Annotated in this window: 55 protein-coding genes, 1 other RNA gene and 2 pseudogenes (2 of these 58 running past the window's edge); 29 read left to right on the top strand and 29 right to left on the bottom strand. The window is 63.0% G+C overall.

Going from position 1 to position 56389, the window contains the following annotated elements; translation table 11 throughout:
• The 7 genes from AIOL_RS10010 to ilvN form a co-directional block, all read left to right on the top strand.
• Positions 1 to 939, top strand: the 3' portion of a protein-coding gene (locus AIOL_RS10010; RefSeq protein WP_049642852.1) for a hypothetical protein. The gene continues 678 nt to the left of window position 1, outside the view; 939 of the gene's 1617 nt are visible here — the last part of the coding sequence; its start codon lies beyond the left edge, outside the window; the stop codon is at positions 937 to 939.
• A 258-nt stretch (positions 940 to 1197) separates the two neighbouring features.
• A complete protein-coding gene (locus AIOL_RS10005) occupies positions 1198 to 2967 on the top strand; it encodes an acetolactate synthase 3 large subunit (protein WP_049645368.1) in 1770 nt (589 codons plus the stop codon).
• 324 nt (positions 2968 to 3291) lie between these two features.
• A complete protein-coding gene (locus AIOL_RS10000; protein ID WP_152912463.1) occupies positions 3292 to 3576 on the top strand; it encodes a hypothetical protein in 285 nt (94 codons plus the stop codon).
• Positions 3577 to 3652: 76 nt separating this feature from the next.
• Positions 3653 to 4261 carry a TetR/AcrR family transcriptional regulator gene (locus AIOL_RS09995; RefSeq protein WP_049642850.1) on the top strand — a complete coding sequence of 203 codons (609 nt, stop codon included), beginning with the start codon at positions 3653 to 3655 and terminating at the stop codon, positions 4259 to 4261.
• Positions 4262 to 4343: 82 nt separating this feature from the next.
• Complete coding sequence (locus AIOL_RS09990) at positions 4344 to 5021, top strand: PspA/IM30 family protein (protein WP_049642849.1); 678 nt, start codon at positions 4344 to 4346, stop codon at positions 5019 to 5021.
• Between the two features lie 42 nt (positions 5022 to 5063).
• Positions 5064 to 5351 (top strand): hypothetical protein, encoded by a 288-nt coding sequence (locus tag AIOL_RS09985; protein WP_049642848.1) that lies wholly within the window; start codon positions 5064 to 5066, stop codon positions 5349 to 5351.
• A 134-nt stretch (positions 5352 to 5485) separates the two neighbouring features.
• Complete coding sequence (gene ilvN / locus AIOL_RS09980; protein ID WP_049642847.1) at positions 5486 to 6046, top strand: acetolactate synthase small subunit; 561 nt, start codon at positions 5486 to 5488, stop codon at positions 6044 to 6046.
• 35 nt (positions 6047 to 6081) lie between these two features.
• Here ilvN and AIOL_RS09975 read toward each other — a convergent pair whose 3' ends face one another.
• Positions 6082 to 6966, bottom strand: coding sequence for a DMT family transporter (locus AIOL_RS09975; protein ID WP_049642846.1), 885 nt, complete (start codon positions 6964 to 6966; stop codon positions 6082 to 6084).
• A 340-nt stretch (positions 6967 to 7306) separates the two neighbouring features.
• Entirely contained in the window at positions 7307 to 10972 is a 3666-nt protein-coding gene (locus AIOL_RS09970) for a vitamin B12-dependent ribonucleotide reductase (RefSeq protein ID WP_049642845.1), read from the bottom strand.
• Between the two features lie 820 nt (positions 10973 to 11792).
• Between AIOL_RS09970 and AIOL_RS09965 the strand changes: the two genes are divergently transcribed.
• Entirely contained in the window at positions 11793 to 13586 is a 1794-nt protein-coding gene (locus AIOL_RS09965; protein WP_049642844.1) for a flavin-containing monooxygenase, read from the top strand.
• 362 nt (positions 13587 to 13948) lie between these two features.
• On the opposite strand, the gene AIOL_RS09960 is transcribed toward AIOL_RS09965, so the two are convergent.
• From AIOL_RS09960 to AIOL_RS09930, 8 genes and pseudogenes are all read right to left on the bottom strand, one after another.
• Positions 13949 to 14638 carry a site-2 protease family protein gene (locus tag AIOL_RS09960; RefSeq protein ID WP_049642843.1) on the bottom strand — a complete coding sequence of 230 codons (690 nt, stop codon included), beginning with the start codon at positions 14636 to 14638 and terminating at the stop codon, positions 13949 to 13951.
• Positions 14639 to 14733: 95 nt separating this feature from the next.
• Positions 14734 to 14901, bottom strand: a pseudogene (locus tag AIOL_RS24380) (oxidoreductase); the annotation flags it as partial.
• Between the two features lie 13 nt (positions 14902 to 14914).
• Entirely contained in the window at positions 14915 to 15874 is a 960-nt protein-coding gene (locus AIOL_RS09955; protein ID WP_049642842.1) for a bestrophin-like domain, read from the bottom strand.
• A 74-nt stretch (positions 15875 to 15948) separates the two neighbouring features.
• Complete coding sequence (gene acuI, locus AIOL_RS09950) at positions 15949 to 16932, bottom strand: acryloyl-CoA reductase (protein WP_049642841.1); 984 nt, start codon at positions 16930 to 16932, stop codon at positions 15949 to 15951.
• 12 nt (positions 16933 to 16944) lie between these two features.
• Positions 16945 to 18051 carry a dimethylsulfoniopropionate demethylase gene (locus tag AIOL_RS09945; RefSeq protein WP_049642840.1) on the bottom strand — a complete coding sequence of 369 codons (1107 nt, stop codon included), beginning with the start codon at positions 18049 to 18051 and terminating at the stop codon, positions 16945 to 16947.
• 1 nt (position 18052) lies between these two features.
• Positions 18053 to 18559, bottom strand: coding sequence for a DinB family protein (locus AIOL_RS09940; protein WP_049642839.1), 507 nt, complete (start codon positions 18557 to 18559; stop codon positions 18053 to 18055).
• Positions 18556 to 19272 (bottom strand): DUF1326 domain-containing protein, encoded by a 717-nt coding sequence (locus AIOL_RS09935; protein ID WP_049642838.1) that lies wholly within the window; start codon positions 19270 to 19272, stop codon positions 18556 to 18558. Before AIOL_RS09935 ends, AIOL_RS09940 begins: the two co-directional genes overlap by 4 nt.
• Positions 19273 to 19286: 14 nt before the next feature.
• Positions 19287 to 20078, bottom strand: coding sequence for a DUF2182 domain-containing protein (locus AIOL_RS09930; protein ID WP_049642837.1), 792 nt, complete (start codon positions 20076 to 20078; stop codon positions 19287 to 19289).
• A 90-nt stretch (positions 20079 to 20168) separates the two neighbouring features.
• Here AIOL_RS09930 and AIOL_RS09925 point away from each other — a divergent pair, with 90 nt between their 5' ends.
• Complete coding sequence (locus AIOL_RS09925; protein WP_049642836.1) at positions 20169 to 20897, top strand: FadR/GntR family transcriptional regulator; 729 nt, start codon at positions 20169 to 20171, stop codon at positions 20895 to 20897.
• 13 nt (positions 20898 to 20910) lie between these two features.
• On the opposite strand, the gene AIOL_RS09920 is transcribed toward AIOL_RS09925, so the two are convergent.
• On the bottom strand, positions 20911 to 21711 hold the full coding sequence (locus tag AIOL_RS09920; RefSeq protein WP_049642835.1) for a trypsin-like serine peptidase: 801 nt from the start codon (positions 21709 to 21711) through the stop codon (positions 20911 to 20913).
• A gap of 442 nt (positions 21712 to 22153) precedes the next feature.
• Here AIOL_RS09920 and ssrA point away from each other — a divergent pair.
• Positions 22154 to 22507, top strand: a transfer-messenger RNA (tmRNA) gene (ssrA, locus tag AIOL_RS24375).
• Between the two features lie 126 nt (positions 22508 to 22633).
• On the opposite strand, the gene AIOL_RS09915 is transcribed toward ssrA, so the two are convergent.
• The 3 genes from AIOL_RS09915 to AIOL_RS09905 all read right to left on the bottom strand — a co-directional run bounded on the left by AIOL_RS09915 (position 22634) and on the right by AIOL_RS09905 (position 25256).
• Positions 22634 to 23323 (bottom strand): LCCL domain-containing protein, encoded by a 690-nt coding sequence (locus AIOL_RS09915; RefSeq protein ID WP_049642834.1) that lies wholly within the window; start codon positions 23321 to 23323, stop codon positions 22634 to 22636.
• A 130-nt stretch (positions 23324 to 23453) separates the two neighbouring features.
• Positions 23454 to 24641: a hypothetical protein gene (locus tag AIOL_RS09910; protein ID WP_235438960.1), complete on the bottom strand. Its 1188-nt coding sequence runs from the start codon at positions 24639 to 24641 to the stop codon at positions 23454 to 23456.
• Between the two features lie 78 nt (positions 24642 to 24719).
• Positions 24720 to 25256, bottom strand: coding sequence for a hypothetical protein (locus tag AIOL_RS09905; RefSeq protein ID WP_235438959.1), 537 nt, complete (start codon positions 25254 to 25256; stop codon positions 24720 to 24722).
• A gap of 447 nt (positions 25257 to 25703) precedes the next feature.
• Here AIOL_RS09905 and AIOL_RS09900 point away from each other — a divergent pair, with 447 nt between their 5' ends.
• From AIOL_RS09900 to AIOL_RS09890, 3 genes are all read left to right on the top strand, one after another.
• A complete protein-coding gene (locus tag AIOL_RS09900; RefSeq protein ID WP_049642831.1) occupies positions 25704 to 26504 on the top strand; it encodes a chromate resistance protein ChrB domain-containing protein in 801 nt (266 codons plus the stop codon).
• Position 26505: 1 nt separating this feature from the next.
• Complete coding sequence (chrA, locus tag AIOL_RS09895; RefSeq protein WP_049642830.1) at positions 26506 to 27783, top strand: chromate efflux transporter; 1278 nt, start codon at positions 26506 to 26508, stop codon at positions 27781 to 27783.
• Positions 27784 to 28040: 257 nt separating this feature from the next.
• Entirely contained in the window at positions 28041 to 28511 is a 471-nt protein-coding gene (locus AIOL_RS09890) for an SspB family protein (RefSeq protein WP_049642829.1), read from the top strand.
• Positions 28512 to 28526: 15 nt separating this feature from the next.
• Here the strand turns inward: AIOL_RS09890 and AIOL_RS09885 are convergent, their stop codons facing one another.
• Complete coding sequence (locus tag AIOL_RS09885) at positions 28527 to 29426, bottom strand: LysR family transcriptional regulator (protein ID WP_235438958.1); 900 nt, start codon at positions 29424 to 29426, stop codon at positions 28527 to 28529.
• 148 nt (positions 29427 to 29574) lie between these two features.
• Here AIOL_RS09885 and AIOL_RS09880 point away from each other — a divergent pair, with 148 nt between their 5' ends.
• The 3 genes from AIOL_RS09880 to fumC all read left to right on the top strand — a co-directional run bounded on the left by AIOL_RS09880 (position 29575) and on the right by fumC (position 32368).
• Complete coding sequence (locus tag AIOL_RS09880) at positions 29575 to 29793, top strand: hypothetical protein (protein ID WP_049642827.1); 219 nt, start codon at positions 29575 to 29577, stop codon at positions 29791 to 29793.
• 12 nt (positions 29794 to 29805) lie between these two features.
• Complete coding sequence (locus AIOL_RS09875; RefSeq protein ID WP_049642826.1) at positions 29806 to 30309, top strand: SRPBCC family protein; 504 nt, start codon at positions 29806 to 29808, stop codon at positions 30307 to 30309.
• A gap of 661 nt (positions 30310 to 30970) precedes the next feature.
• Positions 30971 to 32368, top strand: coding sequence for a class II fumarate hydratase (fumC, locus tag AIOL_RS09870; protein WP_049642825.1), 1398 nt, complete (start codon positions 30971 to 30973; stop codon positions 32366 to 32368).
• Between the two features lie 110 nt (positions 32369 to 32478).
• Here fumC and AIOL_RS09865 read toward each other — a convergent pair whose 3' ends face one another.
• From AIOL_RS09865 to AIOL_RS09820, 10 genes and pseudogenes are all read right to left on the bottom strand, one after another.
• Positions 32479 to 33033, bottom strand: a complete 555-nt coding sequence (locus tag AIOL_RS09865; protein ID WP_049642824.1) for a CvpA family protein — start codon at positions 33031 to 33033, stop codon at positions 32479 to 32481.
• Between the two features lie 21 nt (positions 33034 to 33054).
• Positions 33055 to 33738 (bottom strand): annotated as a pseudogene (locus AIOL_RS09860) (magnesium chelatase domain-containing protein); the annotation flags it as partial.
• Position 33739: 1 nt separating this feature from the next.
• Positions 33740 to 34742, bottom strand: a 1003-nt coding sequence (gene radA, locus AIOL_RS09855) for a DNA repair protein RadA (protein WP_152912679.1), incomplete at its 3' end; no start/stop codon positions are given.
• 489 nt (positions 34743 to 35231) lie between these two features.
• The gene (locus AIOL_RS09850; protein ID WP_049642823.1) at positions 35232 to 35696 is read right to left on the bottom strand and encodes a paraquat-inducible protein A; all 465 of its coding nucleotides are present in this window, start codon (positions 35694 to 35696) and stop codon (positions 35232 to 35234) included.
• A 285-nt stretch (positions 35697 to 35981) separates the two neighbouring features.
• Complete coding sequence (locus tag AIOL_RS09845; protein WP_049642822.1) at positions 35982 to 36728, bottom strand: ABC transporter ATP-binding protein; 747 nt, start codon at positions 36726 to 36728, stop codon at positions 35982 to 35984.
• Positions 36725 to 37504 carry an MlaE family ABC transporter permease gene (locus tag AIOL_RS09840; protein WP_049642821.1) on the bottom strand — a complete coding sequence of 260 codons (780 nt, stop codon included), beginning with the start codon at positions 37502 to 37504 and terminating at the stop codon, positions 36725 to 36727. The genes AIOL_RS09845 and AIOL_RS09840 overlap by 4 nt, the downstream gene beginning before the upstream one ends.
• On the bottom strand, positions 37501 to 38547 hold the full coding sequence (gene alr / locus AIOL_RS09835) for an alanine racemase (protein WP_049642820.1): 1047 nt from the start codon (positions 38545 to 38547) through the stop codon (positions 37501 to 37503). The genes AIOL_RS09840 and alr overlap by 4 nt, the downstream gene beginning before the upstream one ends.
• A gap of 119 nt (positions 38548 to 38666) precedes the next feature.
• Entirely contained in the window at positions 38667 to 38891 is a 225-nt protein-coding gene (locus tag AIOL_RS09830; RefSeq protein ID WP_049642819.1) for a ribbon-helix-helix domain-containing protein, read from the bottom strand.
• On the bottom strand, positions 38881 to 39078 hold the full coding sequence (locus tag AIOL_RS09825; RefSeq protein WP_049642818.1) for a DUF4169 family protein: 198 nt from the start codon (positions 39076 to 39078) through the stop codon (positions 38881 to 38883). The genes AIOL_RS09830 and AIOL_RS09825 overlap by 11 nt, the downstream gene beginning before the upstream one ends.
• A 103-nt stretch (positions 39079 to 39181) precedes the next feature.
• On the bottom strand, positions 39182 to 40219 hold the full coding sequence (locus AIOL_RS09820; protein ID WP_049642817.1) for an aldo/keto reductase: 1038 nt from the start codon (positions 40217 to 40219) through the stop codon (positions 39182 to 39184).
• Positions 40220 to 40825: 606 nt separating this feature from the next.
• Here AIOL_RS09820 and purF point away from each other — a divergent pair.
• The 9 genes from purF (at position 40826) to AIOL_RS09780 (ending at position 48516) form a co-directional block, all read left to right on the top strand.
• Positions 40826 to 42307: an amidophosphoribosyltransferase gene (gene purF, locus AIOL_RS09815; RefSeq protein ID WP_049642816.1), complete on the top strand. Its 1482-nt coding sequence runs from the start codon at positions 40826 to 40828 to the stop codon at positions 42305 to 42307.
• Positions 42308 to 42424: 117 nt separating this feature from the next.
• The gene (locus AIOL_RS09810) at positions 42425 to 42913 is read left to right on the top strand and encodes a hypothetical protein (protein ID WP_049642815.1); all 489 of its coding nucleotides are present in this window, start codon (positions 42425 to 42427) and stop codon (positions 42911 to 42913) included.
• A 3-nt stretch (positions 42914 to 42916) separates the two neighbouring features.
• Positions 42917 to 43837 carry a hypothetical protein gene (locus AIOL_RS24990; protein ID WP_152912460.1) on the top strand — a complete coding sequence of 307 codons (921 nt, stop codon included), beginning with the start codon at positions 42917 to 42919 and terminating at the stop codon, positions 43835 to 43837.
• 227 nt (positions 43838 to 44064) lie between these two features.
• Positions 44065 to 45126 (top strand): flagellar motor switch protein FliG, encoded by a 1062-nt coding sequence (locus tag AIOL_RS09805; RefSeq protein WP_049642814.1) that lies wholly within the window; start codon positions 44065 to 44067, stop codon positions 45124 to 45126.
• 382 nt (positions 45127 to 45508) lie between these two features.
• On the top strand, positions 45509 to 45814 hold the full coding sequence (locus AIOL_RS26220; RefSeq protein WP_049642813.1) for an SH3-like domain-containing protein: 306 nt from the start codon (positions 45509 to 45511) through the stop codon (positions 45812 to 45814).
• Complete coding sequence (locus AIOL_RS26215) at positions 45792 to 46073, top strand: SH3-like domain-containing protein (protein ID WP_049642812.1); 282 nt, start codon at positions 45792 to 45794, stop codon at positions 46071 to 46073. Before AIOL_RS26220 ends, AIOL_RS26215 begins: the two co-directional genes overlap by 23 nt.
• Positions 46074 to 46075: 2 nt before the next feature.
• Positions 46076 to 46717, top strand: coding sequence for a nitrile hydratase subunit alpha (gene nthA / locus AIOL_RS09790; protein ID WP_049642811.1), 642 nt, complete (start codon positions 46076 to 46078; stop codon positions 46715 to 46717).
• Positions 46714 to 47616 (top strand): DMT family transporter, encoded by a 903-nt coding sequence (locus AIOL_RS09785; RefSeq protein WP_235438957.1) that lies wholly within the window; start codon positions 46714 to 46716, stop codon positions 47614 to 47616. The genes nthA and AIOL_RS09785 overlap by 4 nt, the downstream gene beginning before the upstream one ends.
• A gap of 12 nt (positions 47617 to 47628) precedes the next feature.
• Positions 47629 to 48516, top strand: coding sequence for a lysophospholipid acyltransferase family protein (locus AIOL_RS09780; protein ID WP_049642810.1), 888 nt, complete (start codon positions 47629 to 47631; stop codon positions 48514 to 48516).
• 143 nt (positions 48517 to 48659) lie between these two features.
• On the opposite strand, the gene AIOL_RS09775 is transcribed toward AIOL_RS09780, so the two are convergent.
• The gene (locus AIOL_RS09775) at positions 48660 to 49358 is read right to left on the bottom strand and encodes a DUF1223 domain-containing protein (RefSeq protein WP_082152514.1); all 699 of its coding nucleotides are present in this window, start codon (positions 49356 to 49358) and stop codon (positions 48660 to 48662) included.
• A gap of 388 nt (positions 49359 to 49746) precedes the next feature.
• Between AIOL_RS09775 and acnA the strand changes: the two genes are divergently transcribed.
• From acnA to AIOL_RS09760, 3 genes are all read left to right on the top strand, one after another.
• Complete coding sequence (gene acnA, locus AIOL_RS09770) at positions 49747 to 52437, top strand: aconitate hydratase AcnA (protein WP_049642808.1); 2691 nt, start codon at positions 49747 to 49749, stop codon at positions 52435 to 52437.
• A gap of 511 nt (positions 52438 to 52948) precedes the next feature.
• On the top strand, positions 52949 to 53293 hold the full coding sequence (locus AIOL_RS09765) for a TM2 domain-containing protein (protein WP_049642807.1): 345 nt from the start codon (positions 52949 to 52951) through the stop codon (positions 53291 to 53293).
• Positions 53294 to 53718: 425 nt separating this feature from the next.
• Positions 53719 to 54456 carry a tetratricopeptide repeat protein gene (locus AIOL_RS09760; protein WP_160314453.1) on the top strand — a complete coding sequence of 246 codons (738 nt, stop codon included), beginning with the start codon at positions 53719 to 53721 and terminating at the stop codon, positions 54454 to 54456.
• 272 nt (positions 54457 to 54728) lie between these two features.
• On the opposite strand, the gene AIOL_RS09755 is transcribed toward AIOL_RS09760, so the two are convergent.
• Genes AIOL_RS09755 through ccmC form a run of 3 tightly spaced genes read right to left on the bottom strand, consistent with a single transcriptional unit; the run spans position 54729 to position 56156 of the window.
• Positions 54729 to 55265, bottom strand: coding sequence for a DsbE family thiol:disulfide interchange protein (locus AIOL_RS09755; RefSeq protein WP_235438956.1), 537 nt, complete (start codon positions 55263 to 55265; stop codon positions 54729 to 54731).
• Positions 55255 to 55410: a heme exporter protein CcmD gene (ccmD, locus tag AIOL_RS24365; RefSeq protein WP_082152513.1), complete on the bottom strand. Its 156-nt coding sequence runs from the start codon at positions 55408 to 55410 to the stop codon at positions 55255 to 55257. Before ccmD ends, AIOL_RS09755 begins: the two co-directional genes overlap by 11 nt.
• Positions 55407 to 56156: a heme ABC transporter permease CcmC gene (ccmC, locus tag AIOL_RS09750; protein ID WP_049645364.1), complete on the bottom strand. Its 750-nt coding sequence runs from the start codon at positions 56154 to 56156 to the stop codon at positions 55407 to 55409. The genes ccmD and ccmC overlap by 4 nt, the downstream gene beginning before the upstream one ends.
• An 81-nt stretch (positions 56157 to 56237) precedes the next feature.
• Between ccmC and rsmA the strand changes: the two genes are divergently transcribed.
• Positions 56238 to 56389: the 5' portion of a 16S rRNA (adenine(1518)-N(6)/adenine(1519)-N(6))-dimethyltransferase RsmA gene (rsmA, locus tag AIOL_RS09745; protein WP_049642804.1), read on the top strand. It continues 685 nt past the right edge of the window; 152 of the gene's 837 nt are visible here — the first part of the coding sequence; the start codon lies at positions 56238 to 56240; its stop codon lies off the right edge, out of view.

Below are 56389 nucleotides of genomic sequence, written 5' to 3'. Positions count from 1 at the left end.
TCGACCGGGCGCCAGTTGCTGCTATCGGTCGTCTTCTTTTCCTTCTTCAGCGGCTTCGATGTTATAGGCAGCCTGCTTCTCGATGATAAATTCTATATCGGGAAGCATATCGAGTGGTGGACGGGCTGGGGCGCAATCCAGTTTTCGTCCTTTGGTACGAATATTTTATGGGTGCCCCAACATTTCATGCCAGCACTCTTTGCCGTGGCGCTTGTCTTGCCCGGCGGGCAGTTTCGGTATCGCGGGTTGCACGCGATTGGGATGGCCGCCCTGCCTTTTTGGTCACCAATGGTGTTTCTAGCTGCAGTTTTATGCCTATTGCCGATTGTGCTTTTGCGCGCCGAGAACGGCGTTCTCAAGCATTTCCGCACGGCCTGGTTGGACTACGTCTTAGGTGTGATCGTTTTTGCTGCGCTTTACGCCTATATCTCAATGTCTTTGGAACAAACAACTGGCTGGTCTGTAAACGGATTTAGCACAACATTGCTCTTGTTTTTTGTGCTCGAGGCCGGCGTGCTCCTGGGAGCAATGCTATTAATATCGAAAAAGTTCGAGGCAGTGGATTGGACTACACTTGGAACCTTAACAGGATGCCTGATGTTCATAACCCTGGTCCGCTTTGGCACAGGCAACGATCTGGCAATGCGGTCCAGTAGCTTAGCGTTGCTCTTGCTGGCGGTGTTGTTCCTGAAACACTTGCCTGGCGCAGGCACAGCCTGGTTTCCTGGAGCGAAAGTGATTGTGGTCGTCTGTCTTCTGGTCGGGGCTGGAACATCGGGTTTTGAGTATTATCGCCAAGGTGTCCTGGAACGCACCTCGCCACATCCCTTCCCGAAAACCTACGAAGAAATGGAACGCTATCACCGCGGGCCGTGGTACTGGCAATACCACGCAGAGAAGTCGACGATAAGCCGGCTTCTATTCGGGGACCGCGGCTGACCCTCAAAGACCGGAAAGAAAATTCCAAAAAACCGCACCGGGGCGACATTTTCTCCGCGAGACCTGTTGACGACCCAAATCCAGCGACATAGGGTCTGCTCCACGCAAAGGAGCCCCGAGGATGGATCTCGTACTCGTAATCGTATGGAAATGGCGCATGGGCCGGTAATCCGGACACCCAAAGGACCCCATGCGCCCCGGACAAAGCTCCGGGGCTTTTTTGTGAATAGGACGCGTGAAAGACAGATGGAGACCAACATGTCACGCCAGCAGATGACCGGAGCAAAGATGATCGTCCAGGCCCTGAAGGACCAGGGCGTAGACACCGTATTTGGGTATCCCGGCGGCGCCGTCCTACCGATCTATGACGAGATCTTCCTACAGAACGACATCCGCCACTACCTGGTGCGCCACGAGCAGGGCGCGGTGCATATGGCCGAAGGCTATGCGCGCTCCACCGGCAAGCCCGGCGTGGTGCTGGTGACCTCTGGGCCGGGCGCCACGAACGCCGTGACCGGGCTGACGGACGCGCTGATGGACAGCATCCCGATCGTGGTGCTGACCGGCCAGGTGCCGACCTTCATGATCGGCAACGACGCCTTCCAGGAGGCCGACACCGTCGGCATCACCCGCCCCTGCACCAAGCATAACTGGCTGGTCAAGGACACCAACGACCTCAGCGGCGTGATCCACCAGGCCTTCCACGTGGCCAAGCATGGCCGCCCGGGCCCGGTGCTGGTGGACATCCCAAAGGACGTGCAATTCGCCAACGGCACCTACACCGCCCCCGAGGACGCGCCCACCAAGCACTACCAGCCCAAGACCAAGGGCGACGCGGACCGCATCGAAGAGCTGGTCGAGCTGATCGAGGCCGCCGAGCGCCCGATCTTCTACACCGGCGGCGGGGTGATCAACTCTGGCGACGCCGCCACGGCGGCGCTGCGGGAATTCGTGGACGGCACCGGCTTTCCCATCACCTCGACCCTGATGGGTCTGGGCGCCTACCCGGCGAACGGCAAGCACTGGCTGGGCATGCTGGGCATGCACGGGCTTTACGAGGCCAACCTGGCCATGCATGGCTGCGACCTGATGATCAACGTGGGCGCGCGGTTCGATGACCGCATCACGGGCCGGCTGCAGGACTTCTCGCCGAACTCCAAGAAGGTGCATATCGATATCGACCCCTCCTCGATCAACAAAGTGATCCATGTGGACGTGCCGATCATCGGCGACGTGTCAGAGGTGCTGGCCGAGGCGCTGGCGCTCTGGAAGGCGCGCGGCTCCAAGACCAACGCGCCGAAGCTCAGCGACTGGTGGCACCAGATCAACGACTGGAAGAAGGTCAACTGCCTGGCCTACACCCAGGCCGAGGGCGCCAAGACGATCAAGCCGCAGCACGCGCTGGTGCGCCTGGAAGAGCTGACCAAGGACCACCCCAAGCGCTACATCACCACCGAGGTGGGCCAGCACCAGATGTGGGCCGCGCAGTATCTGGGCTTTAACGAGCCGAACCGCTGGATGACCTCCGGCGGGCTGGGCACGATGGGCTACGGCTTCCCGGCGTCGATCGGCGTGCAGGTGGCCCACCCGGACGCGCTGGTGATCAACGTGGCGGGCGAGGCGTCCTGGCTGATGAACATGCAAGAGCTCGGCACCGTCTCGCAGTACCGCCTGCCGGTGAAGCAGTTCATCCTCAACAACGAGCGCCTGGGCATGGTGCGCCAGTGGCAGGAGCTGCTGCATGGCGAGCGCTACTCGCATAGCTGGTCGGAAAGCCTGCCCGATTTCGTCAAGCTGGCCGAGGCCTTTGGGATGAAGGGCATTATGGTCTCTGACCCCGCCGACCTGGACGACGCCCTGATGGAGATGATCAACTATGACGGGCCGGTGGTCTTCGACTGCCTGGTGGAGAAGCACGAGAACTGCTTCCCCATGATCCCGTCGGGCGAGCCGCATAACAGCATGCTCCTGGGCGAGAACGTGGACACCTCCACCGCCATCAAAGAGGGCGGCGCGGTTCTGGTCTGAGGCCTGCGTGATTTGGTCGGGAATGACAGGGTCCTTTTGGATCCTGTCGGTCCTGCCGATGGCTCTAGTTGATATTCGTCCTGCGCCGGCGCCGATGCGGTGTCAAAACCGCCCGACAGCCCTGTCGCGCGCCGCATAACAGCATGCATAAAAGCGACGATATGGGCACCCTAACCGCCATCACGCAGGGCGCTGCGGGGCTGGTTTACACCTGTTAACAAAGTCTCCGCATTTTCGTCAAAATTTCATCAAAGTCTCTGCGTCAAAGAGGTAGCAAGGCCGGACAGGATTCCGGTGCTGGGGCAAGAGTGGACACCGACCAAGATGAGTAACAAGACGACTGGGGCGCGTGTTGAAGCGGCCTTTGGGGGATTCCTACGTGGAGAGTGCGGCGCGGTCACCGTGGACATGGTCGTGCTTGTCGCCGCCATCGTTTCCATCGGCGTGGTCGTTTTGTATAAGACGCACAGTGCCGTGGACGACTACAGCACCGAATTGGAAACCTGCATGTGGCGCCACACCAACATCCTGAACGGCAAGTTCAATAACGGCAGCCTCAACTACCAGGAACGTCTGCAGAAGATGCAGCGCCGCTGCGGCGACATCTAGCGCCCACGGGACCTAGCCCCTACCCAAGGCGCAAAGAACGCGGTAGACCCCTCTGAACACGGTTCAAAGGTCTACGATGTCCGAAAAAACAGAAAAACGCCGCGCCGATCTGCGCGCCCGCATCCTGGACGCGGCCGAGGCGGTCGTGATCGTCGAGGGCATGTCTGCGGTCAAGGCCCGCGATTTGGCAACTAAAGCCGGATGCGCCTTGGGCGCGATTTACAATGTGTTCGACGACATGACCCAGGTGGTGCTGGAGGTGAACTCGCGCACCTATAAGCGCCTGGGCGCGGCCGTGGCCGAGGCCATGGCCCAGGTCCGCGACGCCCCGCCTGTCGACCAGCTCGTCGCGCTTGGGCACGCGTATCTGCATTTCGCCGATTCAAACACCAACGCCTGGCGCACCCTCTTTGACATCCCCATGAGCGCCGAGACCGGCGTGCCGGAATGGTACATTGATGAGACCAAGCGGCTCTTGCACAATATCTCCGGCCCGCTCAGCCAGGTGCGCCCTGACCTGACGCCCGAGAACTTGTCCATTCTGTGCCGGGCGCTGTTCTCTTCGGTGCATGGGATCGTGATTCTGGGGCTTGAGAAACGCATCACAGCGGTGCCAGAGCAGGATTTGGCGCCAATGATCGAGGTGATCATCCGAAATTACGTAGGGTCACAGGCCAAAATCTGAACATCGTTCAATAAATGTCTTGAACGGCGTTCAGGAATCACTTAATCAACTCTTATGAACGATGTTCACAGGAGTTGACGACATGCTAGGCACTATCCGAACCCTCATCCTCGGCGCCAATGCCGCCGCCGAAGAACATGTGCGAGACCTGCACGCCATCCCCCTCATCGACCAAAAGATCCGCGAGACAGAGGCTAACCTGCGCGCCGCCAAGATCACGCTTGCCAGCCTGATCCAGCGCCACCGCTCCGAGCAAAAGCTCGCCGCAGCGCTGGACGGCAAGATCGCCGACCTGACCGCCCGCGCCCAAGAGGCGCTGGCCGAGGATCGCGAGGACCTCGCCCAGGACGCCGCCCAGGCCATCGCGCAGATGGAGAACGAGCAGGCCATGCGCCAGACCACCATCGAGCGGCTGGACCAGAAGATCACCCGCCTGCGCAGCACCGTGGAGTCCGCGCAGCGCCGCGTCATCGACCTGCGCCAGGGCGCCATCGCCGCCCGCGCCGTGCGCAACGAGCAAAAGGTGCAGGGCCGGTTCCTCAGGACCTTCTCGGGGCGCAGCTCTGCCGATGAGGCCGAGGAGCTGATCAACAAGGTCGTCGGCAGCGATGACGGGTTCGAGCAATCCGAGATCCTGCGCGAGATCGAGACCGAGCTAACCCATGACGGGCTGGCCGACCGCATGGCCGCCGAGGGCTTTGGCCCGGCCACGAAATCCACCGCCGCAGACGTTCTAAATCGCCTGAAGAAATCCAAGTAACCCACTGAAAATAATATATCAAACTCAATAGGAGATAAGATAATGCAACCCCAACATTCGCAAGATAACAGCCTGATCATGTTCATCAACGGCGCCGGCGTCGCCATCGCCTATGGGCTTCTGGCGCTCTCGCTTTACCTCTCCACCGACGTGCCGCTGGCCACCAAGGGCTATTGGGGGATCGGGGTGCTGCTGCTGACGCTCTCGCTGATCAACTTCGTCAAGTACCGCTTTGACAGCCGCCTCTCCGAGGACCGCATCCAGCGCCTGGAGGAGGCCAAGAACGAGAAAATCCTCGAAGAGTTCGTCACCGCCGACAAGGCCGCCTAAACCGCGCCCCAAATCGCCACAGAGCCCCCGCCGCCGCGGGGGCTTTTTTCTATGCCGCCAAGGCGTTTCCCCAGTGGCCATCCGAAATATTATTCTATAAACACCGTCGGACGCGAAACATAAAGAGACGAGCCATGTCCGCTTTGAAGATCAAAAAAGGCACCTCGAAGCATTCCGCCTACGACCTGCGCGACCCGCATGCCGAGGGGCTAGAGCGCCACACGCTGACCGTGGTGGTGGACAACGAGGCGGGCGTTCTGGCGCGCGTGATCGGGCTCTTCTCGGGGCGCGGCTATAACATCGAGAGCCTGACCGTGGCCGAGACCGACCACGAGGGGCATCTGAGCCGCATCACCGTGGTCACCATCGGCACGCCGAGCGTGATCGAGCAGATCAAGGCCCAGCTTGGCCGCATCGTGCCCGTGCACGAGGTGCATGACCTGACCGTCGAAGGACCGTCGGTGGAGCGCGAGCTGGCGCTCTTTAAGGTCGAGGGCGAGGGCAATGACCGGATCGAGGCCCTGCGCCTGGCCGAGATCTTCCGCGCCAATGTGGTGGATTCGACGCTCGCCAGCTTCGTCTTCGAGATGACCGGCACGTCCGAGAAAATCGACGCCTTCGCCGATCTGATGCGCCCGATTGGGCTGGTCGAGATGGCCCGCACCGGGGTGGCCGCGCTGTCGCGCGGCGCCTGATCGGGCCCGCTCCTCCGCCCTGACGGGCGTCCTCGCTATGATTGCGCGCGCCGCTCGCGCCAGATGATCAAGAGCCCGCTGGCGATGATCAGCAGCGCGCCCGGGAAGAGATCCGCCCAGGGCGCCTCGTCATAGAATAGCCAGCCCAGCCCGAACGCCAGCGGGATCCCAAAGTATGAGAACGGCGCCAGGTTCGACTGCTCGGTCATGCGGAAGGCCACCACCATGGTCAGCACCGCCGCACCACCGAACCCGCCCATGATCACGATCCAGCCCAGGTCGCCCCAGCCTTGGATCGGCGAGAAGCCCCCGAGCAAAAGCGCCAGCAGCGCCGCCCCGATGGCCGAGGTCAGCGCCGAGTAAAGGTTCATCAGGGCGCTGGGGACCTCCTCGTCAAAGAGCCGCGACGTGATGCCAGTCAGCGCATAGAGCGCCGCCGCGATCACCGGTAGGATCGCGATGCTTGAAAACGCATCGCGCCCGACCCCCATCACCAAAACGACGCCCGCAAAGCCCACCAGCACCGCCGCCCATCGCACCCAGCCGACCTGCTCGCCCAGGATCGGCACCGCGAACCCCACCATAAACAAGGCCATCGCGTAAGAGATTGTTGTGGCCGTGGCGAAATCCATATGCACCAGCGCGGTGTAGAAACTGAGCTGCGCGAAGACCACGATCCCGCCGCGCAAGAGCGCCAGGCGCCACTGCCGGATGCGCAGCCTGCGCCCGCCCGCATGCCAAGACCGCACCATCCAGAGCCCGACCACCGCCGGGATCATGCCGAAGATGTTGCGATAGGCAGAAAGCTCGGCGGCGGTGTAATCGCCAGCGAGCCGCTTGATCACCAGCCCCATGAAATCAAAGAGCAATATGGCAAGAAGGTAGAGGGCGATCGCCCAAAGGGTCGCGTTTCGCGTCATGGGGTGTCCTGGGAGGGCCAAGAATTTTTCAAAAATTCTTGCGCCGGATTTTGTGACAAAATCCGCACCCCGCGGAGATGTCAAAGAAAAAGGGCCCCCTAAGGGGCCCAGTTTCGCTGATTAGGCTCATATTTGGTTACCGCCCGGTTTTCTGCCTGCGGCCTAATCCGCGTTAAGGGCGAGCGCACTCGCCCCGTGTGAGGATGGGCAAGGACTACACGTCCGCCCCCACCCTGTTCTTTGCCTCGCGCGGCCGCCCCTTACTGGGTGGGACCAAAACTCTTTGAAGAGTTTTGACAAATTTCTTGCCAAGAAATTTGCGCCCCGCGAGGTCGTTCCGTTAGCTACACCCGCTGGTCGCGCCGCAGGTGTTGCATTTCATGCAGGTCCCGTTCCGGACCAGCGTGTAGTTGCCGCAATCGCCGCAGGCCTCGCCCTCGTAGCCCTGCATCTTGGCCTTGGCGCGGGCGTCCATCTGCACCGCCCCGGTGGTCGGGGGCGCCACGGCCGCGGCCACGGTGCTGGCGGTCGTCTCTGGCGCCAGCGCCTGCAGCGTCGCCACCGGGTCCGCGGCGCCGCTCAGCGCCACCGCGCCCTGCCCGGCCCCGCCGTTCAGCACCACCAGCTCCTGCGGCGCGCGGTTGCGCAGGTACCCGCTGGAGACCACCTTTTTCAGCACCTCCACCTGGTCCATCCCGCGGCTATCGGGCACCTCGGTGAAGTTGCGCTTGCCCTCCTCGTCGCCGCGGCCGAGGTCGTCAAAGCTGACGCCCTCGGGTTTCACATGCGCCAGGTCGGTGCGGTCCAGGTAGGACACCGCCAGCTCGCGGAAGATGTAGTCCAGGATCGAGGTGGCGTTCTTGATGGTCTCGTTGCCCTGGACCATGCCGGCGGGCTCGAACTTGGTGAAGGTGAAGGCGTCCACGAACTCCTCCAGCGGCACGCCGTATTGCAGGCCCACGGAGACCGCGATGGCGAAGTTGTTCATCATCGCGCGGAAGCCCGCGCCCTCCTTGTGCATGTCGATGAAGATCTCGCCCAGGGAGCCGTCCGAGTACTCGCCGGTCCGCAGGTAGACCTTGTGCCCGCCGACCACTGCCTTCTGGGTGTAGCCCCGGCGGCGGTCCGGCATCTTCTCGCGCGCGGCGGCGATCTCTTTGACGATCACCTTCTCGACGATCTTCTCGGCCAGCACCGCGGCCTTCTCGTGGGTCGAGCCGCTCTCGAGGATCTCGGCCGCCTCGTCGTCATCCTCCACCAGGGCCGAGGCCAGCGGCTGGGACAGCTTCGATCCGTCGCGGTAGAGCGCGTTCGCCTTCACGCCCTTCGCCCAGGAGCGCTCATACGCCTCCTGCACCTCTTCGATGGTGGCGTTGTTGGGCATGTTGATCGTCTTCGAGATCGCGCCCGAGATGAAGGACTGCGCCGCCGCCATCATGTCGATATGGCTGTTGACCGACAAAAAGCGCTTGCCCTTCTTGCCGCAGGTGTTGGCGCAGTCAAAGACCGACAGGTGCTCGTCCTTCATGAAGGGCGCGCCCTCAAGGGTCATGGTGCCGCAGACATGGTCGTTGGCGGCGTCGATATCGGCGCGGCTAAAGCCCAGATGGCTCAGCAGGTCAAACGTCGGATCGCTGAGCTTCTCCTGCGGGATGCCCAGGGGGCCGGTCAGGAACTCGGCGCCCAGGGTCCACTGGTTGAACACGAACCGGATGTCGAAGGCCGACGGCAGCGCCGCCTCGATCTTGGCCAGCTCGGCGGGGCCGAACCCGTGCCCGATCAGCGAGGTGTGATTGATCCCGGGCGCATTGCCCAGCGTGCCATGACCGACGGCGTGCGCGACAATCTCTTCAATCTGGGAGGTGGAATATCCAAGCGTCTCCAACGCCGCCGGCACCGAGCGGTTGATGATCTTGAAATACCCGCCGCCCGCAAGTTTCTTGAACTTCACCAGGGCAAAGTCCGGCTCGATCCCCGTTGTGTCGCAATCCATCACCAGCCCGATTGTGCCGGTCGGGGCGATCACCGTGGATTGCGCGTTCCTGTAGCCATGCGCCTCGCCCAGATCCAGCGCCTCGTCCCAGGCCGCGCGGGCCAGGGCCACCAGGTCCTGGTCGGGGCAGTTGTCGCCGTCCAGCGCCACCGGCTTGATGCTCAGGCCATCATAGCCGTCCAGCTCGCCGTAAGCGGCGCGGCGGTGGTTGCGGATCACCCGCAGCATATGCGCCTCGTTGCGCTTGTAGCTTGGGAAGGGGCCCAGCTCTCCGGCCATCTCGGCGGAGGTCGCGTAGGACACGCCGGTCATGATCGCCGTCAGCGCCCCGCAGAGCGCGCGGCCCTCGTCGCTGTCATAGCCCAGGCCCATATTCATCAGCAGCCCGCCGATATTGGCATAGCCCAGCCCCAGCGTGCGGAAGTCATAGGAAAGCTGCGCGATCTCCTTCGACGGGAATTGCGCCATCATCACGCTGACCTCCAGCGTCACCGTCCAGAGCCGCGTGGCGTGCACATAGTCATCCGCCTGGAACTTGCCGTCCTCAAAGAAGGTCAGCAGGTTCATCGAGGCCAGGTTACAGGCCGTGTCGTCCAGGAACATGTATTCCGAGCACGGGTTCGAGCCGCGGATCGGGCCGTCCTCTGGGCAGGTGTGCCAGGCGTTCACCGTGTCGTGGTACTGGATGCCGGGATCGGCGCAGGCCCAGGCGGCGTGGCCGATCTGCTCCCACAGGTCGCGCGCCTTGATGGTCTTGGCGACCTTGCCATCGGTGCGGCGGATCAGCTCCCAATCGGCGTCCTCGGCCACGGCCTTGAGGAACGCATCCGTGACGCGCACCGAGTTGTTCGAGTTCTGCCCCGAGACCGAGCTATAGGCCTCGCTGTCCCAATCGGTGTCATAGGTCGGGAACTCGATCGAGCTATAGCCCTGCTTGGCGTAATCCAGCACGCGCTTGACGTAAGTCTCTGGGATCGAAGCCTTTTTGGCGTCGCGCACAGCGGCCTTCAGGGCGGCGTTCTTGGCCGGGTCCACCGCGTCCTCGACGGCGCCGTCCCACTGGCCAATGGCGGCGAAGATCTCGTTAAGCTTCTGCTCGTGCATCTTGGAGCCCGCCACCAGGCTGGCCACCTTCTGCTCTTCCTTGACCTTCCAGTTGATGTATTCCTCGATATCGGGGTGATCCGCATCGACGATGACCATCTTGGCCGCGCGCCGGGTGGTGCCGCCGGATTTGATCGCGCCCGCCGCGCGGTCGCCGATCTTGAGGAACCCCATCAGGCCCGAGGACTTGCCGCCGCCCGACAGCGACTCACCCTCGCCCCGCAGGTGGCTAAAGTTGGTGCCGGTACCGCTGCCGTATTTGAACAGGCGCGCCTCGCGGACCCACAGATCCATGATGCCGCCATCATTGACCAGATCGTCGCTGCAGCCCTGGATAAAGCAGGCATGCGGCTGCGGATGCTCATAGCTGGAGGTGGACTTGGTCAGCTCGCCCGACTGGTAGTCCACATAGAAATGCCCCTGCGCCGGGCCGTCGATCCCGTAAGCCCAATGCAGGCCGGTGTTGAACCATTGCGGCGAGTTCGGCGCGGCGCGCTGGGTCGCCAGCATATAGCGCATCTCGTCGAAATAGGCATGGGCGTCCGCCTCGGTGGTGAAATAGCCACCCTTCCAGCCCCAATAGGCCCAGGCGCCGGCCAGCCGGTCAAAAACCTGCCGCGCGGACTGCTCGCCGCCCATCTCTTTGCCCGCCGGCACCGAGCGCCACAGGAACTCGGGCACGCCCTTTTCCTTCACCTTCTTCAGCTTCGCGGGGACACCGGCCTTGCGGAAGTACTTCTGCGCGATCACATCGCTGGCCACCTGGCTCCAACTCGCGGGGACCTCGACCTCGTCATTTTTAAAGACGACGGTGCCGTCAGGGTTCTTAATCTCCGAGGACGTCATCGTGAACTCGACGTCCGCATACGCGTCTTGACCTGCCTTGGTGAACTTGCGTGCGATTTTCATTTCTTCGGGTGCCCCGTCTTTTTTTTGTCCTGTTCACGCCGATCCCATGTCGTTCCACGGGGGGCGTGTGTTAATAGTTTGCCGGAGCATCAGGCAAGGATTCTGCGGTCGCGGTCCTGTGGATAAGCCCAGATCCGCGGTTTGAGACGTCTATTTTGATGTCCCGTCAGTGTCCCCTGCCCGTAGAGGTAGCCACTATATATTGTGGCACTCCCAACCGGCCAGCACAATCTGGCGTATGAGACCGGTCTGGGTCAACAACAAAATTTGGCAAAATTTACCATAAACCGCCTTGACGGACGCACCCGGTTTTGCCTCCCAAAATTAACCTTTTGATTCACGAATGTGACAGAATTCAAACTTATCCACAGGGCCGCATTACGGCAGGAAAGAAAAGCCCACGAAATAGAGCAACTTACCCAGAAATGCTAAGAGGCCGCCTCAACTTTGCCTGTGGATGAGTTCGGCACCGGCCCTCAGAGGCGGGCGCGAGCGCGGGGCAAACATTCGCGTGGCATGAATACAACGCATCGAAAAATCGTGCCCGAAGAGGTGCAAAACCCGCTTCTCGCGCCTGCGAGCAGCACTATCAGATGTGTATTGCACCCCTACTTAACACAATATGTGGTGGTCAGAACCGCCTCACCGCCCCAAAACGACTCAACTCTGGCATTTCCACGGACAGGCGCTAACATATTAAGCAAATTCGCGCCCGCCGCCGTTCTGCTGCCCCACCCGGTCCACCGCACCCATAATATCAACACGTGCCTGGCCGCCCTGAACGGAGATTGGCCAGATTTGATTATTGGGAGGAAAACTTATGGATGCTGCATCACCGCTTGGAAGAATCGAGACATTCCTGACGAAACTCGGCGCCGCGCTGGCCGCCGCCGACACCGAGGCGCTCAAGGGCCTCTTTGCCGAGGATTGCTATTGGCGCGACCTGGTGGCCTTCACCTGGAACATCAAGACCATGGAGGGGCGCGATGCCATCGCCGCGATGGCCGCCGAGACCCTGGCCGGGGTGAACCCGCGCAACTGGGCCGTCGAGGGCGAGCCCTCTGAGGCGGGCGGCATCACCGAGGCCTGGATCACCTTCGAGACCGACGCGGTGCGCGGCAAGGGCCATGTCCGGCTGAATGCCGAGGGCTGCTGGACGCTTTTGACCACCGCGCAGGAGCTGAAGGGCCATGAAGAGACCAAAGGCGCCACCCGCGACCACGGCGTCACCCATGGCGCCTTCAAGGACCGCGAGACCTGGGCCGAGGCCCGCGCCCGCGAGGAAAAGGAACTGGGCTACACCGAGCATCCCTATTGCGTGATCATCGGCGGCGGCCAGGGCGGCATCGGCCTGGGCGCGCGGCTGAAACGCATCGGCGTGCCCACGATCATCGTCGAGAAGAACGACCGCCCCGGCGACAGCTGGCGCAAGCGCTACAAGTCGCTCTGCCTGCATGACCCGGTCTGGTACGACCACCTGCCCTACATCCCCTTCCCCGATCATTGGCCGGTCTTCTCGCCCAAGGACAAGCTGGGCGACTGGCTGGAATACTACACCAAGGTGATGGAGCTGAACTACTGGTCCAAGACGGTCTGCGAGAACGCCCGCTATGACGAAGCCGCCGGCGAATGGGTCGTGAAGGTCAACCGTGATGGCCAGGACGTCACCCTGCGCCCCAAGCAGCTGATCCTGGCCACCGGCATGTCCGCGGTGCCCAACGTGCCCTCCCTGCCCGGCATGGACAGCTTCACCGGCGACCTGCATCATTCCTCCAAGCATCCCGGCCCGGACCAATACGCGGGCAAAAGGGCCGTGGTGGTGGGCTCCAACAACTCCAGCCATGACATCTGCGCCGCCCTTTGGGAGGCCGGGGCCGATGTCACGATGGTACAGCGCTCGTCGACGCATATCGTCAAGTCGGACAGTTTGATGGATATCGCGATGGGGGATCTCTATTCCGAGCGCGCCGTGGCCAATGGCATCGACCACCACACCGCGGACCTGGTCTTTGCCTCGCTGCCCTATAAGGTGCTGCCCGCGGTGCAGGTGCCGGTCTATGAGGCGATAAAGGAACGCGACGCCGACTTTTACAACCGGCTAGAGAAAGCGGGATTTAAGCTGGACTGGGGCGATGACAACAGCGGGCTCTTTATGAAATACCTGCGCCGCGGCTCGGGCTATTACATCGACGTGGGCGCGTCCGAGCTGATCTGCGACGGCGAGGTCAAGCTGGCCCATGGCCAGGCCTCAGAGGTGACGCCCACGGGGCTCAAGCTAGAGGACGGCACCGAGCTGCCCGCGGATGTGATCGTCTTCGCCACCGGCTATGGCTCGATGAACGGCTGGGCCGCGCAGCTGATCAGTCAGGAGGTGGCCGATAAGGTCGGCAAGGTCCGGGGCCTGGGCTCAGCCACCACCAAGGACCCCGGCCCCTGGGAAGGCGAGCAGCGCAACATGTGGAAGCCCACGCAGCAAGAGGCGCTGTGGTTCCATGGCGGCAACCTGCACCAGTCGCGGCACTACTCGCAGTTCCTGGCGATCCAGCTCAAGGCGCGGATGGAGGGCCTGCCGACGCCGGTCTATGGGCTGCAAGAGGTGCATCACCTGAGTTAGAACCCACGGCTGGTTCCGGTTTATGGGGAAGGCGGGGGTTGGCCTTGAGTGGACATAGGGCCTCATTCCTCCAGAAGGCCGCTCCCCGCGTTGTGCTTGGCTCAAGGTGGAGGCCCCGGATCAAGTCCGGGGCGAGGTTTCTCTCGTGATCCCCTCGCCGGCCAAATCCAACCCCAGCCAGATGCACCGGTTAGATGCCCGACTTAGATGCCCGACGAAAGTCCGACGTTTTGCCGACAAAGTGCCGACATCGGTTTTCTCAATGAAATAAGGCCTTTCCGGCCATTCGGACGGCGTGGACCCGCAAACTGCGCGCGCTAGGGCAAGATTTCATTAACTTTGCCAAGCGTGGCACGTGTCAATCAAGCCGCCCGCCCCAGCAGCATCCGCCAATGCGCTGGCATCGCGGGCAGCAGCACCATCAGCGCCACGACCAGCCACCAGTTCAGGGTGCCCAGCGGGTCGATGACGAGCCAGAACGCCAGGAACAAAAGGCAGACCCCCGCCACCAGGAGCCCGACAAAGCCGCAGACCCTCCGCGCGAAGCCCGCGGACATGATCCGGCACAGCAGCAGGTTAAACAGCTTGGAGCCATCCAGCGGCGTGATCGGCAGCAGATTGATGATTAAGAGCGACAGGTTCACCCAGGCAACGGTGGCGAAAACCCAATAGATTTCAGGGTCATAGATCCACTGGGCGATCAGCGAGGACACCGCCCAGAGCACTGCGTTCACGATGGGCCCCATGGCGACGATCAGCTCTTGCTCGTAGCGGGTGGCCGAGCGCTCGCGCTCGCAGAACCCGCCGCAGCCGTTCAGCACGATGCGCCGCACCGGCTGGCCCTGCACCAAGCTGCCCCAGGCGTGGCCCACCTCGTGCAGAAAGATCGAGCCCATCACGATCACCAGGAACATCAGATCATAGGCCATCTCGCGGGCGCCGCCGCCAAAGCCAACGTAAAGAAACACCAAGAAAATAAGGCTCGGTGAGATCTGCACCGGCACCCCAAAGGGGCCGCGGAATTCAAAAATCGGGTTCTCTGACGTGAACATGACACCATCCCTCAATCACTGGGTTCAGGGATGTGTCGGGCTCATGTGGCAAAAGGTTGGCCCTTTCGTGGAAAAGCCAACCTCCGCGCGTTCTGTTACCCGTTTACATCAACCACAACGCGGCCCTTGACCTGGCCCTTGAGGATGTCGCGCCCCAGCTGCGGCAGGTCTGACAGGGTCGCGGGCTGCATCATGGCCTCCAGCTTGTCCATCGGCAGGCGCTTGGCGATACGCTCCCAGGCGGGAAGGCGGTTCTCGAAGGGGGCACAACATGCCTTAAGCCAACCGTCGGCGAATTTCCTCGAACGGTGCCATCGAAATCTGCCAATAGCCGTCAAATGGATCATTGAGGTCCAAAAGAAGCATGAACACAAAGGTAAAACAGCATGTCATCAAAAAGATGTAGATATGGTTCGTCGAAAATCCGTCGACGGGCGCACCAAAAAACGGCATCACCATTGAGATCGACATCAACAGTAGGAATGTCATTACCATGGGTGGCAACCGGTTGCCCATCGCGCGCGACCGGCGAGACCTTGCACGTGCAAGTTCGTCAAACGCGTTCAAAATCGCCGCTTGTGCGTTATTGGCAACATCCGTCTTTGGGACGATTTGCACCACAACCGCTGTGGCCTTCGAAATCACTACATCATTCTCCGCTGTCGGACCATTCTTCACAAACTCAATGACCCGCTGGACGTAGTCCCGCAATAAATCGCGCAACTGGTTCGATAGCTGCTTACAGTCCGACGTTTCTTGGCACTTCAATATGATGTCAGAGTATTTCTCAATCGACCCGATGCAGGTCGCCTCTTCGACAAGGGCTTCTCTTAGCTCGCCGAGGTCGTCGAGGCCCTTAAACAACAAAAACCCAGAAAACATCGCATAGAGCACACTGACCGCCTCTAGGTAAAAGCTATCGGCTTCAAAATTAATGACTGACGGGTCAGGTTCGGCAAAACCAAAATTCGCAATCGTCATAAAATCTTCTCCGCCCCCCAAAAGTAACGGCATTGCATCATAAAGCGCCATCATGAAGAGCCCGGCAGACAAGGGCACGAGCGCGCGTGTTGTTAAGACCGCACCTAAACTCGCGTGTGTTCCGCTGACGAGCAGGAGCATCGGGAGCAACAAAAGCAGAGGAGTCCAAGACGGTGCCAAATTGCTTTGCGCAAATAGGTAAACCGTCCCTAATACGAAGATGAGGTTCAGAAACTTCGGCAGCGAAAAATACATATCTTAATACCAGGCCAATAGATCTTTTAGCCTGGTCTTGTTTTTACCGTGCAGTCAAGCCCTGTATTAGGGCGCTAACTATTCACATCAACCACAACGCGGCCCTTAACCTGGCCCTTGAGGATGTCGCGCCCCAGCTGCGGCAGGTCCGACAGGGTCGCGGGCCGCACCATCGCCTCCAGCTTGTCCATCGGCAGGTGCTTGGCGATGCGCTCCCAGGCGGGGAGGCGGTTCTCGAAGGGCTGCATGACGCTGTCGATGCCCAGCAGGTTCACGCCGCGCAGCAGGAATGGGATCACCGTGGCGGGCAGCCCTGCCCCTCCGGCCAGGCCCACTGCGGCGACGCTGGCGCCATACTGCATCTGCCCCAGCACCCGGGCCAGCATCTCGCCGCCCACGGCGTCGACGCAACCGCCCCAAACCTCTTTCTCCAAGGGCCGTTTGGTGGTCTCGTTCAGCTCCTCGCGGGGCACGATCTGCGTGGCGCCGAGCCCGCGCAGGTACTCTTCGGTCTCAGGCCGCCCGGTGACCGCGGCGACCTCATGGCCCAGATTGGCCAGGATCGCGGTGGCGACCGAGCCCACGCCGCCAGCCGCACCGGTGACCAGCACGGGGCCGCCCTTCAGAACGTGATCCTCCAGCGCCATCACCGCCAGCATCGCGGTGAAGCCCGCCGTGCCCACGGCCATCGCCTGGCGCGTGTCCAAACCGGCGGGCAGCGGCACCAGCCAATCGGCGTTCACCCGCGCCTTCTGCGCGTAGCCGCCCCAATGCGCCTCGCCCACGCGCCAGCCGGTCAGCACGACCTTGTCGCCGGGCGTGTAGCGGTCGTCGTCCGACGCCTCGACGGTGCCCGCGAAATCGATCCCCGGCACATGCGGGTAGTTGCGCACCAGCCCGCCGCCCGGCCCGATGCAGAGCCCGTCCTTGTAGTTCACCGTGGAGTATTCCACCGCGACGGTCACGTTGCCCTCGGGCAGCATGTCCTCGCCGATCTGCTCCACCCCTGCGACGGGCTTTTCCTCGCCCTCTTTGCGGACCACGAGTGCGTTAAACATCTGATTCTCCTCTCAATTCCAAAAGACGCCAAAGACGGTCGCCGCACGCACCTCGCCCTCGGGCAGAAGCACGTCCACCTCTGTGTAGGGCTCCCAATGGGTCATGCGGACCATGCCAATGGCCACGTTCGTCTCGTAATCGGGGGACCAGGCGGCGGATGTCACCTGCCCCACCTGGTCCTGGCCCGCCATGATCGGCCAGGGCGCGCCGCAGCCGGGCACCGGGGCGCCCTCGATGGCGATGGCGCGGATCTGGCGCACGGGGCCGTCCTGGGCCACCCGCAGCAGCGAATCCCGCCCGACGCAGCCAATCGCCGTCTGCGTGTCGCAGAACCGGCCCAGCCCGCATTCATGGGGCGTGTTGGCGCGGGTCATGTCGTTACCATAGCTCAGCAAGCCGCCCTCGATCCGCTCGATCAGGTTGGGACAGCCCGCGTGGACGTCCAGATCCTTGCCCGCCTCGAAGAGCGCGTTCCAGAGCGGCATACCAATGTCCGAGCCCTCGACATAGATCTCGAACCCGCCTTGTTTAGAATATCCCGACCGCGCCACAACCAGGCTGCGCCCCTGGAAGTCGAACCAGCCAAAGCGGAAAAATCGGATGTTGCGTACGCTGTCGCCGAAGACCCGCGCCATCAGTTCCTCGGCCTTGGGGCCTTGAATGGCCAGAGGGGACACGTCGGGCTCGTCCACCAGCACCTCCATGTGAAGAGCGTGGGCGATCCCCTTGACCCAAAACAGCAAATCGCTGTCGGCAATCGAGATCCAATAGCGGTCCTCGGCAAGCTTGACCGCGACGGGGTCGTTCAGCATCCCGCCGGTCTGGTCGACGATGGGCATGTAATAGCACTGGCCCGGCAGCATGCCGCGCAGGTCGCGTGGCGTCAGCATCTTCATCAGCTTGCCCGCATCCGGGCCGCGAAGCTCCACCTGGCGCTCGCAGGCGACGTCCCAGACCTGCACCGCGGATTTCAGGTGGCGGTAATCCTCCTCGACCGAGCGGAAGACCGTGGCCAAAAGCATGTGATTATAGACCGTGTAGGCCTTGGCGCCCATCGCCTCGACGCCCTCGGAAAAGGGCGTGCGGCGCAGACGGCGCGAGGGGGAGATAGCGGCCATTTCAGGCATCCTCGGGCATGATGAAGAGGTCGGTATCGGCGGGCTTTGCCCCCGCCGCGGTGAGCATCGCGTGGACCTGGCCACGGTGGTGGGTCTGGTGGTTGAAAAAATGCTGCACGCAGAACCCGTAGGATTTCTGAACATTGGCGCCTAACGCACCGGAAAACCACGCCAAATCGCCCTGCAGATCCGCCTCTGTCAGCCTGCGCGCCCAGGTCTTGATCCGCTGGTCCGCATCCCCGCGCGCGGCCTTAAGGGCCACCCATTCGGAGGTGAAACGCGGGCTGTCAGAAATGCCCCCCTTGGGCTTTCTCCAGCCGTCAAAGCGCGACATCCAGATCGTGTCGGCCCAAAGAAGGTGGTTGAGCGTGCCGAAGATGGACCCGAAGAAGGCGCCGCGATCCGCCCTGCGGGCGTCCTCGGCAAGCCCATCTGCGGCCACCTGCAAGCTCTTGTTCTGCCAGGCGTTATAGCGCGCCATGGTGCGGCAGAACTCCGGTGTGATCATGTGCGGTTCGGGCCCGACCAGTTGATCGGGACGATCTCGCCGGACTTGCCGGAGAAGTCCCAGACCCGGCCATAGTCGCGCACCCGGCTTTTGAGCCCGCGCGCCGGATAGACCACCGGCCCCATCCAGTAGGTCGAGTTCTCGATCGCCACCGGCACGTCGGGGTCCTTGCCCTGCAGCATCTCGATCTCGCCCTGGATCTTGCGGCCCACCATGATGCGGCGGCGGCGCCCGTCGCGCTCGATGATCACCTTCTCGCGCTCCGCACCGATGATCTCGGAGACCAGGTAGTGGAACACGCCGGTGTTGCCGCCCGCCCCGCCAGAGAGGATCTGCAGCAACCCGTTATAGGCCTTTTGCGTCGCGTTTTCATCCACATAGGCCGCGACCTTCCAGTCGCCATCGGCCATCTTGCCGGGGATGTCGATCATCAGCGCCACGTTCAGCCCGCCCAGATTCTCGCCCTCGAAATGGCCCTCGTCGATCTGCAGCGCGAACCAGGTGCGGCAGGAGCCCTCGGTCGGCGGATGCGCGCCCAGCGAGATCACGCAGGGGCAGAACACCGTGCAGGAGCAGTTCATGAACAACTCGCCCTTGATCACCCACTCGGTCGGGCGCAGACGCCGCCGCAAAGGGTTCGGGTCCATGCGCTGATCCAGCCGGTCGCGCACCACGATCCGATCCGCCGCTTTGGCCTCTTTCTTGGCTGCCATGTCGTCCGTCCTCCCTATCCGATCAATCCAGCGGCCTGCGCCGCCACGAAGAGCCCGCCCGCGATCAACACCACGCCCGCCGGCTTCAGCAGGCGGTGGCCGATCTGCGGCAGTTTCTCAAACACCATAAAGAGCGTCGCCAGCCCCATCCACAAGAGGCTCATCACCCCGCCCACGAAGCCCAGCGCCATAAAGCCCCAGCAGCAGCCCACGCAGAACGCGCCCAGCCCCAGCCCCATGCGCAGCCCGCCGCGGAAATCCGGGCGCCAATGCCCCAGGAAATACATCATCGGCGAGTGACAGACCCCGTGGCAGATCTCTTTGGCGCGGGTGAATTGGAACGCTCCGACCACGATCAGCAGCGCCGCGGCGAACCAGGGCGTCTTGGCGATGCCCAGCATGTCCACCACGCCGCCAAAGAGCAGCGCCAGCTGCGCGGCGGTGATCGCCGCGGCGAACCCCACCCAGGCGATGGCGTAGCCCGCCAACACGCCCAGCCAGCCCGCGCGGGTGCCGTCCGCGGTCACCATCAGCCGCTCGTAGCTCGTCAAAGTGGGCACCATCGTGGGCAGCATCATCGCCGCCATCATGATCGCCCACATCGCGAATAGCGGCCCGAAATTGGCCATCGGCATGTACATCGGCATGCGCGGGTCCATCGCCGCCATGCGCGCGCCCATCGCCCCCGGGCGGCCGACCCAGTCCAGATCCATATCCATTGCCATGGAATACATCACCCACCACGCCCATAGGATCAGGGCGAAAAAGCCAAGCCACAGCGATGATCTGATCAGTCCAGCAGGCATCCGTCACAAGGTCCAGGTGAGTCTTTCGATTTGCCTATTGGTGCAGGCGCGGGTTAAATGTCAAACGATTAATGTCAGACAATTGGACAGATGCGCACAAAGCTCGACCAGACCAAAGACCTCGCCCCGCAGATCGCCAAGGCGATCCGAGAGGCCATCGTCGCCGGCGACCTGATCTCGGACGCGCGGCTGCCCTCGGAATCCGATCTGGCAGAGCAGTTCGGCGTCTCCCGCCCCACCGTGCGCGAGGCGCTCAAGCGCCTGGCCGCGCAGAGCCTGATCCGCACCCAGCGCGGCGCCACCGGCGGGGCCTTCGTGAACCGGCTGACCTATGAGGAGGCCTATCCGCAGCAGATCACCACCTCGACGCTTCTGTTGAGCATGAACGCGGTGGATTTCGAGACCGCCTGCGAGGCGCGCTACACGCTGGAACGCGCCTGCGCACCCTTGGCGGCCAAGCGCCGCGGCCCCGACCACCTCGCCGCCATGCAGGCCGAGATCACCCGCCAGGGTGCGCCTGGGCTGACGGATGAGGCGTTCTGCGCCTCGGATGTGGCCTTTCACCGCGCGCTGGTGGACGCCGCCGGCAACCCCGTGCTGAGCTATCAGCTGGCGGGCGCTGTGGAAGCCATGCAGCCCCTGATGAACATGATCACCTTCACCGCGCGGTCCCGCGAAGAGATCATCGCCCTGCACAGCCGGATCGCGGATGCCGTAAGTGCTCAGGAGCCCGCCGCTGTCGAGGCGGCGCTGTCAGAGCTGGAGAACTACACCAAGTCCCTTGGCGCGCAGGTCATGGCCGAGCGGCGCGGCGGTTAGCCCCGCGCGCGCTCTAGGACCCGTTGGGCCGGACGAACCGCGCGCCCCCGCTCATCCCCTGCCCCACGCCAATGCGCCGCGCCCCGTTGCTGATCGGCGCCAGGGCACGCCTGTTGCGCAAGGTCTCCAACATCTGCGGCACAATCGCGGACAGCTCCATCCCCAGCGTTTCCTTGGGCAAGCCCTCATCCACGGTCCCGCTGGACACGACCGAGAAGATGCGGAACCGGTCGCCCACCTTGGTAAAGACCGGCGCACCGGAGGAGCCAAAAGTCGCGTCGCAGTCGAAACCCACGACGCCATCGCGGTAGCGCTTCTTAAGCGCGCAGCCTCGCTCCAACGTCAGCGCCTCCAGTCGTCCCTGACCGTAAGAGGCCAGCGTCAGTTGCCCGCCCAAACGAGGCGGCGCGGCGATCTCATAGGGGTTGGCGCCGGGATCGTAGATCGCGCTGCTGAGGCGCACCAAGGCCACGTCAAGCGCAATCGCCTGCCCGCGGTCCCTGCGCGCGACCGCATCAAGATACCCGTCCGCGAGCACCAGATCGACGACGCTGCGCGAGGCAATCGCGCTGCCGTCCCGATAGCCTGCCCGGAACACGAATCCGGTGCCCTTGCCCGCCACGCAATGCGCGGCCGTAAGCGCGACATCCCGCGTGATCAGCGCCGCCGTGCAATGCCCATGCGGGCCATCCAGTCGCCCCACGGCCTCCCATCCCAACAGCTTGTCGCGCCGGTCCAGACGGTCCTTGACCTGCGCCCCGGATGTCATGGGCACCAAGAGGGCCACAGTCGCCAAAATGGTAAACACACGCATAGGTGATAGTCCGATCCGAAATTCCCTCAGATCGAACCCGTAAACCCGAATGGCGGTAAGAATTGGGCGCCTTCAGCACGGCAATGAGGCACGCGGGACAAGAGCCGAGCACGCAAGCATCGCGTCAGCTGCGCCGCGGCGATTTCATTGCATTTGAAGAAAGGCGAAAGACGCCCAAAACACCAATAAAAACAGCACCATCAGAAGATATCTGCCGCGTTTGTGAAACGGTTTTGGAGTATAGCAATACCCGCGACTCGCCCCCCAGAACCGCATTTTGTGACCGCAATCCGCGCATCTAAACAGCCTAACTGCCATGTGACTTCTCACTCATTCCCGTGACATCGAAAGGAACCAAAACCGGAGAATCGTTAACCAGAGTTGCGGCTTCTATGGCAAACTCACTCAACAAGACAACAAACTAATTCGCCTTTTTTTCTAGACGCTTGTATCCGGCGACGCGGGCGCCTACATATGAGGCGTCGGCTTGCCGACTATGGACATAAACGCGCACGTAATAAGCGGATCGGACCCGGGGGCGGTACCCGGCGACTCCACCAAATTCCCTTTATTGGGGGGAGCGAGGGGTCGAAACAGGATCGACGAACGTCTAAAGGTGTTTGCTTTGTCTCGGTGAGGTACCACCGATATCGGTCCGTTAAGCATAATTGCCAATAACAATCATGCTCCGGTCGCTCTCGCTGCTTAATGCAGCGCGATAGATCGAAATCTTAAGTCCAGTCCTCTAGCCAGGGCTGGCGGGGTTCGCAGGCACCTGGCAACAGAAGCCTGCACCTTATCACTCAGCGTTTGATGCCCGCGCCCGCTCCGAAGTTATGACGCGCATGCGGGAGCTTGCAGCGCAAGCCCCGGAGGCAACAGAAGCCTGCACCTTATCCCGCAGAGTCGCCCCGCGCACCGGCTACCGATTCCAATGAAAAGTTGTGCTGCTGACAAAAGCGCCCCAGCCCGAACTGGTGACACCGTTCGATTCCGCCCCGAAATACGACGAAAGCCCCTGCACTCTCAGCACATGGACATCGCCGCCCTCGGCATCGATATAGGCAAGGTGCAGCGCCGCGGTGCAGATGTCGCTATCCGCGGTGTAGGGCCCGTTGCCCCAGACCGAGCCCAGCGGCGCATCCGCCGGGCAGGCACAGGAATAGCGGTCGGCACCGGCAGGCATCTTGGTGCAGCGCGGCAAGCCCGTGGCCTCTAGCGTGGAAGCCCCACCCGCGCTGGCGAAGGCAAAGCTCTGGCCGTAGCTGCCCCAGCTTGAGGTGGTCACGCCATTGGCGGTGCTGCCCTCGTAGCCCGATTGGCCGGGTCGCTCGCTCAGCGAAACCACGCCGCCATCGGCGCCGATCACCCCTGCGTGGCGCGCGGCGGTGCAGACATCGCTGTCGCCAGTATAGGGCCCGACGCCCCAAACGGACCGGTCCACGCCGCCCGCGGGGCAGCTGCAGACGACATCGCCACCGGGAAATCGGCCACATTCCGGTGCCTCCACCGGGGCCGCACCAGAGGGGCTCTTCTTGCCGCTCTGCGCAATCGCTGGCGCGGCCAGCACGGTTCCAAAGATCAATAATGCGGGCGTGATCAAATAGCGCATCGCGCGCCTCCCTGTTGTCTAAAATGGATATCCGCAAGACTGCGCGCGCGTTCTGGCCTCTGTCAACACGCGGGCGCTGGCGACGCGGCGCAATAGACGCCTGTAGCCTGTCGCAGATACGCGCGCGCCCTCATTTCCGCGTGTGAAACCGACCCAAGGCCCATGCGGAAACGGACAGGACCGCCAGCGCGGGCCAGATCATCCACGCGTGGAACTGAAAGACCGCGTGCGCGTGCGACAGCGACCACGTCCCAACGAAGAGGCAGATCGCCAGGGGCGGCCATGGCGAGACGAGCCGCGCCACGCCCAATCTCACCGCGACCGCCGCCAATAGCGTGAGCGGCAGAACCGTCATCTGCACCCACCGGCCGTAGTCATAGCCCAGCGCGAACATCGGCAAGACCCCAAGAACCGCGAACCCTATGACCCATAGGTGCAACCGCGGCGCAGCGCTCCCTATGCGCAGGCCGAACAGAGGCGCTAGGGCCAACGCGAAGAATGCGCCGAAATAGACGAGGCCCAACTCCGTGCGCCGCCGAACGACCATTTCAACGCCCTGCCACGTCGTCAGTTCCAGCGCCGAGAACGGACCGCCGCAGCTTCTCAGGCGCGTGGCCGCGCAAATCTCGGCAACATTCGGCACTGGCGCGGTGACGATTGCGGCCAGAACGACCAGCGCCACAATCACCAGGCAAACGCCCCATCCCAGAACCCACACGCGCCGCTGCGGCCATGCCCTCGCGACAAGCCAACCCGCCATTGCATATGCGGGCGCCATGAAGATGACCGCCTCATGCGCCAGCAGAACCGGCGCGGCAAAGACCAAGGCGGCTGCGAGCCACACCGCTGCCGCGCGCTCAGACCGAGCAAGTGCTGCGTTCAAAACCAAAGCCAGCAGCAGATACCCAAACATCTCTTTGCGAAAGATCGCGGAACTGTCGTAGGCGACAAACAGCAGGCATACCGGTGACAGGATGAACGGAAGATAACCCACCTCATTTGGGAACGCGCGCAGAACGCGAATGCCTAGCCACGTCAGCAGGCCCGACGCGATGGCGGCCATTGCCCAGGCCCAATGCAAGGGCGCGCCACCCAACCCGTCGGAGAGCCAGACAGCAAGCTCGCCGAACAGACCGCGCCGCGTAAAGCCGCCGTGATAATTTACCAGCAGGTCGCCGATCGCATAGGGCACGTCGCGCCCCTGGGACAGCCGCGCCGAGATGTCCCGATACGAGATGAGACAGCTCGCCGCCCACCCGAGCCAGAGCACCGCAAAGCGGTGCCGCAGCAGTTCACCGAGGACAAATCTCGATGCCAAGGAGACGGATGAATACATTAGGGATTAGGCCTATCGCCAAGCTTGCCCGCAGGCAACCATCCCGCGCCGCACCACAAGCTACATCATCAGCGCGCCGGGCGAGCGCTCGGTGAACACCCGGATATAGTCGCCCGGGCTCGACCCCGCCCAGTAGACCCATAGCCGTTCGGGGTTGTCTGCATCGACCCAAACATGATCGCCCCGTTCCAATCCGCGCAGGTCGGTGCTGATGTAATTGACGTTGGTATTGGCCAGGAAATCCGTCGCATCCAGGCTCTGCGGCAGCGCCGCGATGCCCAGGATCGGCGCGTCAAAATCGACATAGCCGATATGGACCCCGTCCCAGCTGTCAAAGAATACGTAATGGCTGGCCACCACGGTCTCTTTCGCGATCTGCCCCGCGACGCCGCCGATATCAACGCGGATGTCCCGATCCAACGTGATATTCTGGTCCTCGTCAAAGGCGTAAAGGTGGTCAGTGTTGAAATTGTCCTCGCCCACATCGAAGGGCTGATCGGTCTGAAGCTTTACAAAGCTTCCCTGCCCCGTCTGGCGCTGGATCTCACCGCCCAGAACCGTCGCAAAGCCTGAGTTGGATGCGCCTAGAACTGCCACAACTGCGAGGCATGCTTGCCTTGGCCATATCATCGTCGCGCCGCCCTTCTTGGTTTCCGCAAGCCTAGGTGAAGCCGAGCGAGAGGTGCAGGCCCAAGAGCGGGGCTCACGCGGTTGTGAGGGGCGCATGCGGCCTGCGGCGACGTTCAGACCCCAGAAATGTTAGCGAGATCTTAGCGATTCGGAGGGAACAATGAACCCGGGCGGGCACGGCCGTGCATCTCGAGCGCAGAGCAATTTTCGTCGCGGGGCGCCGCCCACCCATTCTCATGGGAGCACGCCGAATCACAACAAATCGCTAACTTTCGCCCCCCAGCGTCAACCCGCCGCATCTTGACCGCCGCCCCGGCAATCGGCAAGACATGTCCATGGGGCCAAGCGCGCGCGCCCCGTGAGGCCTAGGCCCAAGCGTCGCATCCACGACCCTTACCAAGGGAAGGATGTACCATGCCTGGACCTAACGAGATCACGCCCCAACAACTGAACCGCCTCATCGGCACGCCAGAATGCCCCGTCATTGTCGATATCTGCACCGACGAGGACTTTGCAGCCGACCCTCGGCTCATTCCCACGGCGCTGCGATGGGATCACGGCGATCCCGCCGGGTTGGCCCGCCACATCGGCACCCAGCGCGCGGTCATAGCCTGCCAAAAGGGCAAGAAGCTTAGTCAGGGGTTAACGAGTTGGCTGCGCTCTGAGGGGGTGATGGCCGAAAACCTTTCCGGCGGTGTTGCGGCCTGGTTTGAATTGCCAGGCGCTCAGGCGGTGCCTGCTGCGGCAATCCCCGCAAACGCAGTTTGGGTCACCCGTCACCGCCCAAAGATCGACCGCATCGCCTGCCCTTGGCTGATCCGGCGCTTCGTTGATCGCCGCGCGCGGTTTCTCTTCGTGGCACCGTCCGAAGTCCAAGCCGTTGCGGAGAGGTTCGACGCAACGCCGTTCGACATCACAGGGGCCAAGTACTCGCACCGCGACGATGGCTGCACCTTTGACGCCATGTTGGAGGCGTTCGGCCTTCGCAGCGCAGCGCTGGACCGCCTTGCCACGATCATCCGTGCCGCCGACAGCAACCGGCATGACCTTGCGCCGCAGGCCGCGGGGCTGCTGGCCGTCTCTGTGGGGTTGTCGCGGCAATACAAAGACGACCACCAGCAGCTTGAGGCCGGCCTTTGGCTCTACGATGCGCTTTACCGCTGGGCGCGAGACGGGCATGAGGAAACCCACAACTGGCCAATGGGGCACACCTGAGATGGACGCATCCTTTCGAGAACTGCTGTGGGCCTTCTTCCGCATCGGCATTCTGTCCTTCGGCGGGCCCGCCGCGCAGATCGCCGTGATGCATAAGGAGCTGGTCGAGGACCGGCCATGGCTCAGCGAGGCGCAGTTTCTGAACGCGCTGAGCTTTTGCATGCTTCTGCCGGGGCCCGAGGCGATGCAGCTGGCCACCTATTGCGGCTGGCGTCTGCGCGGCGTTCCGGGGGGGCTGATCGCGGGGCTTCTATTCGTGCTGCCCGGCGCGCTGGTGATGGCGGCGCTTGCCGGGCTCTATGTCTGGTTGGGCCAGGTGCCGCTGGTCGAGGCGGTCTTCTTGGGGGTCAAGGCGGCGGTTGTCGTGATCGTCCTCCAGGCCCTCCTGAAAGTGGCGAATAAGGCGCTGCGCTCGTTGGATAGATGGGTCCTGGCCGGGCTGTCCTTTCTGGCGATCTTTGCCTTTGCGCTGCCCTTCCCCCTGATCATCGCGACGGCGGCGCTATATGGCTGGCTGCGCGGCGGGCCTGGGGCGGAGGCTCCTGCGCCCTTGTCGGACAGGTCCGACCTGCGGGCGTCCTCGCCAAGCGCCGGGCTGGTCAGAACAGTCGCGCTCTGGGGCGCGCTTTGGTGGGCGCCGATCGGCGTGCTCTGGCTGACCGGCCAAGAGCTTTTGACGCAGGTCGGGCTGTTCTTTTCAAAGCTTGCCATCGTGACCTTCGGCGGCGCCTATGCGGTGCTGGCCTATATGACCCAGGAGGTCGTGCAGGTGCAGGGCTGGATCTCGACCCAGCAGATGATGGACGGGCTGGGCCTGGCCGAGACCACGCCCGGCCCCTTGATCCTGGTGACCGAGTTCGTGGGTTTTCTGGCCGGATACGGCGCTGGCGGATGGGGCCTGGCGCTGGCGGCGGCGCTGTTGACGGTCTGGGTGACATTTGTGCCCTGTTTTCTGTGGATCTTCGCGGGCGCGCCCTACATCGAGTGGATCTCGACCCGGCCCCGCCTCGCGGGCGCGCTGCAGGCCATCACCGCCGCGGTTGTGGGCGTGATCCTAAACCTCTCGCTTTGGTTCGCCACGCATGTGTTCTTCGCACAGGTCAACACGACGCAACTTGGCCCGCTGCATCTACTGTCGCCCGAGCTGGCGACGCTCGACGTCACCGCCGCGCTGCTTGCCGTGATCGCGGGCGTGCTGATGCTTTGGCTGAGGGTCGGTATGATATCGACCTTGCTGATCGTCGCGGCGTTGGGCGTCGCGGGATCATACTTTGTCTAGGGCCTGTGGGCACTCACCACGGGCCACCCGGGCGACATGGGCCGCATCGCCTACGATCTCGCCAAAATTGCCCGGCCCTGCGTCATTTCGGCTTGAATTGCACCGCTATTCAGGGCACCCGAAGGCTTGGCGCTAAGCAACTATGGACCGAAACAAGTGACGCGCGGTAAGCGCCAACAGGCGCAACTCCGCGAACGGCATCTTCCCTTCGCCAAGGAATCCCTTATGCTACCCCCAGATCGCCCAAGAGGAACGCGATGACAGGCACCATTGACTATGGCAACCTCATGCACCGCGCCATGCGCGGCCTAATTCAAGAGGTGCTGACAGCGGTGCAGTCCGACGGTCTTCCGGGGCAGCACCACTTCTTCATCACCTTCGACACGATGCACCCGGATGTAGAGATCGCCGACTGGTTGAGCGACCGCTACCCCGAGGAAATGACCGTGGTCATGCAGCACTGGTTCGACGGTCTTGAGGTGACGGATGAAGGCTTTTCGGTGACGCTGAACTTCGGCGAGAACCCCGAGCCGCTTTACATCCCCTACGACGCAATCAAGACCTTCGTGGATCCATCCGTCGAGTTCGGGCTGCGGTTTGAAACGCAGGACGAGGAAGACGGCGAAGAGATCGAAGAGGTCGAGGAAGCGCCGCTGCAGGCCGTCGAGGAAGAGGACGAGCCCCGCAAGGACGCCGAGGTGGTCAGCCTGGACAGTTTCCGCAAATAGGCGCCCGGCGTCCGGTCAGAGCCGGGCGCTGCGCGACGCGTGCAGGAATTTGGGCTTCAGCGCCTTCAGCTCGCGGGCCAGGTAATCCACCAAGAGCCGCACGCGCGTGGTGCGCCGCAGATCGGAATGCAAAAGCAGCCAAACCGACCGGTTCGGCGTGATGTCGGTCCCTGGCACCTGCCGTAGACCATCCACCTCATGCGTCCAGGAGACCGGCAGGTAGCTCATCCCCTGCCCGCCGCGCACCAGTTCCTTAATCAGCATCGGATCCCGCAGGTTATGCCGCAGCGATGCGCGCGGGAACGGGCTGTTTTTGACCCAGTCAGGCACGGCCTCAACGTCGCCCCATCCGACCCAATGCAACCCGTCGCCCTTTGGCCCGCGCGCCTCGAAATGCCGTTCGAGATAGCTTGGGCTGGCGAAGATGCCGGTGTTGTACTGGAACAGCTTGCGCCCAACCACGTCATCGTCGACCTGGAACGCGACGCGCACGGACACGTCGGCCTCGGCGCGGCTTATGTCCTCGAAGCGATTGGTGACGGACACGTCCAGCTGGATCTCGGGGTAGTCATTGCAAAAGCGCGACAGGATCGGTGGCAGAGTGTGGACCGCAAAAGGCGTCGGGATAGAAAGCCGCACCGTGCCCGCCGCCTCGCGGTCGAGCCCCTGAAGGCGCATGCGCGCGGCAATCATCGACTGCTCGGCCTCTTCGGCCACGGGCAACAGCGCCTCTCCGGCGGATGTCAGCGACAGGCCCGCCGTTGAGCGATCAAAGAGCCGCACGCCATAGGTCGTCTCGAGCCCGCGCAGGTTGCGGTCCACGGTGGCGTGGTTGCCGCCGATCGTCTCGGCGGCGGCGCGCAGGCTGCCGGTGCGCGCCACGGCCAGGAAATAGGGTATGCGCGCCCAATCCATCGTTCGCTCCATCGCTTGCCCCTCATCTAGCCAAAATCACATCTGCTTGAATGTCTCAACTATGAACCGCATCGGACCAGATCAATGCGTTCCGTCACGAATTCGAACCACATAGGGTCCTGGCAGTTCGCAATCAGGGAGAGCCCAGATGAACCGCCGAGAGCTGTTTCTATCCACCGCCGCCGCCGCGGGGATCACCCTGCCACCGCCAATCTGGGCCATGCCGCCCCAGGCCGTGGAACATCTGCCAGGACGGCTCATGAACCTGACGACCGCCCATATCGGCGCGGGCGGCCATTTCTTGCAGGAAGACACCCCCCAGGTCATCGCACCTGCCATTGGCAAGTGGATGGAGACCACCCCATAAGGAGTTGAATTTATGTTAACAATTACCGAAACACGCGCCGCCGAGATTCCCGCCTCTGAGCTTTGGAAGGTCTGGGACAACTTCGCCAACATCTATGTCTTCAACCCCAACATCACGCACTCGCGGATCATCAATGGCACCGCCGAGAACGGGCTCGGCGCCGAGCGGCAATGCGACCTGCCGGGCAAGAACCAGTACCTGCGCGAGCGGGTCGTGGAATACCGCCCCGAAAAGAGGCTGGTCGTGGAGATCTTCGACACCAGCTTGCCGATGAAGTCGATGGGCGCCGAGATCGCCTTTAAGGCCCTTGGGCCCAACCGCACGCAGATCACCATGACGGCCACCGCGACGCCCAAATTCGGCCTTCTGGGGCGGCTGATGACCCTGCCCATGCGGCCAATGATGCGGCGCCAGATCGGCAGCCTTCTGGAGGCCTCCATCCGCTACGCGCTGACCGGCGAGGAGGCCAACCCGCGCCGCGTCCGCCCGGTCGTGGACAAACCCGTTGCCGCTTAGTGGATGCAACCTAAATTTTTTGGTGAGTGCTTTTAGAAGGGGCACCATCATTTGTGACGGAGTTTGTAGCTTGGGAGCCCCTTACACAAGGAACGCCAGATTCCACTTTTAACGAGGATCCATTGGTCTAAGAGGTAGCTGCATCTGCATTGGACCCAGGCCGAGCAGGTTCCCGCTCGCAACCTATTCCGTCTCCGTTTCGATCAAGATCGTAAGTATCCGGTCCAATAACTATCACGCGCCACTCGAGATAGACTGGTCCGTTGCCATTTCCGCTCGCACAGTCTACGTCCAAAGCATTCGGTGGAAGGCAAGCACCAACATAGCTGGGATGGCAATTTTGACCGCTGGTTGCGGGCGCAACCGCCACAGTGAACAACAAAATAATTGAGACAAAAAGTCGATGCACGTTAACCATAGTTAATATTTGGTCAACTTGAATCCTTTTTCAAGTCTCTTTGGCCCAAATTTTGATCCATGGAATCACCCAAGTATCGACCATAGGTGTACACAGGCCATGTGCCATTCCGAAGGCAAATGAATTGGGTGGTCCGTGGCTTGGCTACCTTTCAGTCAATAGCCCAACTGCCATCCTGACACATTGCACCTTGGGGCCTCCCCCTTTAGAGCGTTTCCCAACCAGACGCGATGGAGGCCCCCGATGACCGCAACACGCACCGAGACCGACAGCTTTGGCCCGCTAGAGGTCCCTGCCGACAAGTATTGGGGCGCGCAGACGCAGCGCTCGATCATGAACTTCCCCATCGGCTGGGAGCGCCAGCCCGTGCCGATCATCCGCGCCCTCGGCGTGGTCAAGAAGGCCTGCGCGATGCAGAACAAGGCGCAGGGCACGCTGGACGCGGGCCTGGCGGACGCGATCATCCAGGCCGCGAGCGAGGTCATCGAGGGCAAGTTCGACGACAACTTCCCGCTGGTGGTCTGGCAGACGGGCTCTGGCACGCAGTCGAACATGAACGCCAACGAGGTCATCGCCAACCGCGCCATCGAGATCCTGGGCGGCACGCTGGGCACCAAGGCGCCCGTGCATCCCAACGACCACTGCAATATGGGGCAGTCCTCGAACGACACCTTCCCCACCGCGATGCATGTGGGCATCGCCATGCAGGCGCGCGACGTGCTGCTGCCCGGCCTGGCCAAGCTGCTGGCGGCGCTGGAGGCCAAGCAGGCCGAGTTCAACGACATCATCAAGATCGGCCGCACGCATACCCAGGACGCCACGCCGCTGACGCTGGGCCAGGAGTTCTCTGGCTATGCGCATCAAGTGCGCAAGGGCATCGAGCGGGTCGAGGCCTGCCTGGGCGACATCTACGAGCTGGCCCAGGGCGGCACCGCCGTGGGCACCGGGCTGAACACCCGCAAAGGCTGGGCCGAGGCCGTCGCAGCCCACATGGCCGAGATCACCGGCCTGCCCTTCGTGACCGCGCCCAACAAGTTCGAGGCACTCGCCGCCCATGACGCGATGGTGATGTTCTCGGGCGCGCTCAAGACCGTGGCCGCGAGCCTCTTTAAGGTCGCCAACGACCTGCGCCTGCTGGGCTCTGGGCCGCGCTCTGGCCTTGGCGAGCTGATCCTGCCCGAGAACGAGCCCGGCTCGTCCATCATGCCCGGCAAGGTGAACCCGACCCAGGCCGAGGCGCTGACCATGGTCTGCGCCCATGTGATGGGCAACGACGCCGCCGTGGGCATTGCGGGCAGCCAGGGGCATTTCGAGCTGAACGTCTACAACCCCATGATGTCCTACAACGTGCTGCAATCCATGCAGCTTTTGGGCGACAGCGCGTCGGCCTTCACCGACAACATGGTCTCTGGGATCCAGGCCAACGAGGCCCGCATCGACAAGCTGATGAAGGAAAGCCTGATGCTGGTGACGGCGCTGGCGCCCACCATCGGCTATGACAACGCCACCAAGGTCGCCAAAACAGCGCATAAGAACGGCACGACGCTGCGCGAAGAGGCCGTCAATCTGGGCCTGGTCGACGAAGAGACCTTTGACCGCGTGGTGCGCCCCGAGCAGATGATCGGCCCCAAGGACGCCTAACCGCGCAGTAAAGCGCAACGCCGGAAGCCTCCAAGGCTTCCGGAACGATTTCATTTTATGAAATCGGCCCTTTTTGGCGCCGTCGTGTTTAGGGCGCTATCGCTGCGCCTTTATGCGCCGCAGGGCCTAACCAGCTGCTCGTAACGCTGCACGATCCAGCTCGGCGCGTCCTCGGGCAGCTGTTCATTGAGGTTGTCCTTGGCGCCCGCGAAGACGGCGTAGGTTCGGCTCTCGCTGACCTCGGCGACCTGCTGGCTGACCGTCACCCGGTCATAGACGACCAAAGCGACCGCGACGAGCAAGAGCCCGCGCAGCACCCCAAAGAAGAAGCCCAGCCCCTGATCCAGCCCACCCAGCGCCGAGCGCTGTATGATGGATGCGAAAAGCGGCGTGAAGAGAGACACCAGGATCAGCGCCAGCGCCAACACGGCCGCGAAACTGGCGATCATCGCCAGCTCGCAGCTGTCGCGCAGGACGTTGCCCACAAAGGGGATCTCCTCGACCAAAGGCTTCACCGTGCCCGCGAACATGAACGCTAGGATGGCGGCCACAATCCAGCCGACAATCGACATCGCCTCGCGCACGAAGCCGCGCGAATAGGCCAGGATCGCCGAGATGATGATCACGACGGCCACGACCGCGTCCACTATGGTAAATCCGTCCATGTTTTGTCCTGCTCCTGCGCCTTAACCCGCGCCGAATATATCACCGACCATCTGGGCCAAATCGCCCATTGGCTTTAGTTTCACCCCGGCCCCGCCTCCGGCTTTGCTCCGTTTGGGAGCGATTGCGGCGGTGAAACCAAGTTTTCCCGCTTCTTTCAACCTATTTTCGGTCTGGGTGGCGGGTCGAAGCGCACCAGACAGGCTAATTTCGCCAAAAACCACCGTGTCCTGCGGCAGGCTGACGTCTTCGCGCGCCGACAAAAGCGCCGCAGCCACGGCCAGATCCGCGGCGGGCTCGCCGATCTTCATGCCGCCCGCGACATTTAGATAGACGTCCAGCCCGGTGAAGGGGATGCCGCAGCGCGCCTCCAGCACCGCCAGGATCATCGCCAGCCGCCCGCCGTCCCAGCCCACCACCGTGCGGCGCGGCTGGCTATGCGGCGTCGGCGAGACCAGCGCCTGGAACTCCACCAGCACCGGGCGTGTGCCCTCGATGCCTGCGAACACGACCGAGCCCGGAGCCGGCTCGTCGCGCTCTGAAAGAAATAGGGCCGAAGGATTAAGAACTTCCTCCAATCCATTGCCAGTCATCTCAAAAACGCCGATTTCGTCTGCTGGTCCAAATCGGTTTTTCACTGCGCGCAGGATGCGGAACTGGTGGCAACGCTCACCTTCAAAGTAAAGAACAGTGTCGACCATATGTTCNTCAGAGGCTGTCTCTTATACACATCTCCCACCACCGTGCGGCGCGGCTGGCTATGCGGCGTCGGCGAGACCAGCGCCTGGAACTCCACCAGCACCGGGCGTGTGCCCTCGATGCCTGCGAACACGACCGAGCCCGGAGCCGGCTCGTCGCGCTCTGAAAGAAATAGGGCCGAAGGATTAAGAACTTCCTCCAATCCATTGCCAGTCATCTCAAAAACGCCGATCTCATCGGCGGGGCCAAAGCGGTTCTTGACCGCCCGCAAGATGCGGAACTGGTGGCCGCGCTCGCCCTCGAAATAGAGCACCGTGTCCACCATATGCTCGACCACGCGCGGGCCCGCGATCTGGCCCTCTTTGGTGACGTGGCCCACCAGGATCACGGCGCACCCCTTGCGCTTGGCGAACGTGGTCAGCTCATGGGCCGCGGCGCGCACCTGGCTCACCGAGCCCGGCGCGCTTTCGACATTGTCGGCCCACATGGTCTGCACCGAATCGATCACCGCCACGTCCGGCGTCTCGGCCTCTAGCGTGGTCAGGATGTCGCGCAGATTGGTCTCTGTCGCGAGCTTCACCGGCGCGTCCGCCAACCCCAACCTTTGGGCGCGCATGCGCACCTGGGCCGAGGCTTCCTCTCCCGAAATATATACCGATTTCAGTCCATTGCGGGCGAAACTTGATGCGGCCTGCAAGAGCAGCGTGGACTTGCCGATGCCCGGGTCCCCGCCCACTAGGATTGCGCTTGCTGGCACCAGCCCGCCGCCCAGCACGCGGTCCAGCTCGGCGATGCCTGAGCCGGTGCGCGGCGGCGGCGGCTCCTGCGTTGCGAGATCCGTCAACACGACCTTGCTGCCGCGGTTGGCCCCGAGGGACTTCTTGGCTGGCCCCGCCGACAAGGGCGCCTCCTCGATGATCGTATTCCATTCGCCGCAGGTCTCGCAGCGCCCAGACCACTTGGAATGCGCGGCACCGCAGGCGGTGCAAGTAAAGGTCATTGGCTTGGCCATGAATGCCTAAATGCCCGCCCCAGCCCGGGGGCGCAAGGTGGAGGATTTTCGACGTCGGTATTACGTCGATATCGCGTCGGCGCAAGCTTGTGGGCAGCGCCAGCCGCGAGCCTATTCCCTACCGAGAGCGTCGCGCCTGCGCTGCCGATGGTTCCTTCTGGCTACGTTCGAATGTGAGTTCTGGCCTGGAGCGAACGCTGAGCAAAACGAGCGCCCTGGCGACGCTTGCCGACACCAGATGAACCGGGCCCCACGCAGAGCGACCGCCCAGCTTGCCTGGGCAGCGGCCGACCTCCCCCAGGAGGCCGCTTTTGCAACGTCGCAAACCACTGAAACAACTGCGTTTGTGGAGCGCATGCGCCAAGTGCCGACTTTGCACAAGCGACCTCCAGGTCGGCCGCTGCCCGCGTCGCGCTTGGCTCAAGGTGGAGGCCCCGGATCAAGTCCGGGGCGGCGGATCGCCAATGCCCACCACAGGCCAAAGACCAGCTACGTCGCGCCCAAGCGCCCCTGCTGTCCCAGCCGATCCGTGAAGAAGTTCAGCGCGATCGACGCCAATATGCAGCCGGTGAACAGATACAGCCCCCAGGCGGTCTCCACCTTGGCAAAGCCCACGCCTTTGACCACCACAATGTAGAGCGCGATCAGGAAGACATCCGCCATCGCCAGCTTGCCCAGGATGTGCAGCGCCGCACTGATCCGCGGCGAGGCTAGGCCGAAATGGATCAGCGCCAGACCGATGGTCTTCAGATACGGCGCAAAGAGCGCGAAGGCCGTGACCAGAAGCGCCAGCGCCACGTCCGACCCCCAGAGCTCCTGCAGCCCCGAGATCACTGAGATTTCTGAGAGCCCAAAGAGCGGCAGGTTGAATCCCGCGCGCATCAGCGGCGCGAACCAAGCCACCGGGAACAGGACCAGCAGCAGGAGATTGAGTGTTCTGAGCGCCAAAAGCATGGGTGAGACTTAGGGACGCGGCTGATGGGATGCCAGTCCCGCCACCACGCGGGTGCGCTGCGCTGCGGCAGATGCGCAACGGGCGCTCCTTTGGTGCAGCGCCTTGCGACGCAGCGACGCTGCGGGCGATAATCCCCTAGAAATCAATGAAATATTAGCGATTCGGGTGGGAAAATGAAAATGGGAGGGTTGGCCAAAGGCCCCCCCGAACCCAAACTTTCATGTTCCTACTAGAGCGTTGGACGATTGTTTAAGCGCAGCAGCTTGCGCGGATTGCGCAGGGCCCTATCGAACTGCCTCGATCGGTCCCTCCGCGCGGCCATGGATGAACTGGTCCAGATGCGGATCGCCCGAGGCGTCCATCTGCGCCACCGGCCCCGCCCACTGGATCACCCCGCCATGCAGCATCGCCACATTGTCGGCAATCGCGCGCACGCTGGTCATATCATGGGTGATCGTCATCGCGGTCGCCCCCATCTCGGTCACGATCTCGCGGATCAGCGCATTGATCACGCCGGACATGATCGGGTCCAGCCCCGTGGTGGGCTCGTCAAAAAAGATGATCTCGGGCTCCGCGGCAATGGCGCGGGCCAGCCCCACGCGCTTTTGCATGCCGCCCGAGAGCTCGGCGGGGTAAAGATCGGCCACATCAGGCTTCAGCCCCACGCGGCGCAGCTTCTCTATTGCGATCTCGCGCGCCTCTGCCTTGGGCCGCTTCAGCGAGCCGCGCAACAGCCGGAAGGCCACGTTCTGCCAGACCGGCAGGCTGTCAAACAGCGCGCCGCCCTGGAACAGCATCCCAAACCGCGCCAGAAACGCGTCGCGCTCGGCGGTGGTGACGTCCTGCCCGTCCAGCGTGATCGTGCCGCTGTCATGGCGCACCAGCCCCAGCACGGATTTCAACAGCACCGACTTGCCGGTACCCGAGCCGCCAATGATCACCATGGATGTGCCCTTGGCGATCTCCAGATCCACCCCGCGCAAGACGCGATTGCTGCCAAAGGCCTTATGCACACCCTCCAGCCGGATCAAAAGAACAGCTCCGTCAGCAGGTAATTCGCCGCCAGGATCATCACCGCCGCGGCGACGACGCTCGATTTGGTGGCCGCGCCCACGCCCTGTGCGCCGCGGTCCGAGCGCATCCCGTAGTAACAGCCCATCAGCGTCGCGATGAACCCGAATGCCGCGCCCTTGGCCAGGCTTGAGGCGACGTCGCGCGCCTCTAGAAAATCCACCGTGTTGGTCAGATAGGTGGCCGCGTTAAAGCCCAGCCGCTCGGTGCCCACCAGGTAACCGCCCATGATGCCGATCACGTCGCCCACGCCCACCAGCACCGGCACGACCAGAAGCCCGGCCATCACCCGCGGCAGGGTCAGGTACTTCATCGGATGGGTCGACAAGGTCACCAGGGCGTCGATCTGCTCGGTGACCTTCATGGTGGCGATCTCTGCCGCCACCGACGAGGTCACCCGCGCGGCGATCATCAGCCCCACCAGCACCGGGCCCAGCTCGCGCACCATGCCGATGGCCACGATCTGCGGCACCACCGCCTCGGCGTTGAACCGCGCCCCGCCCGAGTAGATCTGCAAGGCCAGCGCGCCCCCGGTGAACAAAGCGGTCAGCCCCACCACGGGCAGTGAGAAATAGCCGATGGTCATCAGCGCGGTCAGGAACTCACGCGGATAATAGGGCGGGCGGAAGAGATGCGAGAGCGTCTGCGCGGCATAGATTGCCACGCTCCCAATCGCGGCCAGCAGGGCCAATGTCGAGCGACCGATGGCCGCCAGCGGAGCTAAGACCGGGTTCACGGCGCGCCCCGGTAGCGGCGCTGATAGCGGTTGCCCAGTGCGGTGAGGATCTCGTGCCCGATCGTGCCCGCCTGCTCGGCCAGCGCATCAATGCCCTGGTCCGGCCCCAGGATCTCTAAGGCGGAGGGCGTGCGATCCAAATCGGTGATGTCGATGGTCAACATGTCCATCGACACCCGCCCCACCAGCTTGCAAGGCTTGCAGCCGGCAAAGAGCGTGCCGTTATTGCTGGCCGCGCGGATGATCCCATCGGCGTAGCCCGCCGCAATGGTCGCGATCCGGGTCGGGCGCTCGGCGATCCAGGCATTGCCGTAGCCCACCGGCTCGCCCTCTTCCAGGTCGCGCGTCTGGATGACCGGGATAGAGACCGCGGCCACGGGACTTGCCTCGGCAAAGGGCAGCCCACCATAAAGCCCGATCCCGGGGCGGGTCATGGCAAAGTGATACTCCGGCCCCAGAAGCACCCCGGCCGTCGCCGAAAGCGACAGCGGCACCTGCAACCCGTCCGTCATGGCGCGGAACTGGTCCAGCTGCTGGGCGTTCATCGGATGCGCGGGCTCGTCGCCGCAGGCCAGGTGGCTGATGATCAGCTTGGGCCCCTGCTTGAGCACCAGATCGCGCACGGCGAACCACTCCTCGGGCTCCATCCCGAGGCGGTTCATGCCGCTGTCCAGTTGGATGCCGAACGGGTGCCCCGGCAGCGCCTCGATATGGCGGGTCATCTGCTCGATAGAGTTCAAGAGCGGGATCAGGCCGAGATCGCCGATCATATCGGTGTCGCCCGCCATGTGGCCCGAATAGACGAAGACGCGCGGCTTATCGCCCACGGACTGGCGCACCGCGGCGCCCTCCTCGGCGGCGGCGACAAAGAAGGTGCGGCAGCCCGCCTTGGCCAGCGCCCGCGACACCGGCGCGGCCCCCAGCGAATAGGCGTTGGCCTTCACCGTGGCGCCGGTTTCCACATGGCCCGCGGACATGGCGTCCAGCGCGCGCCAGTTGGCGACGATGGCGCCAAGGTCGATGGTCAGGTGGCCAGTACTCATGAGGGCGGGTTTTGGCGGGACCGGCCGCGCGGCGCAAGGGTTTTTCTCAGCTTACATGTCGTCGCACCGCGGCACGGTTGGTGCCCGAGATCGCCGTGCGGTCACTGCGCGGCCAGGGCTCAGAGGTCGCCCAGCCTGTCCTCAAGCGCGCCGAGCACAAAGACACGGATCGCCGAGGCCAACCCGCGCTCGACCCCGCGGGCCGCGTCGATCTCGGCGGCAAGCTGGTTGATCGGCTTGCCCTGATCCCTGGCGATCTGGCGAAACGCCACCCAGAACTCCGGCTCCAGCGAGACGCTGGTGCGGTGCCCTTTGAGGGTCAGCGAGTGTTTCTCAGGTCTCATCCAGATCGTTATCGGGGTCCATCTTGTGGCGGTCAAGGGAGGCCTTGGCGCGGTCGGTCTGCGTCGCTGCCAGCAGGCGCGCGGCCTTGGTCATGCCAAAGCTCGCGGCGTTCTGATCCGCCTGGGCCTTGGCCTCAGAGCGCGCCTTGGATTTGCGCGCCTTGTTGAGATTGATGGGCTGGTTCATGCGCCATACCTTCTGGGTTGCGTGGTTTGTGTGGGGACAAAAAGCAAAGAGCATCCGCCGCAGTCATGCGGCGCGCGCCGTTGAAGAAAGCAATCGCGCGAGGCTAGAACACCATCGGATGGGCTTTGTGGACCGCGCCGATGTCCGCAAGGCATGCCTCGGACAGAACGAGCCCTGCCGCGCCCAGCGCCAGCTCTAGCTGCCGGTCATCTGAGGCGCCAAAGATCGTCGAGGCCACGAAGGGCCGCGTCAGCGTCCAGGCCAGCGCCATTTGGTTCACGTCATGCCCGTGTTTGTCGGCCACCGCGCGATAGGCCGCCGTTGCGGGCCAGAGCCGCTCTGTCACGCGCCCGCTCAGCGAGGCGTCCCGCGAGCGGCGCGAGCCTTGGGGGATAAGGTCCGGGCCATGCTCGGGCGACAATACACCTGCGATCAGCGGCGTGAACGGCAACAGCCCCACATTCTCCATGCAGCAGAGCTCGGCCAGGTCCTTGTCGGCGTAGCGGCACAGCAGCGAGTATTCATTCTGGATCGTCACCGGGCGGTCCACGCCCAGCGCATCACAGAGCCGCAGCCACTCCGCCGTGCCCCAGGTGGTCTCGTTCGACAGCCCCCAGCTGCGGATCTTGCCTGCCGCGATCATCGCCCCCATCGCCCCGATCACGTCGCGCATATGCTCGCGGATCGCGGCCGGGTCCTGCCCCGAGGGGTCCCAGTCCCAATGCTTGCGGAAATGGTAATGCGGGCGCATCGGCCAGTGCAGCTGGTAGAGGTCGATCACCTCCGTTTGCAGGCGCTTAAGCGAGTCCTCGATAGCCTGAGGTATGATCGCGCTGTCATAGCCCGCCCCGTCGCGCAGGAATCCCGATCCCATGACCTTGGTGCCGATCACCACCTCGTCGCGCCGCCCCGACTTGGCCAGCCAATTGCCGATGATCACCTCTGAGGCGCCCGCCGTTTCGGCGGCGGCGGGATAGGTCGGATACATCTCGGCGGTGTCGATGAAATCCACGCCCGCATCCAGGGCCCGGTCGATCTGGTGATGCGCCTCGGCCTCGGTGTTGCGGGTCCCCCAGCTCATCGAGCCCAGGCAGAGGCGAGAGACCTCAATGTCGCTGGTGCCAAGTTTGATCCGTTCCATGCCGTGCCTCCGATGCCGCGCCGCACCGACTTATCGGATGAGGCGGCGGGCGCAAGGGTGCTGGTGCGTGGCAGATGGCAATCGCAATGGTGCAGATGTGTCAGGGTGGCTTTTGGGCCTGGAGTGGTCGGTGCCAACACGCGCTCCAACCTGGCAACGCTTGCCGACACCAGATGGAACGGAACTCACATAGAGCGACCGCCCAGCTTGCCTGGGCTGCGGCCGACCTCCCCCAGGAGGCCGCAATTGCAACCGCGCATCTAGTTGAAACGCTTCGGTTTCCAGAGATGTCGTTGATGGTTGAGCTGATGCGCAAGCGACCTCCAGGTCGGCCGCAGCCCGGTTTGCGCTTAGTTCAAGCAGGAGGCCCCGGATCAAGTACGGCGCGGTAACTCTTAGATGCCCCCTCCACACCAACCCCGCCCGTCGCGTGACCAAAAAACCAGCAGCTTCGCACTTGCAGCAACCGCCAAGCCTCACCTTCCACCCTATGTTCACCGTACATGTAAACGTGTCGTGACAAGCGGGCGGAGACCTCCTATTGCAATAGGCAGCTGCCACCCAAGGATTCGGAGCCCCGCTGAAATGCGCGCGACGCCCCCCGCTATGCCACCTGCCCACCCTTTCGATTTTGACGCTTGGGAGACCGACCTCGGCGGCGACAAGCCCAAGGAGGAATGCGGAATCTTCGGCGTCATCGGCACTGCCGACGCGGCGAATTTCGTGGCCCTTGGCCTGCACGCCCTGCAGCATCGCGGTCAGGAGGCGGGCGGCATCGTCTGTCACGACCCCGAGCAGGGGTTCAACTCGGCGCGCCGCTTTGGCTATGTGCGCGACAATTTCACCAAGCAGTCCCTGATGGAGACCCTGCCCGGCCCGCTGGCCATCGGGCATGTGCGCTACTCCACCGCGGGCTCCAAAGGCCACACCGCGATCCGCGACGTGCAGCCCTTCTTTGGCGAGTTCTCCATGGGCGGCGCCGCGATCGCCCATAACGGCAATATCACCAATGCCGACGCCCTGCGCAAAGAGCTGATCGAGCGCGGCTCGATCTTCCAAAGCTCCAGCGACAGCGAGTGCATTATCCACCTGATGGCCCGCTCGCTGCAACGCAGGGTGCCAGAGCGGATGATGGACGCGCTGCGCCGCGTGGAGGGCGCGTTCTCGGTCGTCGCCATGACCCGCACCAAGCTGATCGGCGTGCGCGATCCTTTGGGCGTGCGGCCCCTGGTGCTGGGCAAGATCGGGGAGGGCTGGGCGCTGAGCTCGGAGACCTGCGCCCTGGACATCATCGGCGCGGAATTCGTCCGCGAGGTCGAGCCCGGCGAGATGGTCGTCATCGAGGATGGCGAGGTGAAATCCCTGCGCCCCTTCCAGCCCGCGCGGCCGCGGTTCTGCATCTTCGAGCATGTCTATTTCAGCCGCCCCGATTCGATCCTGAACGGGCAGTCCGTCTACACCACCCGCCGCCAGATCGGCGTCGAGCTGGCCCGCGAGGCGCCGGTGGAGGCCGACATCGTCTGCCCGGTGCCCGACAGCGGGACCCCCGCGGCGATTGGGTTCAGCCAGGAAAGCGGCATCCCCTACGCGATGGGCATCATCCGCAACCAGTATATGGGGCGGACCTTCATTGAGCCGACCGAGCAGATCCGCAACATGGGCGTGCGGCTGAAGCTGAACGTGAACCGCGCGCTGATCGAGGGCAAGCGGGTGATTCTGGTCGATGACAGCGTGGTGCGCGGCACCACCAGCCGCAAGATCAAGGAAATGATCCTGGATGCGGGCGCCAAGGAGGTGCATTTCCGCATCGCGTCGCCGCCCACCGCCTGGCCGTGCTTTTACGGCGTCGACACGCCGCAGCGCGAGAAACTGCTGGCCGCGACCATGTCCGAAGAGGAAATGCGCCTGCACCTGGCCGTTGACAGCCTCAAGTTCATCACGCTGGACGGGCTCTACCGCGCCGTGGGCGAGGCCAAGGGCCGCGATCCGAACGCGCCGCAATATTGCGACGCGTGTTTCTCAGGCGACTACCCGGTTGAGCCCGCGGATCAGATCAACAAGGGTTTTGAGCTTAAAGCAGCAGAGTGAAATTAGCTTTCCTTGACATGCCGAAAAGGCTAGTATTTTTTTGCCCCATTAAATTTCCAAGAGAAATATATGACTCTAATATCAACCTGCGTAACCGTTTTGGTATTGCTCTATTCAATGCAGTTACTTCTTGCGGTTTGGAACGCACTTACGATTAAAAACGAAAACCAAGAAAGTATTATCGGATCACTTTTTGTCGGAAAGGATAATGTAACTAAATCGTGGATTACCATAGGAATAATCTTTATCATCCCCGTTATCGTATCCTGGAGTGGAGGCGTAGCGGATCGACTCATCTCGATTGACCCGAATGAAGCCCTGCTAACGGGGTGCCTTTCGATGTTATTCGTTCTAGTCACTCTTGAATTGACCATGATCAACTCGCTCAATGATCGCAACCGCGATCCTTGGCGTGGCTTGCTGGTATTTGCTTTGGTTCTCGATATCTTATCGATCACATTGATCGTCGCAGCGATCAAGCCCTACGTCCAAGCCGACGATGACATCGCTTGGGTAAATGTAACACACTTGATAACGTTTATTGGCGTGGCGGCGTTGCTCTCGAGCTTCTGCGTCGTGTTGTTCACAAAAACAGCGGGAGATTAAATCTTGCCAGACAGCCAAGAAATAAGCGACGAGCTGAAGAAGCTAAACAAACGAATAAGTGACTCTGGGGAACGTTTAGTTTCCCGAACGACGTATGGAACCTTAACACTCGCAGCCGCGATGGCAGCAATTACGGTGATAGCCGTGCTTATGTTTACCGGCATACAAACCACCATTGCAACCGATGAGCTAAGACAAAGAATATTGGAAATTGAACAAGAAAACGCAAGTATTGCTGAATTTACGGATGGCCTTCGTATTTCCCTTGAAAATACTAGTGAGAAAATTGTCTCCTCAACATCAACTCTCCAAATAGGACTCTCAAAATTCGAGGAACAATTGCCAAGACTTCAGGTCGCATTGTTAGAATTTGATGATAGGATTTCAGATATTAACGTCGAATTATCAACTATAAAAGACAAGATATCATATGTGGAAACTTATATTTCCTCCCTCAATATGGATCATATCTCTTTGTCAGGCGAAGTATCTGAACTCCAGAATAGAATTTTAGAAATCTCAGAGAAAGCGAATGAGATCGACGTGATCGGTACGCGGATCGACCGAATTGGAAGGATTCAAAATAACGAGCTCGACATCGTCTCTTACACCACAGCGCTTAGCGATGAATTATGCGCATCCGTTGCACATGCATTGTCTAATTCTATTTCTGAAGTTGAGTTTAGCGAAGAAGTAGCGCCTATTGCGGTTGCCCTAAGGCCTCTTGTGGGGGATCAGGTGCGAGTCTCAAGCGCTTGTGGTCGGAACTACGTTTTTGCGGGAGGTTTGGCCACCGACTCACAAAGTTGGCCACGTGTAATTCAGCTCGTGGATGCAATAGATGGTCAAATGATTCGCCAAACCAAATCCGTACGACCATTGTGGCAGCCAACCAACCAGGATCGTGAAGCGCATTTTGAATAGGCGCTATTTTTGGTTGGAACGCGGCCGCCAAGGAATCGGATACCCTCACTCTTCAGAAAGCCAGTTTAACCACAGGCGGATTCTGTAGCCCCTCGCGTAACCCCACGACGTACATTTGCGCCGGACACCCACGCAAATTTCCTCTGATTTCCGTGCATTGCTTAGGGCGTTGTTAAGGGCTGAGCGGTTACGAGTTAACCAAAGCAAGAATTGCAGACCCTATCGAGATGAGCCTTCCATCCCTCGCCAGTCCAGGTGCCCTCGCCGGCACGCCCAGCCTTACGCGCCAGCAGAAGGCCACGATCATTGTGCGCCTGCTGCAGTCCGAGGGCGTGGAGCTTTCGCTGAAGGGCCTGCCCGAGGACATCCAGATCGCGTTGTCGCAGCAGATGGCCGGCATGCGCTACATCAAGCGAGACACGCTGCAGGCGGTCGTGTCGGAATTCGTGGGCGAGCTGGATGATCTGGGGCTGCATTTCCCGCGCTCGATGCGCGGCACGCTTGAGGCAATTGGCGAGACGATATCAGACACCGCCGCGGCGCATCTGCGCCGCACCGCCGGTGTCAAAAGCGAAGGCGACCCGTGGGAGCGCATCGGCGCAATGGATGTCGAGCAGCTCTTGCCGATCTTCTTGGAGGAAGCGATCGAGATCGCGTCTGTTGCACTCTCGAAACTGGATGTCAGCAAATCCGCTGAGATCCTAGGCAAGATCCCGGGCGAGCGCGCCCGCCGGATCGCCTACGCCACCTCGCATACCGGGTCCGTGGCCCCCAAGACCGTGCGCAAGATCGGCGAGACACTTCTGATGCAGTTCGATTCAGAGCCGCCCAAAGCCTTCGATAGCGGCCCGGTGGAGCGGGTGGGCGCGATCCTGAACTTCTCCGCCGCCAAGACCCGCGATGGCGTGCTGGAGGGCCTGTTCGAAGAGGACGAGGAATTCGGCGAGGCGGTGAAGAAAGCCATCTTCACCTTCGCCAATATCGCTGGCCGGGTAGAGCCACGCGACGTGCCCAAGATCGCCCGCGACGCCGACAACGATCAGCTTATCATGGCGCTCGCCTTCGCCGGCAAGAAGGAAGAGGAAAGCAAGTCCTCGGAGTTCATCCTGTCCAACATGTCCCAGCGGATGGCCGCGCAGCTCAAGGACGAGATCGACGCCATGGGCAAGATCAAGGAATCCGACGGCGAGGCCGCAATGGGCCATGTCGTCAGCGTGATCCGTGACCTTCAGACCGTCGGCGAAATCCAGTTGAAGGTTGAGGGCGAAGACGATGAGGACGAAGAGTGACGCGCAGCACAGGCGTCCAATGACGTGACCACCGCAAAGCAGCGATGAAGCGACGCTCTTTGTGGCACGAAGCAGAGATTTGGTCCGCACAAATCTCTTGCAAGAGATTTGCCACTTTCCTTCCAAGGAAAGTGCGCCCAGCATCTCCGTAACGCCTTGAAATCAGAACACATAGATGTGCGATGCCTTGAAACTCTTGGAAGAGTTTCGCCAATTTCTTGCAAGAAATTGGGGTCACGGCCGGGTCAACTCTGGGCCAAATACATACCCAAGGGACAGGCCTGCACAGTGCCGCACGCCACGCAAAGAAATGAGCCGTCTGGACACCTGCGTGGCGCCGCCCTAGGCTCGCGCCATGACGGATGGACGTAGATGGCATGACATGGGCGGGCAAGACGCTGGCCCGGTCGATTTGGATCAGCACGACTTCGCGCTTTGGGAAAAGCGCGTCGACGCGTTGCAGGTAATCACCTCAACCAAGGGACTTTTCACCGTGGATGGTCTGCGCCGCGTCCTTGAGGATATGGGCGAGGCCTCGTTCGAGACGATGACCTATTACGAGCGCTGGGTGGCCTCGGTGAACCAGAACCTGGTCGAGGCGGGCGTATACACACTCGAGGAGCTTGGCGCGCGCATGGAAGAGGTCAAATCCCGCGGCGCAACCTATGGCGAGGCCGCAGGTGGCTGAGCGCGTGCGCGTCCGCACCCGAATGCCGCCGGGCCATGTCCGCGCGCCCGCCTATCTGCGCGGCAAGACCGGCGAGATCGAGCGCCCATTGGGCGCTTTCGGCAACCCCGAGGAGCAGGCCTATGGCCGCTTCGGCGACATGCGCGCGCTTTACCGCGTGCGTTTCACCATGGCCGAGATCTGGGGTGACAGCGCCGAGCGCCCCGAGGACACGCTGGACGCCGAGATCTACGAACACTGGCTGGAGAGGGTCGAATAACCATGCCCCATGACCATCATCATGAGCACCTCTCGCCCTCGGGCCACCCCTACCGCCCCGACGATGACGTCCCGCTCACCTATTGGCAGACCATGGAGATCGCGATGCGCGAGCTCCTGATCGAGAAGGGCGTGACCACCGCCGCCGAGATCGCCCAGCAGATCGGCGCCATGGATGCCCGCTCCCCCGCCGATGGCGCCGCGGTGGTGGCCCGCGCCTGGGTGGACCCTGATTTCAAGGCGCGTCTGATGGCGGATGGTTCGGCGGCCTGCCGCGAGATGGGCTTTGAGCCCGGCGCGCTGCGCCTTCTCGTGGTCGAGAACACCGCCGACACCCATAACGTGGTGGTCTGCACGCTCTGCTCTTGCTACCCGCGCAACCTGCTGGGCCTGCCGCCGGATTGGTACAAGTCGCGCGCCTACCGCGCGCGCACCGTCAAGGAGCCGCGCAAGGTGCTGGCCGAGTTCGGCGTCGAGCTGCCCGACGACATCACCGTGCGCGTGCATGACAGCACCGCCGACATGCGCTATCTGGTGCTGCCCGCGCGGCCCGCCGGCAGCGACGGCCTCGACGAGGCCGCCCTCGCCGCGCTGGTGACCCGAGACAGCATGATCGGAACGGGACTCCCGCGGCCGCCCGAGTGACCGCGCCCGCCGCGACCGCCCCAAAAAGCGAGCTGGCCCAGGGGATCCTCTGGATCATCGGCGCGATGTTCCTCTTCACCACCATGGACGTGATGGCCAAGGAGGTCGCCCACCGCACCGACACGGTGATGGCGATCTGGGCGCGCTATATGGGGCAGACCGTCGCCGTGACCCTGGTGGTGGTGCCCCGCCTGCGCCAGGTAGCGCGCACCAGTTACCCGGGCCTGCAGTTCCTGCGCTCGGCGCTGCTGCTGGCGGCGACCTGCTGCTTTTTCTTCGGCTTCGTGACCATCGGGATGGCGAACGCGGCGGCGGTGATGTCGCTGAACCCGGTGCTGATCACGCTGGGCGGCGCGCTGATACTGGGCGAGCGCCTGGGCCTGCGCCGGGTGCTGGGCATCGCCGCGGCACTGGTGGGCGCGCTGATCATCATCCGCCCCGGCTCGGACGTGTTCCAGCCCGCGGCCATCCTGCCGCTCGGCGCGGCGGTCTTTGTGAGCGGCTACGCGCTGGCGACGCGGTTTGTGGGCCGCGACGAGGACGTCTGGACCTCGCTGCTTTATACTGCGGCCTTCGGCGCCGTCGCGGTAAGCTGCGTCGTGCCATTCTTTTGGACCCGCCCAGACCCGCTTGCCGCGGGGCTGATGCTGGTGCTCGGATCCGTAGGCGCGGTCGGCCATTTCTGCCTGATCCGCGCCTATATGGCCGCCGAGGCCAGCTCGGTCGCGCCGTTCAGCTATGTCGGGCTGCTGTTTGCGACCCTCTACGGGATCATCTTCTTCGCCGAGGTGCCGCCCTGGACGACCTATCTCGGCGCGCTTGTGATCGTCGCCGCGGGGATCTATGTGTGGCACCGCGAAACACGGGCCCGGCGTCTGACCCAGACAGGCCCCAGTTGATCTGGCGAGGCGATGGTCACCAAACGGCGCGGGGCCCCGGAATACCTGCAGAACCTGGCGATTAGCGCCGTGATCGGGCTGGCGCTGGCCCTGCCCTACCGGGCGCGGGTGCGCTTTGTGGGCCGGGTGATGTCGGCTGTCGTGGCGCCATTGGCGGGCTGGCGGCGGCGCATCCGCGACAACCTTGCGCTGGTGATGCCCGAGCTGCCCGCATCCGAGGTCGACCGCCTCACCCGGCAGGTGCCGAACAATTTCGGGCGCTCGCTGATCGAGAGCTACTCGCGCCAGGCCTTCATCGCGCGGGCGGCGGCGGTGCCGTTTCAGGGCGCCGGCGTCCAGGCGCTTGAGGCCGCGCGGGACGAGAACCGACCCGTCATCCTGGTCACCGGGCATTTTGGCAACCACCAGGCGCCGCGCGCGGCGCTGATCGCAAAGGGCTACCGCGTGGGTGGGCTCTACATGCCGATGTCGAACGGCTACTTCAATGACCGCTACGTGGCCGAGCTGGGCCAGATCGGCGAGCCGCTGTTCGAGCGCTCCCGCAAGGGCCTGGCCGAGATGGTGAAGTTCCTGCGCGGCGGCGGCATGGTGGGCATGGTCGCCGACCACCATATGGCGCATGGCGCGCCGATCGATTTCATGGGCCGGCCTGCCTATACCGCGCTGTCGGCCGCCGAGATGGCGCTGAAATACAACGCCCTGGCGATCCCGATCTATGGCCGCCGCGCGGCGGACGGCTTTGGCTTTGAGATCATCGTCGATGCCCCCATCCCGCCCGGCGATCCCCTAGAGATGACCCGTGCAATGAACGAGAGCCTGGAGCGGCTGGTCGAGGAAAACCCAGAGCAGTGGTTTTGGATCCATCGCCGCTGGAAGACCCCGCCTCAGGCGGCAGTATGACCTGCAAGCTGGATGCCAGCCGCCCGAACGCAGCCGATGCGTAGCACGGCAAGTCCGGGCTCAAAAAAGCGTGGCGCGGATGGCGCAGCCATGCCGCGGCACTCCATTTAACAGCGTTGCGCTCTGGTGAGTGTCCACGGGCCCTAACGCAGGCGGGCGGCGGCAAGGATGGCCCCGGCCCCAGGCTCTTGCACCAGGACGACCACCGGATAGGCGGCGTCGACCTCTGCCTGCAGCGACAGGGGCTCTGCCCCGTCCCAATTGTCCAGCACCTGCCAGTCGGTGACGATATTGGCGTAGTCCAGAGTGCGGCCCTTGTTTTCGCCCCGGCGGATGCTGACGCTGGCGCTTGGCTGGTATTGCACGAGCTGCACAACCATTTGGCCCGTCGGCGCGGTTCGCACCGCGGCGACCGTCAAGTTCGCGCCGTCGCGGGTCAGCGTTATCTCTACGCTCTGGGCGAGGCTGCGGTGCTGTTCGATAAGCTCGGCCAGGCGCATCGGCTTGTAGCCCACCACGTGGTCGCGCCCGCCCACGATCATCTGCGGCGTGTAGATCGTGCGCTGTCCGGCCGCATGCGCATAGGCCTTTTGGCGCGTGGTATGCTCGGGCCGGGCGAATTCGTCCTTCCAGCCGATATAGTCCCAGTAATCGACATGCAGCGCCAGGGGGATCACGTCGTCGCGCTGCGCCAGCTCATGCAGCAGCGCATCCGCGGGCGGGCAGGACGAGCAGCCCTGGCTGGTGTAGAGCTCGATCACGACAGCACGCTCTCCGGCCTGGGCCATACCGCCCAAGCTCGACACAGCAAATACCGCCGCAGCAATTAGTCCTCTAAGCATCTACTCCAGTTCCTTTCCGCAGCACCGGCAACCTTCCGCCCACCAAACCTAAGCAAACCCCCGCTGACACGCCAATCAATGTTTTGCGAGCCGCGTTGCAACAATCGCTGACGCATGCACGCGGCGCGCCGCGGGGCAAGCCGAGCCATCCGCGCCGTCTCTATATGCGTTCAAGCTTTCGAAATCGCAAAGCCGGGGGAGTACCGCGCGGATTTCTCGCATGCTACACTGCGTGGCAGACGCTAAACATGGTGCCGTAGCCCGGGGAGATTGCCATTCTGTGTGCAATGGTATACAATTCATGCACGGTCGAGACGGCATCCCTCGCGATAGCGCGTCCCCTCCCTCCTCGAAACCCAGCCTTATCTCCCCTTGAAAGGAGCGCTAGATGACAATCGTTGTTGGCCAGGACACATCAAAGACCCGCAAGACCCTGACCTCAGGTGGCAGCCAGATCGCCTTCTATTCGATCCCCGCCGCGCAGGCGGCCGGATTGGGTGATTTCTCAAAGCTGCCCGCCGCGCTGAAGGTGGTGCTCGAGAACATGCTGCGGTTCGAGGATGGCGGGCGCACGGTCAGCGTCGACGACATCAAGGCCTTCGCGACCTGGGGCGCCAATGGCGGCAAGAACCCGCGCGAGATTGCCTATCGCCCGGCCCGCGTGCTGATGCAGGACTTCACCGGCGTGCCCGCCGTGGTGGACCTGGCGGCGATGCGCGACGGCATCAAATCGCTGGGCGGCGACCCGCAAAAGATCAACCCGCTGAACCCGGTGGACCTTGTCATCGACCACTCGGTGATGATCGACGAGTTCGGCAACCCCCGCGCCTTCCAGATGAATGTCGACCGCGAGTATGAGCGCAATATGGAGCGCTACACCTTCCTCAAATGGGGCCAGTCGGCGTTCAACAACTTCCGCGTGGTGCCCCCCGGGACCGGCATCTGCCACCAGGTGAACCTGGAGTACCTCTCCCAGACCGTTTGGACCGATGAGGACCAGAATGGCGAGACCGTGGCCTATCCCGACACGCTTGTGGGCACCGACAGCCACACCACCATGGTCAACGGTGCCGCGGTGCTGGGCTGGGGCGTCGGCGGGATCGAGGCCGAGGCTGCCATGCTGGGCCAGCCGATCTCGATGCTGATCCCCGAGGTCGTGGGGTTCGAGCTGACCGGCTCGATGGTCGAGGGCACCACCGGCACCGATCTTGTGCTGAAGGTCGTGGAGATGCTGCGCGCGCGCGGCGTGGTGGGCAAGTTTGTCGAGTTCTACGGCGAGGGTCTGAACCGCCTGCCCCTGGCGGACCGCGCCACCATCGCCAATATGGCGCCCGAATACGGCGCCACCTGCGGCTTTTTCCCCATCGATGGCGAGACCCTGCGCTACCTGCGCACCACCGGCCGCGACGAGGACCGCATCGCCCTGGTCGAGGCCTATGCCAAAGAGAACGGCTTCTGGCGCGGCGATGATTACGCGCCAATCTACACCGACACGCTGCACCTGGACATGGGCACCATCGTGCCCGCGATCTCTGGCCCCAAGCGGCCGCAGGACTTCGTGGCGCTGACCGGCGCCAAGGCGGCCTTTACCCGCGAGATGGAAGAGACCTTCAAGCGCCCGATGGGCAAAGAGGTCGCCGTCGCCGGCGAGGATTACACCATGGAGAGCGGCAAGGTCGTGATCGCCTCGATCACCTCCTGCACCAACACCTCGAACCCCTATGTGATGATCGGCGCCGGGATCGTGGCCCGCAAGGCGCGCGCGCTTGGCCTGACCCGCAAGCCCTGGGTGAAGACCTCGCTGGCGCCGGGCAGCCAGGTCGTGAGCGCCTATCTGGAGGCCGCCGAGCTGCAGGACGACCTGGACGCCATTGGGTTCAACCTGGTGGGCTATGGCTGCACCACCTGCATCGGCAACTCTGGCCCGTTGCAGCCCGAGATCAGCCAGGCCATCGCCGAGGGCGACCTTGTGGCGACCTCGGTGCTGTCGGGCAACCGCAACTTCGAGGGGCGCATCTCGCCGGACGTGCGCGCCAACTACCTGGCCTCGCCGCCGCTGGTGGTGGCCTATGCGCTGGCGGGCACGATGGATATCGACCTCGCAAGCGACCCGATCGCGCAGACCCCGGACGGCAAGGACGTCTACCTGCGTGACATCTGGCCCGACCAGGCCGAGATCGCCGAGATGGTCGAGCGCACCGTGACCCGCGCCGCCTTCCTGGAGAAATACGCCGAGGTCTTCACCGGCGACGAGAAATGGCAGGGCGTCAGCGTCCCGCAGCAAGAGACCTATGACTGGCCCGCGACGTCCACCTATGTGCAGAACCCGCCCTACTTCCAGGGAATGACCATGGAAACCAATGAGATAACGGATATCACGGGCGCGCGGATCATGGCCCTGCTGGGCGACATGATCACCACCGACCACATCTCGCCGGCCGGTTCCTTCAAGGACACCACCCCCGCCGGGCAGTATCTGATCGAGCGGCAGGTGCCGGTGCGGGAGTTCAACTCCTACGGCTCCCGGCGGGGCAATCACGAGGTGATGATGCGCGGCACCTTCGCCAATATCCGCATCAAGAACGAGATGCTGGACGGGGTCGAGGGCGGCTATACGCTTGGGCCGGACGGGCAGCAGACCTCGATCTATGAGGCGGCGATGGCCTTCCAGGAGGCTGGGGTGCCCTTGGTGGTCTTCGGCGGCGAGCAATACGGCGCGGGCTCGTCCCGTGACTGGGCTGCAAAGGGCACGGCTCTGCTTGGCGTCAAGGCCGTGATCGCCGAGAGCTTTGAGCGCATCCACCGCTCCAACCTGGTGGGCATGGGCGTGATCCCGTTTGAGTTCACCGGCGGCGTGACCCGTAAGTCCTTGGGATTGAAGGGCGACGAGACGGTCAGCATCCACGGGCTGGAGGGCGTGCAGCCGCTGCAGGAGGTCCCGGCGACGATCACCACGGCCGACGGCACGGTGCATGACATCACGCTGAAATGCCGGATCGATACCGGGGTCGAGATCGAATACATCGAGAATGGCGGTGTGCTGCATTACGTGCTGCGCAACCTCGCCAAGGCGGCCTAGACTTTGCCGTAGGATGGGGTTCAACCCCATCCTACCCTTGCCGAGGCGGATTGCTCCGCGCGCCGGTCGCGGCGGGCCTTACCGAGGGGTAAACCCTGCGCGCGGCGAGTCCGAGCGCGGGGCCGCGAATCGATGGGTTAACACCTTATTTTGCTGGAAAATCGCCGGTCGGCGAAACGTCGGCATAGTGTCGGCCTTGCGTATGGCACCCTGTCCGACAAAGCCCATGGTTAACAAACCGCGCGGTGGGTTTGGGGTTTGTTGGGGGGCTTTCAGGGCTGCGTGAGGCCACGCTCCCTACGGCTTGCTGACAGATTGCGAGATCCAATATGTCGAAAACGACCGCGCGCCGCATTTCGTGCGACGGAACCCAATCAAGGCGGCGAAATCCAAACGGTGTGTGTGCCTCCACCCTTCTTGTACGCTGCGCCGGGAATGCCAAAAAGGTTGATATAAGTCTTCATCCAACGCAAAGTAGATTGGCGTCGAAAATAACTTTAAAGGTAATGTAATGGCACTTTCCACCCAACAACAAATGCTAGTCGAACAACGCGTTGGAAACGATAGCAAATCAATTCTTGTTGCGTATCTATTAGCGATCTTTTTTGGCGGCTTCGGTATCCATAGGTTTTATCTCGGGCGTTCCGGTTCAGCTGCAGCAATGCTTATTATGTTCGTACTTGGCTGGGTAACGTTCGCCATTGTAGTGGGAATCATCCTGCTGATTGCGGTGGGTATATGGGTGATCGTCGACCTTTTCCTGATTCCAGGGATGGTTGAAAGCCAAAAGAATGATGTTAGGGCCCGCATTAGTCAGGAACTGGAAGCCATGGGCGGCGACGATACTGGCGGTTAATGTTGACGATGGTCGGTGCCGTGGCCTTGGCTCCAGCGAAGAGACAACGCTGAAACGCCGGATCGATACCGGGGTCGAGATCGAATAGATCGAGAATGGCGGCGTGCGGCACCACGTGCGGCGCAACCTCGCCAAGGCGGCCTAGACCTGTGTTGGGGGGCTCTACCCGGCTTGCCGCCTGACGCCCTCCGCAAGCGCCTGACGCTGCGGTCGGCCGATCATGCGGCGGCCCAGATTGCGCTCTTTTACTGCCCACGTTAAAAAGCAAAGAGGCACACCCGGAAAAGGTATGAACCGGGCGCGGATGGCCAATTGTCAGATGCGCGCGCGTTTCCGCCTGGATCGCGTCGAGGACGCCCCCCGGCGCTTGTCGGCCTAGGCCCGGACAGCTAGACTTTGCCGCAATGGCGGTTACGCGCAAACAGATGCGGTTGCTCTTGGCGTCGGCTTTGTCCGCGCTCGGCGCCGGCATGGCCTGTTTCGCGCAGAGCCCCGCCGAGGACAGCCCAGCGGGTCCAGCTCAGCACCCCTGCGTGCAGATCGAGCCCGTCGCCGCGCCGGAGGTCTCGATCCAGGCCTGCACCGATCTGATCCAAACGGCGCCAACCAAGGCCCTTCTAAGCTTCGCCCTGACCAACCGCGGCATCGCGCGGCGCGAGCTTGGGGCGTTCACCCAGAGCGTCGCGGATCTCGAGGCCGCGCTGGCCCTGGACCCGGACCCGGGCATCCAGCGCATGCTGGCCTGGACCTATCGCGAGATGGGCGAGAGCGCCCGCGCCGAGGCGCTTTACACCGAAATCCTAGAGGCCGACCCGCATTGGCAGGGCTGGCTGTCGCGCTGCGTGGTGCGCCAGGACCTTGGCAAGTTCGAGGCCGCTCTTGCGGACTGCCAAGCCGCCCGCGCGCAGGACCCCGACAACGAGGACGTGACCTATTTCACCATCCGCGCGCTGAACTTCCTGCAAGACGGGCGCACGGCGCTGCCGCTGGTGCGCGCCGCGATTGAACGCGCCCCCGATGACGCGCGCCTCACCGCCGAGCTGGTCTGGGCGCTTTACTACAGCGGGCAGAAACGCCGCGCGGTGGCCAAGGCGCGGGCCGCCCTGCTGGATTCGCCGGACGACCAGGACCTTTTGCTCTTTCTTGAGACCGCCCAGCCCTGAACGCGCCCCGCATCGTTTCGCGATGCGAGACGGTCCCGCCATTGTGCATCCATTGTGCCGCAGCGTGCAGAAAAAATGTCTATAAACCCGCAAGTTGTTTGAGCTCACCCCGCGAAGAGGCTAGGGTTGCGACGTCGACTTGGGGGCTGACATGAAAACGAGTATAAGCGTCGCTTTGAAGCGCTACGTGCCGACCTTTCACCTCTTAGAGGTCGGCTTCTTCACGGTGATGATCCTGACGATGTCGCTCGCGGGCTAAGGCCCGGCGGGCGCTATTCGTCCAGCACCCGCCGCAGCGCGGGCAGGAACCGCTTTTCGTAATCGGTGCCGACCAGCGGGCCGATAAAGCGGAACGCCACCTTGCCATCCTTGCCAATGATGAAGGTCTCCGGCGGGGCCGTCACGCCCCAATCAATGGAGGTGCGCCCGCGCGGATCGAACGCCACCCCGGCATAGGGGTTGCCGTCCTTGGTCAGGAACCCCAGCGCGTCATCCTCTTGATCGCGCATATTGATGCCCGCGATCGCCAGGCCCTCGGCCTGCAGGGCCATCAGCCGCGGGTGCTCGGCATGGCAGGGCGGGCACCAGGACGCAAAGAAGTTCACCAGGCGCACCTCTCCGGCCGCGAGGGCCTCGGCCGAGACCCCCGGCACGCCGGGCAGCGCGGCCTCCGTCACCGCGGGCGCCGGCTTGCCAATGAAGGCCGAGGGCAGCTCGTCCGGATGGGTGCGCTGCATGCCAACGTAAAAGGCCAGCGCCAGGCCGGCAAAGACCAGCGGCGGCAGCAGCATGAGCGGCTTAACGGGCATCGCGGCGCGCCTCCGCCTCGGCCAGGCGCTGCCGGGCGCGGCGCGCCTGCAGCACCGACAGCACCACGATCCCCAGAATCAGCGCCAGGCTGACGCCATAGGCGGACAGGACCGCGCCCGCGTATTTCCCAAGGTCCGGCATCATGCCATCCGCTCCCGCAGCTCAAGCGCATTCAACTGGCGGCGATAGATCTCGGTCCGAGTGCGCAGAAGGACCAGCGCGACGAACAGCAGGAACATCCCCACAAAGCAGACCACGAAGGGGCGGTAAAAGATCGGCGCGACCGTCTCGACCGCCTCGGGGTTTGTGACCGCCTCGACCCGGAACACCGACGAGCCCTGGTGCAGCCCCTGGTTCCAGAAATGCGACGCGTAGCGGCTGAGCACCGCGAAGACCGAGCCCACAAGGCACAGCATCGAGGTCAGGTCGGCGGCGGTGTCCGGGTCCTCGATGGCCTGCCATAGGGCCACGTAGCCCAGGTAGAACAGGAAGAAGATCAGAAACGAGGTCAGGCGCGGGTCCCAGGCCCACCAGGTGCCCCACATCGGCTGCCCCCAGATCGCCCCGGTCACCAGCGCGATCAGCGTGAAGGTGATCCCCACCGGCGCGGCGGCCTTGGCCGCCAAGGCGCTGACATGGTGGCGCCGGATCAGCCAGACCAGCGAGGCCACCAGCATCATCAGCCAGGCCCCGATCGACATCGTCGCCGCGGGCACGTGCAAATAAAAGATCTTCACCGTCGAGCCCTGCCGGTAATCATCCGGCGTGAAGAAGAAGCCCCAAACCAGCCCGCCGATCAGGCAGGCGCCCGCCAGCACCGCGAGCACCGGAATCAACCGGTCCGCCGTGGCGATGAACTTGCGCGGGTTTGCGTATTCCCAAAGTGACATGGCGCCCATGTAATCGCAGTTAACCGCCGCAACAATGCGGCACGTGGACTTCCCCCGCAAATTCGCGTTACGAGGGCGCCCATGGCCATCGACACCCTGCCCCCGCTGCGCGACGTAATCGCCGCCCACGAGCTGCGCGCGCGCAAGTCTCTGGGGCAGAACTTCCTTTTGGACCTCAACCTCACGGCCAAGATCGCCCGCGCCGCAGGGGATCTTGGCGGCGCGGACGTGCT

It is taken from the genome of Candidatus Rhodobacter oscarellae, assembly GCF_001078595.1.
Classification (GTDB): domain Bacteria; phylum Pseudomonadota; class Alphaproteobacteria; order Rhodobacterales; family Rhodobacteraceae; genus Rhodobacter_B; species Rhodobacter_B oscarellae.
The sequence above is the reverse complement of the archived record's forward strand: the minus strand, read 5'-3'. Positions and strand labels throughout refer to the sequence as shown.

Bases quoted from the DNA above. Each gene is read 5' to 3' on its own strand.
- AIOL_RS10005 (WP_049645368.1), top strand. From the start codon at position 1,198: ATGTCACGCCAGCAGATGACCGGAGCAAAGATGATCGTCCAGGCCCTG.
- AIOL_RS10000 (WP_152912463.1), top strand. From the start codon at position 3,292: ATGAGTAACAAGACGACTGGGGCGCGTGTTGAAGCGGCCTTTGGGGGA.
- AIOL_RS09995 (WP_049642850.1), top strand. From the start codon at position 3,653: ATGTCCGAAAAAACAGAAAAACGCCGCGCCGATCTGCGCGCCCGCATC.
- AIOL_RS09990 (WP_049642849.1), top strand. From the start codon at position 4,344: ATGCTAGGCACTATCCGAACCCTCATCCTCGGCGCCAATGCCGCCGCC.
- AIOL_RS09985 (WP_049642848.1), top strand. From the start codon at position 5,064: ATGCAACCCCAACATTCGCAAGATAACAGCCTGATCATGTTCATCAAC.
- ilvN (WP_049642847.1), top strand. From the start codon at position 5,486: ATGTCCGCTTTGAAGATCAAAAAAGGCACCTCGAAGCATTCCGCCTAC.
- AIOL_RS09975 (WP_049642846.1), bottom strand. From the start codon at position 6,966: ATGACGCGAAACGCGACCCTTTGGGCGATCGCCCTCTACCTTCTTGCC.
- AIOL_RS09970 (WP_049642845.1), bottom strand. From the start codon at position 10,972: ATGAAAATCGCACGCAAGTTCACCAAGGCAGGTCAAGACGCGTATGCG.
- AIOL_RS09965 (WP_049642844.1), top strand. From the start codon at position 11,793: ATGGATGCTGCATCACCGCTTGGAAGAATCGAGACATTCCTGACGAAA.
- AIOL_RS09960 (WP_049642843.1), bottom strand. From the start codon at position 14,638: ATGTTCACGTCAGAGAACCCGATTTTTGAATTCCGCGGCCCCTTTGGG.
- AIOL_RS09955 (WP_049642842.1), bottom strand. From the start codon at position 15,874: ATGTATTTTTCGCTGCCGAAGTTTCTGAACCTCATCTTCGTATTAGGG.
- acuI (WP_049642841.1), bottom strand. From the start codon at position 16,932: ATGTTTAACGCACTCGTGGTCCGCAAAGAGGGCGAGGAAAAGCCCGTC.
- AIOL_RS09945 (WP_049642840.1), bottom strand. From the start codon at position 18,051: ATGGCCGCTATCTCCCCCTCGCGCCGTCTGCGCCGCACGCCCTTTTCC.
- AIOL_RS09940 (WP_049642839.1), bottom strand. From the start codon at position 18,559: ATGATCACACCGGAGTTCTGCCGCACCATGGCGCGCTATAACGCCTGG.
- AIOL_RS09935 (WP_049642838.1), bottom strand. From the start codon at position 19,272: ATGGCAGCCAAGAAAGAGGCCAAAGCGGCGGATCGGATCGTGGTGCGC.
- AIOL_RS09930 (WP_049642837.1), bottom strand. From the start codon at position 20,078: ATGCCTGCTGGACTGATCAGATCATCGCTGTGGCTTGGCTTTTTCGCC.
- AIOL_RS09925 (WP_049642836.1), top strand. From the start codon at position 20,169: ATGCGCACAAAGCTCGACCAGACCAAAGACCTCGCCCCGCAGATCGCC.
- AIOL_RS09920 (WP_049642835.1), bottom strand. From the start codon at position 21,711: ATGCGTGTGTTTACCATTTTGGCGACTGTGGCCCTCTTGGTGCCCATG.
- AIOL_RS09915 (WP_049642834.1), bottom strand. From the start codon at position 23,323: ATGCGCTATTTGATCACGCCCGCATTATTGATCTTTGGAACCGTGCTG.
- AIOL_RS09900 (WP_049642831.1), top strand. From the start codon at position 25,704: ATGCCTGGACCTAACGAGATCACGCCCCAACAACTGAACCGCCTCATC.
- chrA (WP_049642830.1), top strand. From the start codon at position 26,506: ATGGACGCATCCTTTCGAGAACTGCTGTGGGCCTTCTTCCGCATCGGC.
- AIOL_RS09890 (WP_049642829.1), top strand. From the start codon at position 28,041: ATGACAGGCACCATTGACTATGGCAACCTCATGCACCGCGCCATGCGC.
- AIOL_RS09885 (WP_235438958.1), bottom strand. From the start codon at position 29,426: ATGGATTGGGCGCGCATACCCTATTTCCTGGCCGTGGCGCGCACCGGC.
- AIOL_RS09880 (WP_049642827.1), top strand. From the start codon at position 29,575: ATGAACCGCCGAGAGCTGTTTCTATCCACCGCCGCCGCCGCGGGGATC.
- AIOL_RS09875 (WP_049642826.1), top strand. From the start codon at position 29,806: ATGTTAACAATTACCGAAACACGCGCCGCCGAGATTCCCGCCTCTGAG.
- fumC (WP_049642825.1), top strand. From the start codon at position 30,971: ATGACCGCAACACGCACCGAGACCGACAGCTTTGGCCCGCTAGAGGTC.
- AIOL_RS09865 (WP_049642824.1), bottom strand. From the start codon at position 33,033: ATGGACGGATTTACCATAGTGGACGCGGTCGTGGCCGTCGTGATCATC.
- AIOL_RS09850 (WP_049642823.1), bottom strand. From the start codon at position 35,696: ATGCTTTTGGCGCTCAGAACACTCAATCTCCTGCTGCTGGTCCTGTTC.
- alr (WP_049642820.1), bottom strand. From the start codon at position 38,547: ATGAGTACTGGCCACCTGACCATCGACCTTGGCGCCATCGTCGCCAAC.
- AIOL_RS09830 (WP_049642819.1), bottom strand. From the start codon at position 38,891: ATGAGACCTGAGAAACACTCGCTGACCCTCAAAGGGCACCGCACCAGC.
- AIOL_RS09825 (WP_049642818.1), bottom strand. From the start codon at position 39,078: ATGAACCAGCCCATCAATCTCAACAAGGCGCGCAAATCCAAGGCGCGC.
- AIOL_RS09820 (WP_049642817.1), bottom strand. From the start codon at position 40,219: ATGGAACGGATCAAACTTGGCACCAGCGACATTGAGGTCTCTCGCCTC.
- purF (WP_049642816.1), top strand. From the start codon at position 40,826: ATGCCACCTGCCCACCCTTTCGATTTTGACGCTTGGGAGACCGACCTC.
- AIOL_RS09810 (WP_049642815.1), top strand. From the start codon at position 42,425: ATGCAGTTACTTCTTGCGGTTTGGAACGCACTTACGATTAAAAACGAA.
- AIOL_RS09805 (WP_049642814.1), top strand. From the start codon at position 44,065: ATGAGCCTTCCATCCCTCGCCAGTCCAGGTGCCCTCGCCGGCACGCCC.
- AIOL_RS26220 (WP_049642813.1), top strand. From the start codon at position 45,509: ATGGGCGGGCAAGACGCTGGCCCGGTCGATTTGGATCAGCACGACTTC.
- AIOL_RS26215 (WP_049642812.1), top strand. From the start codon at position 45,792: ATGGCGAGGCCGCAGGTGGCTGAGCGCGTGCGCGTCCGCACCCGAATG.
- nthA (WP_049642811.1), top strand. From the start codon at position 46,076: ATGCCCCATGACCATCATCATGAGCACCTCTCGCCCTCGGGCCACCCC.
- AIOL_RS09780 (WP_049642810.1), top strand. From the start codon at position 47,629: ATGGTCACCAAACGGCGCGGGGCCCCGGAATACCTGCAGAACCTGGCG.
- AIOL_RS09775 (WP_082152514.1), bottom strand. From the start codon at position 49,358: ATGCTTAGAGGACTAATTGCTGCGGCGGTATTTGCTGTGTCGAGCTTG.
- acnA (WP_049642808.1), top strand. From the start codon at position 49,747: ATGACAATCGTTGTTGGCCAGGACACATCAAAGACCCGCAAGACCCTG.
- AIOL_RS09765 (WP_049642807.1), top strand. From the start codon at position 52,949: ATGGCACTTTCCACCCAACAACAAATGCTAGTCGAACAACGCGTTGGA.
- AIOL_RS09760 (WP_160314453.1), top strand. From the start codon at position 53,719: ATGCGGTTGCTCTTGGCGTCGGCTTTGTCCGCGCTCGGCGCCGGCATG.
- AIOL_RS09755 (WP_235438956.1), bottom strand. From the start codon at position 55,265: ATGCCCGTTAAGCCGCTCATGCTGCTGCCGCCGCTGGTCTTTGCCGGC.
- ccmD (WP_082152513.1), bottom strand. From the start codon at position 55,410: ATGATGCCGGACCTTGGGAAATACGCGGGCGCGGTCCTGTCCGCCTAT.
- ccmC (WP_049645364.1), bottom strand. From the start codon at position 56,156: ATGTCACTTTGGGAATACGCAAACCCGCGCAAGTTCATCGCCACGGCG.